General features: G+C 34.8%; 52 protein-coding genes (1 of these 52 running past the window's edge). 17 read left to right on the top strand and 35 right to left on the bottom strand.

Going from position 1 to position 52564, the window contains the following annotated elements:
- Window positions 1-295: 295 nt before the first annotated feature.
- The 25 genes from ABEG63_RS17420 to atpB all read right to left on the bottom strand — a co-directional run bounded on the left by ABEG63_RS17420 (window position 296) and on the right by atpB (window position 23920).
- Window positions 296-1474: an acetyl-CoA C-acyltransferase gene (locus ABEG63_RS17420; protein ID WP_346586497.1), complete on the bottom strand. Its 1179-nt coding sequence runs from the start codon at window positions 1472-1474 to the stop codon at window positions 296-298.
- A 57-nt stretch (window positions 1475-1531) separates the two neighbouring features.
- Window positions 1532-1987, bottom strand: coding sequence for a hypothetical protein (locus tag ABEG63_RS17415; RefSeq protein ID WP_346586495.1), 456 nt, complete (start codon window positions 1985-1987; stop codon window positions 1532-1534).
- Between the two features lie 12 nt (window positions 1988-1999).
- Window positions 2000-2383: a hypothetical protein gene (locus ABEG63_RS17410; protein ID WP_312399365.1), complete on the bottom strand. Its 384-nt coding sequence runs from the start codon at window positions 2381-2383 to the stop codon at window positions 2000-2002.
- Window positions 2384-2680: 297 nt separating this feature from the next.
- Entirely contained in the window at window positions 2681-4063 is a 1383-nt protein-coding gene (locus tag ABEG63_RS17405) for a nucleoside permease (protein WP_346586494.1), read from the bottom strand.
- A gap of 21 nt (window positions 4064-4084) precedes the next feature.
- On the bottom strand, window positions 4085-4684 hold the full coding sequence (locus tag ABEG63_RS17400; protein WP_267402923.1) for a bifunctional nuclease family protein: 600 nt from the start codon (window positions 4682-4684) through the stop codon (window positions 4085-4087).
- 197 nt (window positions 4685-4881) lie between these two features.
- Complete coding sequence (locus tag ABEG63_RS17395; protein WP_346586492.1) at window positions 4882-5829, bottom strand: electron transfer flavoprotein subunit alpha/FixB family protein; 948 nt, start codon at window positions 5827-5829, stop codon at window positions 4882-4884.
- A gap of 94 nt (window positions 5830-5923) precedes the next feature.
- Window positions 5924-6670, bottom strand: coding sequence for an electron transfer flavoprotein subunit beta/FixA family protein (locus ABEG63_RS17390; protein WP_267402921.1), 747 nt, complete (start codon window positions 6668-6670; stop codon window positions 5924-5926).
- A gap of 147 nt (window positions 6671-6817) precedes the next feature.
- Window positions 6818-7525: an SDR family oxidoreductase gene (locus tag ABEG63_RS17385; RefSeq protein WP_346586490.1), complete on the bottom strand. Its 708-nt coding sequence runs from the start codon at window positions 7523-7525 to the stop codon at window positions 6818-6820.
- Window positions 7526-7606: 81 nt separating this feature from the next.
- Window positions 7607-9163: a GEVED domain-containing protein gene (locus ABEG63_RS17380; RefSeq protein ID WP_346586488.1), complete on the bottom strand. Its 1557-nt coding sequence runs from the start codon at window positions 9161-9163 to the stop codon at window positions 7607-7609.
- Between the two features lie 238 nt (window positions 9164-9401).
- Window positions 9402-10295 carry a choice-of-anchor J domain-containing protein gene (locus ABEG63_RS17375; protein WP_346586486.1) on the bottom strand — a complete coding sequence of 298 codons (894 nt, stop codon included), beginning with the start codon at window positions 10293-10295 and terminating at the stop codon, window positions 9402-9404.
- 226 nt (window positions 10296-10521) lie between these two features.
- Window positions 10522-11901, bottom strand: a complete 1380-nt coding sequence (locus ABEG63_RS17370) for a dipeptidase (RefSeq protein ID WP_312399385.1) — start codon at window positions 11899-11901, stop codon at window positions 10522-10524.
- A gap of 541 nt (window positions 11902-12442) precedes the next feature.
- Window positions 12443-12724, bottom strand: a complete 282-nt coding sequence (locus tag ABEG63_RS17365) for a hypothetical protein (protein ID WP_312399387.1) — start codon at window positions 12722-12724, stop codon at window positions 12443-12445.
- Between the two features lie 129 nt (window positions 12725-12853).
- Window positions 12854-13894 (bottom strand): class I SAM-dependent methyltransferase, encoded by a 1041-nt coding sequence (locus tag ABEG63_RS17360; RefSeq protein ID WP_346586484.1) that lies wholly within the window; start codon window positions 13892-13894, stop codon window positions 12854-12856.
- A gap of 135 nt (window positions 13895-14029) precedes the next feature.
- Complete coding sequence (locus ABEG63_RS17355) at window positions 14030-14401, bottom strand: GxxExxY protein (protein WP_346586482.1); 372 nt, start codon at window positions 14399-14401, stop codon at window positions 14030-14032.
- 74 nt (window positions 14402-14475) lie between these two features.
- Window positions 14476-15627 (bottom strand): methylmalonyl-CoA mutase family protein, encoded by a 1152-nt coding sequence (locus tag ABEG63_RS17350; RefSeq protein ID WP_346586481.1) that lies wholly within the window; start codon window positions 15625-15627, stop codon window positions 14476-14478.
- 147 nt (window positions 15628-15774) lie between these two features.
- Window positions 15775-16131, bottom strand: a complete 357-nt coding sequence (locus ABEG63_RS17345; protein ID WP_267402913.1) for a septum formation initiator family protein — start codon at window positions 16129-16131, stop codon at window positions 15775-15777.
- 1 nt (window position 16132) lies between these two features.
- Complete coding sequence (gene udk / locus ABEG63_RS17340) at window positions 16133-16747, bottom strand: uridine kinase (protein ID WP_267402912.1); 615 nt, start codon at window positions 16745-16747, stop codon at window positions 16133-16135.
- A gap of 379 nt (window positions 16748-17126) precedes the next feature.
- Window positions 17127-17432 (bottom strand): ATP-dependent Clp protease adaptor ClpS, encoded by a 306-nt coding sequence (locus tag ABEG63_RS17335; RefSeq protein WP_267402911.1) that lies wholly within the window; start codon window positions 17430-17432, stop codon window positions 17127-17129.
- A gap of 14 nt (window positions 17433-17446) precedes the next feature.
- Window positions 17447-18805: a hemolysin family protein gene (locus tag ABEG63_RS17330; protein ID WP_267402910.1), complete on the bottom strand. Its 1359-nt coding sequence runs from the start codon at window positions 18803-18805 to the stop codon at window positions 17447-17449.
- Between the two features lie 105 nt (window positions 18806-18910).
- Window positions 18911-19780, bottom strand: coding sequence for an ATP synthase F1 subunit gamma (gene atpG, locus ABEG63_RS17325; RefSeq protein ID WP_346586478.1), 870 nt, complete (start codon window positions 19778-19780; stop codon window positions 18911-18913).
- Window positions 19781-19856: 76 nt separating this feature from the next.
- The gene (atpA, locus tag ABEG63_RS17320; protein WP_267402908.1) at window positions 19857-21434 is read right to left on the bottom strand and encodes a F0F1 ATP synthase subunit alpha; all 1578 of its coding nucleotides are present in this window, start codon (window positions 21432-21434) and stop codon (window positions 19857-19859) included.
- Between the two features lie 18 nt (window positions 21435-21452).
- A complete protein-coding gene (atpH, locus tag ABEG63_RS17315) occupies window positions 21453-21992 on the bottom strand; it encodes an ATP synthase F1 subunit delta (protein WP_346586476.1) in 540 nt (179 codons plus the stop codon).
- 2 nt (window positions 21993-21994) lie between these two features.
- Window positions 21995-22489 (bottom strand): F0F1 ATP synthase subunit B, encoded by a 495-nt coding sequence (locus tag ABEG63_RS17310; protein ID WP_267402906.1) that lies wholly within the window; start codon window positions 22487-22489, stop codon window positions 21995-21997.
- An 86-nt stretch (window positions 22490-22575) separates the two neighbouring features.
- Window positions 22576-22785: an ATP synthase F0 subunit C gene (atpE, locus tag ABEG63_RS17305; protein WP_034675836.1), complete on the bottom strand. Its 210-nt coding sequence runs from the start codon at window positions 22783-22785 to the stop codon at window positions 22576-22578.
- 55 nt (window positions 22786-22840) lie between these two features.
- Window positions 22841-23920 carry a F0F1 ATP synthase subunit A gene (atpB, locus tag ABEG63_RS17300; protein WP_346586474.1) on the bottom strand — a complete coding sequence of 360 codons (1080 nt, stop codon included), beginning with the start codon at window positions 23918-23920 and terminating at the stop codon, window positions 22841-22843.
- Between the two features lie 781 nt (window positions 23921-24701).
- Here atpB and ffh point away from each other — a divergent pair.
- Together ffh and ABEG63_RS17290 are read left to right on the top strand one after the other, a co-directional pair.
- Window positions 24702-26063 carry a signal recognition particle protein gene (gene ffh / locus ABEG63_RS17295; RefSeq protein WP_267402904.1) on the top strand — a complete coding sequence of 454 codons (1362 nt, stop codon included), beginning with the start codon at window positions 24702-24704 and terminating at the stop codon, window positions 26061-26063.
- 95 nt (window positions 26064-26158) lie between these two features.
- A complete protein-coding gene (locus tag ABEG63_RS17290; protein ID WP_267403248.1) occupies window positions 26159-26398 on the top strand; it encodes a TM2 domain-containing protein in 240 nt (79 codons plus the stop codon).
- Window positions 26399-26482: 84 nt separating this feature from the next.
- Here the strand turns inward: ABEG63_RS17290 and ABEG63_RS17285 are convergent, their stop codons facing one another.
- The 5 genes from ABEG63_RS17285 to ABEG63_RS17265 form a co-directional block, all read right to left on the bottom strand.
- A complete protein-coding gene (locus ABEG63_RS17285; protein ID WP_267402903.1) occupies window positions 26483-27115 on the bottom strand; it encodes an OmpW family outer membrane protein in 633 nt (210 codons plus the stop codon).
- Window positions 27116-27150: 35 nt separating this feature from the next.
- Window positions 27151-27831 carry an outer membrane beta-barrel protein gene (locus ABEG63_RS17280; RefSeq protein ID WP_346586473.1) on the bottom strand — a complete coding sequence of 227 codons (681 nt, stop codon included), beginning with the start codon at window positions 27829-27831 and terminating at the stop codon, window positions 27151-27153.
- A gap of 283 nt (window positions 27832-28114) precedes the next feature.
- Window positions 28115-28717 (bottom strand): outer membrane beta-barrel protein, encoded by a 603-nt coding sequence (locus ABEG63_RS17275; protein ID WP_267402901.1) that lies wholly within the window; start codon window positions 28715-28717, stop codon window positions 28115-28117.
- A gap of 357 nt (window positions 28718-29074) precedes the next feature.
- A complete protein-coding gene (locus ABEG63_RS17270) occupies window positions 29075-29722 on the bottom strand; it encodes a porin family protein (RefSeq protein ID WP_312394181.1) in 648 nt (215 codons plus the stop codon).
- 186 nt (window positions 29723-29908) lie between these two features.
- Entirely contained in the window at window positions 29909-30868 is a 960-nt protein-coding gene (locus ABEG63_RS17265; protein ID WP_267402899.1) for a PhoH family protein, read from the bottom strand.
- 142 nt (window positions 30869-31010) lie between these two features.
- Between ABEG63_RS17265 and ABEG63_RS17260 the strand changes: the two genes are divergently transcribed.
- The 8 genes from ABEG63_RS17260 (at window position 31011) to rplI (ending at window position 39560) form a co-directional block, all read left to right on the top strand.
- Window positions 31011-31838, top strand: a complete 828-nt coding sequence (locus tag ABEG63_RS17260) for an SAM-dependent chlorinase/fluorinase (RefSeq protein WP_267402898.1) — start codon at window positions 31011-31013, stop codon at window positions 31836-31838.
- Between the two features lie 63 nt (window positions 31839-31901).
- Window positions 31902-33200 carry a dihydrolipoamide acetyltransferase family protein gene (locus ABEG63_RS17255; protein WP_346586471.1) on the top strand — a complete coding sequence of 433 codons (1299 nt, stop codon included), beginning with the start codon at window positions 31902-31904 and terminating at the stop codon, window positions 33198-33200.
- 257 nt (window positions 33201-33457) lie between these two features.
- Window positions 33458-34888, top strand: a complete 1431-nt coding sequence (locus ABEG63_RS17250) for a serine hydrolase (protein WP_346586469.1) — start codon at window positions 33458-33460, stop codon at window positions 34886-34888.
- A gap of 378 nt (window positions 34889-35266) precedes the next feature.
- On the top strand, window positions 35267-36616 hold the full coding sequence (locus ABEG63_RS17245) for a chloride channel protein (protein WP_346586468.1): 1350 nt from the start codon (window positions 35267-35269) through the stop codon (window positions 36614-36616).
- Window positions 36617-36719: 103 nt separating this feature from the next.
- Window positions 36720-38063 carry a choice-of-anchor J domain-containing protein gene (locus ABEG63_RS17240; RefSeq protein ID WP_346586466.1) on the top strand — a complete coding sequence of 448 codons (1344 nt, stop codon included), beginning with the start codon at window positions 36720-36722 and terminating at the stop codon, window positions 38061-38063.
- 138 nt (window positions 38064-38201) lie between these two features.
- Window positions 38202-38543 (top strand): 30S ribosomal protein S6, encoded by a 342-nt coding sequence (rpsF, locus tag ABEG63_RS17235; RefSeq protein WP_267402893.1) that lies wholly within the window; start codon window positions 38202-38204, stop codon window positions 38541-38543.
- Window positions 38544-38575: 32 nt separating this feature from the next.
- Window positions 38576-38878 (top strand): 30S ribosomal protein S18, encoded by a 303-nt coding sequence (gene rpsR / locus ABEG63_RS17230; protein WP_267402892.1) that lies wholly within the window; start codon window positions 38576-38578, stop codon window positions 38876-38878.
- Window positions 38879-39044: 166 nt separating this feature from the next.
- The gene (rplI, locus tag ABEG63_RS17225; RefSeq protein ID WP_267402891.1) at window positions 39045-39560 is read left to right on the top strand and encodes a 50S ribosomal protein L9; all 516 of its coding nucleotides are present in this window, start codon (window positions 39045-39047) and stop codon (window positions 39558-39560) included.
- Window positions 39561-39682: 122 nt separating this feature from the next.
- Here rplI and ABEG63_RS17220 read toward each other — a convergent pair whose 3' ends face one another.
- Window positions 39683-40513, bottom strand: a complete 831-nt coding sequence (locus ABEG63_RS17220) for an AraC family transcriptional regulator (RefSeq protein ID WP_312394203.1) — start codon at window positions 40511-40513, stop codon at window positions 39683-39685.
- 191 nt (window positions 40514-40704) lie between these two features.
- Here ABEG63_RS17220 and ABEG63_RS17215 point away from each other — a divergent pair, with 191 nt between their 5' ends.
- The 4 genes from ABEG63_RS17215 to ABEG63_RS17200 all read left to right on the top strand — a co-directional run bounded on the left by ABEG63_RS17215 (window position 40705) and on the right by ABEG63_RS17200 (window position 46501).
- The gene (locus ABEG63_RS17215) at window positions 40705-41961 is read left to right on the top strand and encodes a TolC family protein (RefSeq protein WP_346586463.1); all 1257 of its coding nucleotides are present in this window, start codon (window positions 40705-40707) and stop codon (window positions 41959-41961) included.
- Window positions 41962-41966: 5 nt separating this feature from the next.
- A complete protein-coding gene (locus ABEG63_RS17210) occupies window positions 41967-43013 on the top strand; it encodes an HlyD family secretion protein (RefSeq protein WP_267402888.1) in 1047 nt (348 codons plus the stop codon).
- Between the two features lie 521 nt (window positions 43014-43534).
- Window positions 43535-45097, top strand: coding sequence for a hypothetical protein (locus tag ABEG63_RS17205; protein ID WP_346586462.1), 1563 nt, complete (start codon window positions 43535-43537; stop codon window positions 45095-45097).
- Between the two features lie 42 nt (window positions 45098-45139).
- A complete protein-coding gene (locus ABEG63_RS17200; RefSeq protein WP_346586460.1) occupies window positions 45140-46501 on the top strand; it encodes an aldehyde dehydrogenase in 1362 nt (453 codons plus the stop codon).
- 38 nt (window positions 46502-46539) lie between these two features.
- On the opposite strand, the gene ABEG63_RS17195 is transcribed toward ABEG63_RS17200, so the two are convergent.
- Window positions 46540-47109 carry a thioredoxin family protein gene (locus ABEG63_RS17195; RefSeq protein WP_346586459.1) on the bottom strand — a complete coding sequence of 190 codons (570 nt, stop codon included), beginning with the start codon at window positions 47107-47109 and terminating at the stop codon, window positions 46540-46542.
- 79 nt (window positions 47110-47188) lie between these two features.
- On the opposite strand from ABEG63_RS17195, the gene ABEG63_RS17190 reads away from it, so the two are divergent.
- The 3 genes from ABEG63_RS17190 to ABEG63_RS17180 are packed head-to-tail and all read left to right on the top strand — an operon-like array spanning window position 47189 to window position 49667.
- Entirely contained in the window at window positions 47189-48073 is an 885-nt protein-coding gene (locus ABEG63_RS17190) for a lysophospholipid acyltransferase family protein (RefSeq protein ID WP_267402885.1), read from the top strand.
- Window positions 48074-48079: 6 nt separating this feature from the next.
- On the top strand, window positions 48080-49069 hold the full coding sequence (locus tag ABEG63_RS17185) for a glycosyltransferase family 2 protein (protein ID WP_346586458.1): 990 nt from the start codon (window positions 48080-48082) through the stop codon (window positions 49067-49069).
- 43 nt (window positions 49070-49112) lie between these two features.
- Window positions 49113-49667, top strand: coding sequence for a 3'-5' exonuclease (locus ABEG63_RS17180; RefSeq protein WP_267402883.1), 555 nt, complete (start codon window positions 49113-49115; stop codon window positions 49665-49667).
- 50 nt (window positions 49668-49717) lie between these two features.
- Here ABEG63_RS17180 and apaG read toward each other — a convergent pair whose 3' ends face one another.
- The 3 genes from apaG to ABEG63_RS17165 form a co-directional block, all read right to left on the bottom strand.
- Window positions 49718-50107: a Co2+/Mg2+ efflux protein ApaG gene (gene apaG, locus ABEG63_RS17175; RefSeq protein WP_346586456.1), complete on the bottom strand. Its 390-nt coding sequence runs from the start codon at window positions 50105-50107 to the stop codon at window positions 49718-49720.
- 82 nt (window positions 50108-50189) lie between these two features.
- Entirely contained in the window at window positions 50190-51419 is a 1230-nt protein-coding gene (odhB, locus tag ABEG63_RS17170) for a 2-oxoglutarate dehydrogenase complex dihydrolipoyllysine-residue succinyltransferase (protein WP_346586455.1), read from the bottom strand.
- Window positions 51420-51455: 36 nt separating this feature from the next.
- Window positions 51456-52564, bottom strand: the 3' end of a protein-coding gene (locus tag ABEG63_RS17165) for a 2-oxoglutarate dehydrogenase E1 component (RefSeq protein ID WP_346586453.1). The gene runs 1702 nt beyond the window's last position; only the last 1109 of its 2811 coding nucleotides appear in the window; the start codon falls outside the window, past its right edge; its stop codon occupies window positions 51456-51458.

Genomic DNA, 52564 nt, shown 5'->3' with positions numbered 1-52564 from the left:
AGGGGAATAAAATCAGGGGCGATATCTTGGTATCAACGAAACGTCTTTCTTTATCCTGCTGCTTTTCCTTTAGGTTAATTTTTTTAACTAATCTATATCTATTTTTTTCTATTTGCAAACTTACCATTGCAGCGGCATCCTTTTTTGTTGCGGCTGGAGCAAAGCGGAAGCCGTAATGAAAAAGATATAGCGGAAAGCGGGATTAAGCTCCTAAAAAAAATTAACTATATCTTAAGTAAAACAAAAAATCCGGAAGTGAAAACCTCCGGATTAATATATTATTTTGAAATAACGATTACATATTCTCAATAACAATAGCAGATGCACCGCCGCCGCCGTTACAGATTGCTGCTGCACCATATTTTCCACCGTTTTGCTTCAATACATTGATCAAAGTAACAATGATTCTTGAACCTGAACTTCCCAGCGGGTGACCAAGAGCAACTGCTCCACCGTTCACGTTAACTTTAGAAGCGTCTAATTCTAAAATTTTGTTATTTGCCAAACCTACCACAGAAAACGCTTCGTTGAATTCGAAGAAATCGATGTCTGTCAATTCTAAGTTTGCTTTTTTAAGCGCGATAGGCAACGCTTTTGCAGGTGCTGTTGTGAAGTTTTCAGGCTCCTGAGCGGCATCGGCATAAGAAACGATTTTTGCTAATGGCTTTAATCCTAATTCTTCCATTTTTTCTTTAGAAACAAGAATCAACGCAGAAGCTCCGTCATTTAATGTTGATGCGTTTGCAGCAGTTACCGTTCCCTCTTCTTTTTTGAAAACAGTTGGTAATGTTGGTAATCTGTCGAAGTTTACCGCTTTATATTCTTCATCTTCAGCGAAAATAATAGGATCTCCTTTTCTCTGAGGAATTGACACAGGCACTACCTCATCTGCGAATTTTCCTTCGCTCCAAGCTTTTGCTGATCTTTTGTAAGATTCAATCGCAAAATTATCCTGATCTTCTCTTGTGATATGATAATCTGTAGCACATTTTTCTGCACAAACTCCCATGTGAACTTTGTTGTAAACGTCTGTAAGACCGTCTAAAACCATTCCGTCCTGCATTTTTACATCGCCTAGTTTAGTCGCATTTCTCGCGTTATAATAGTGAGGAACCGAAGACATGTTTTCCATACCTCCAGCAACAATTACCTCTGCATCACCAGCTTTAATCGCCTGTGCCGCCATAGTAACCGCTTTCATTCCTGAAGCACAAACTTTATTTACCGTAGTGGATGGAGTTTCGATGGAAAGTCCTGCTCCTAAAGCAACCTGACGAGCCGGAGCTTGTCCTTCACCCGCCTGTAGAACGTTCCCCATATAGATTTCCTGAACGTTTTTAGGATCTAATCCAATTTTGTCTAATGCTCCTTTTACAGCAACAGAACCCAACTTCGTAGCCGGAACGGTTGATAAGCTTCCCAAGAAACTTCCCATTGGAGTTCTTACTGCGGAAACGATGAATACTTCTTTCATTTTTATAATTCTATTTTAATTTTATTTGTAGTAAGCTTTTGGGGCTTATTTTTCTTTCTATTTTTTGATTTCTGCAACCTTTTCTAAAGGTAAATCGTATTTTTCTCCGTTCAATACGCTTTCGATTCTTATAAAATTATCCTGTGTAGCAAATATTCTGTTTGAATAAATATCTCCTACTTTTACAGGATTCTCCTTTTCAGTTTTCTCTAATACAATTACCTTATAATTACAATCGTCTACAAAAACCATCGTAGATTTTATATAATCTTTTCCATTGTTGTAATATTCTGTCTGAACATTATCTTTAATCGTCATATACCAAAGGTTCTGAGGATAATTAATACGTAAAAACGTACCTTCTTTGATATTGCTACATTTCACAGGATTATCTAAAGGTTTCTGTGGTGTCACCTCTTTTTTAGGCGTATTTTCTTTATTCTTTTTCTGAGCATTAATTTGTGTAGTTCCTAAAATCAATGCCGCAACTGCGAATACTTTAAAAATGTTCATATCTGTGTCTGTTTATTTATTTTTATTTGTAACGAAAAGCATAATAAAAGCTCCTAAAAATTCAACGAGCCAGCCCCATCTTAGTTTTACAACACCGGCAAAGGTTTCCTGCCATGATTTGAAGGGTAAAAAGCTAAAATACTGCATCGACTGCATTTTAACGGCAGCCAACGTAAATATGAATAATAAGATTAATAAAGCAGCAAAAATGCGAACGATATTTTTTCCATTATTCACAATACCGAATAAGGCACATGCAGAAAGAATCCAACATGCGATTGCTAGATAATGGTCGAGTTTCCAGTAATTCCAATTCCCGATAATAGGAACGTGAACCAGCGGCAGAAAACTGCCTACAACCACCAATACTAAACCTAATAACTGAATATTTTTCATATTTCTTAAAGTGCCAAAATACAAAAAAAAATACAGCTGTAATCATTGTGTTTCAAAATCAATTCAAATACATTTAGACATCTATTTGTTTTAAAATATTTAATATAAATTTAATGATTTAATAATAAATACCGTTTTTATTCATTTATTTAAAAATTAAAACAATAAGAAAAATATTTTTTTGGAATCTATTTTTGCATCTTAATTAATCTTTTTCAAGAAAATCTTTGCTTTTTAGAAATAAAAAAATTGCACTTTCTTTCGAAAATGCAACTTAATATTAATCATTGAATTGAATTAATGCTTTACAGCAGAAACCTCTTCAGGATTATGTTTGTGTCTGAATAATACAGCAAATAAAATAGCTAAAACCAATGCATAAGCAGCGAAAGTCAGCCATATATTTTGCCAGTCTTTTACCTGAACAATTTGTGATAAAGTTCCATCTGGGTTTACCGCAGAATTGAATCCATTTTTAAGAATTTCCAGGAAAGTTGGATTATTAGGAGTTGTTTCTAAATAGGTAGACAAATCATTTACCGTCGTAAATCTGTGGGTAAAGAATTTATCAATTGCCCAACCCGCAGCATAACTTCCGAAAACAGCTCCAAAACCATTGGTCATCATCATAAATAAACCCTGTGCTGAAGAACGAATTTTCTTGTCAGTAGTAGTTTCTACGAAAAGCGAGCCCGAAATATTGAAGAAATCGAAAGCCATTCCGTAGACGATACATGAAAGGATAATTAAGCTTAATCCAAACCCATCAGGAACTCCGTAAGCGAAGAAACCGAATCTTAAAACCCAAGCTAACATAGACATCAACATTACTTTTTTGATTCCGAATTTCTTTAAGAAGAAAGGAATCGCCAAAATAAATAATGTTTCAGAAACCTGAGAAATCGACATGATGATCGTTGATCTTTGTACTACGAAAGAATCTGCATATTTTGGAAAATGTTCAAATTCACTTAAAAATACATCTCCGTAAGCGTTGGTAAGCTGTAATGCAGCTCCCAAAAGCATCGAGAATAAAAAGAACAATGCCGTTTTATAATCTTTGAATAGTTTAAATGCATTTAAACCTAATTGCTCCGATAAAGGCGCACTTTTATCAATCAATTTCTGTGGCGGACATTTAGGCAACGTTAAAGCGTAAATTCCTAAGCAAACAGCTACTGCTCCGGCAATATAAAACTGTCCTTCAGTTGCTTTATTTCCTGTAAGATTGGTAATCCACATCGCAACGATAAATCCTACGGTTCCCCAAACACGAATCGGCGGGAAATCTTTCACCACATCCAGATTGCTGTTTTTAAGAATCGTGTAAGAAATAGAGTTACAAAGCGCAATCGTCGGCATATAGCAACACATTGCAATAAGCATTACCGTAAAGAAAGAACCCGGCTCGCCAGAATTCGGTAAAATAAAAAGGACAATTCCGTAAAGAACGTGTAAAGCTGCAAAAATTCGCTCTGCATTCACCCATCTGTCGGCGATAATTCCAGTAATGGTCGGCATAAAGATAGAAGCAATTCCCATTGTTCCGAACACGGCTCCAAACTGAGCCCCGTCCCAATGCTTTGTACCGAACCAAAAATTAGCCATCGTAATCAGCCACGCTCCCCAAACGAAAAACTGAAGAAAACTAAGGATGGTAAGTCGTAGTTTTAAATTCATAGTTAGTATAAAATATCTCTTTTAGTCAATTTTCTTTTTTCTCCTTTTTATTTCTTCCTGAATTTCCAAAGCAGTATCATAATCTTCTTCTTTCACCGCTTCATCTAATAATTTCTGAAGCTCTTCCATAGAAATAGAAGTTAAACTATCTTCTGCCTGCACTGTTTCTGAAAATGACTGCTCTTCTTTAGCCACATCTTCCAATTCCAAAAGAATTCCTGCTTCGTTCAGCACTTGTTGAGTTGTGAAAATAGGAGCATCAAATCTCACCGCCATTGCGACAGCATCAGAAGTTCTTGCATCAAGAATTAATTCTTCGTCTGTCGCTTTATTTTTGAAGTTGATATTCGAAAAGAAAACGCCATCTACAATCTGATAAATGATAACTGAAACCAATTCGAAATTGGCAGAAACTATAAATTTTGTGAATAAGTCGTGAGTAAGCGGACGCGGCGGATGAATGTCTTTCTCCAGACCAAGAGAAATGGATTGTGCCTCGAAGTTTCCTATAACAACAGGTAATTTTATATGTGTCTCTTCATGTTCCAATAATAATGCGTACGCCCCTGATTGGGTCTGGCTGTACGATATTCCGCGAATGATTAGCTGTTTATAATCCATAGCTACAAAGATATACTAATTTTTCAAAGTAGTTTTTACTTTTTAAACAAAAATAAAAGCCCGGAAAGGGCTTTTATATGTGAATTGTGCGATTGATAATTGTGAATTTATTTTATAAATCAATTTTGCTTTACAAGTAAATTTTTTCAATTAAAATTGACAAGCTCAGCGAATTGATGATTCACAATTAACTTATCTTATCCTTTAAGAGCTTTAATTTTCTCTGTTAATGCAGGAATAATTTGGAAAGCATCTCCTACCACTCCGTAATCTGCTGATTTGAAGAATGGTGCTTCAGCATCACTGTTGATTACCACAATAGTTTTAGAAGAGTTAACCCCAGCTAAATGCTGAATAGCTCCCGAAATACCTACCGCAATGTAAAGATTTGGAGAAATTGCTTTACCTGTTTGCCCTACGTGCTCGTTGTGAGGTCTCCAACCGATATCTGAAACCGGCTTAGAACAAGCTGTAGCTGCTCCTAACACGTTTGCCAAATCTTCGATCATTCCCCAGTTTTCAGGACCTTTCAATCCTCTACCTGCAGAAACTACGATTTCAGCTTCTTTCAAATCTAATTTTCCTGAACTTTGCTCGTGAGAAATCACTTTAGTATCTTCATTAGCAACTGAAAGATTTTTTACTTCTTCAGAACCTGAAACTGCATTTTCTTTAACTCCGAAAGCATTTTGAGAAACTGTTAAAATAACTGCTGCTCCTTCAGATTTTGCATGCATGAAACCTTTTCCTGAGAATGCTTTTCTTTTCACCTGGAACGGAGAAAGACTTTCAGGAGCCTCCAATACGTTTGTAATTAAAGAATGTTCGTTCATTATTGCTAACATTGGCGCTACTGAAGAAGCATCTGTTGTGTGAGGGAAAACGATGATATTTCCGTTTGCCACCTCGTTTACAGCCTGGGCATAAGCTTTAGCCGAGAAATTCTTAAGACCTTCGTCTTTAATATTGATTACATTAGATGCTCCATATTTGTACAATAAATCTGAAGAATCTGTAGGGTTTACTGTGATTGCTGTTACTGTATCTCCAGCCTGATCTGCCACTGCTTTAGCATAAGAAACTGCCTCAAAAGCCGCTTTTTTGTAAACTCCGTTTATATTTTCTGCGTATACGAATACTGCCATTTTTTTAATTTTTAGGTTGTAGGGATTAAGTTTTAGGGATTAGGTTAAAAAGTACGTATTAAACTATTACCTTTTATCTGATACCTGTGATCTCTTAAATTACTTTCGCTTCTTCGTGAAGTAATCTTACCAATTCGTCCAAGTTATCTGCAGAAACCAATTTTACTGCTGCTCTTGGTGGTACACTGTCATAAGAAACACCCTGAACTTTTACTTCAGATGAAGTAGGCTCTACTACCTGCAAAGGTTTTGTTCTTGCAGACATAATCCCTCTCATGTTTGGAATAATCAAATCTTTTTCGTCTACTAATCCTTTCTGACCTGCGATTACAGCAGGTAATTTTACAGAAATAGTTTCTTTTCCGCCTTCAATTTCTCTTACCGCAGTAGCTTCACTTCCGTTTACATCAAGACCAACAGAAGCGTTTACGAAAGGCTGATTCAACAACTGAGCAACCATTCCCGGAACAGAACCACCATTATAATCGATAGATTCTTTACCACACAGTATTAAATCATAACCGCCGTTTTGAGCAACAGCAGCGATTTCTTTTGCTGTAGAATAGCTATCTTTAGGATCAAGATTTACTCTTACTCCGTCGTTAGCACCAATGGCCAACGCTTTTCTGATTACCGGTTCTGTAGCAGCATCACCAACGTTGATTACCGTTACAGTAGCGCCTTGAGACTCTTGTAATTTGATAGCTTTTGTTAGCGCAAATTCGTCTAAAGGATTGATTACCCACTGGATTCCGTTTTTGTCGAATGCGGACTTATCTGCTGTAAAGTTGATTTTGGAAGTAGTATCCGGAACACTACTAATACAAACTAATATTTTCATGTGTACTATTTATTTGTTCGTTTTGCTTCGTTGTTTTTAATATCTCGGAAGCGATTTTAGTTTTAATTAATTTTTGCTAATATAAATAAAAAATATATTATGCATGCATAATACTTATTATTTTATTATTCAGCGCATTAGAAGTCTCTATTTGCTTGGTTGTGTTGCTCTAAACTCTATCTTGCTAGGCAAAACCCTCGGATTCATCTTAAGAATATCCAAAACCAAATTCCCCATATCTTCAGGCTGAATCTTCCATGCGTCTTTTTCTGAAGGAATATTTCCGTTGAAATTTGTTGCCACAGAACCTGGCATAATTACCGTTGATTTGATGTTATATTTTCTCAAATCAATCATAGCAGCTTGTGTAAAGCCCACCACACCAAATTTTGAAGCATTATAACCAGTTCCGTTTTCAAAGAAATTCGCGCCTGCCAAACTTGAAATGGTGATGTAATAACCTTCAGACTTTTTTAGTTCTTCCACAGAAGCTTTTAAAGTATAGAAAACACCAGTTAAATTTGTTTCGATCATGTCATTCCACTCTTCTGCAGAAAGCTGATCTACTGGCTTGAAAATCCCTAAACCTGCATTAGCGATGACAAAATCTAACCTTCCGAATTTCTCTGTAATGTATTTTACAGCTTCCTCTTCACTTTCAAGGCTTCTTACGTCTGAAACAATTCCTAAAACGTTTTCTGAATATTGTTTTAAATCTTGCTCGGCTTTTTCCACATCATCTCGTTTTCTTCCCGAAAACGCTACTGAAACACCATTTTCAAGTAAAATTTTCGCAATTCCGAAACCAACACCTTTTGTTCCTCCTGTTATATATGTTACTTTATTTTTTATCATAATTTAAATATTAAAGTTCCTAAAAATAACAAAAACGCCCCAATTGGAGCGTTTTTATTAAGCTAACATTTGTCAGTTTACTTATTCTTTAATGAACTTATTAGATGCTTTTCCATTTTTTGTTTCAAAGCTAACAATATAAGCTCCTTTTTCTAAGTTTCTTACATCTATTTTATTGTCTGTAAAGTTTACATTTATTTTTCTTCCACCCGCATCATAAACTTCTACTTTATTGATTTTGACATCAGATTTTATTGATAGGAAATCTTTCGCAGGATTTGGATATACAGCGAATTCTAACGTTTTAGCTTTTACGTCATTCACCGCTAAAACTGATCCTACAAGCAATGTATAGTCTTCAGCCTGACCATTGGTTAAATTTCCACAAGGGTCAGATAAAGCAGTTCCTAATGCTGTAGTTGATGAATTAAAATTATACTTCACTCTCATTCTCTTGTTTCCATTGGTAACTCCTGTCGGAACCACAATATTTCCGGTTAAAACATTTGAATTAAGAGCCGCACCAATATAGCTTCCTGATGTTGTAAAATAAGATTCTCCACTGTCGTTAAAATCTCCATCGTTATTCCAATCTATAAATACAGTAGCGCCAAATCTATTTGGAGAAAGCCCTGTTCCCGCAATGGTAATTGGATAAGTATCACCTGCTGAAACATTTATTATTGTACCTGTATTATCCTCATAGGCAGGAGATCCTGTTGCTGCTGAAGAAGTTTTAGTCGTTCCATTCAAGGTAACCGAAGAAATAGGATATACTGTAGAAGTAGCCGTTAATGGTCCGCAATATCCTATCGTACTGTTTGTTGAGAAACTTATTTCTGAACATCCAACAGCATCCCCATTTGAGTTTGAAGGTGTAACGCTAGCATAGTAAGTTGTACTTGGTGCTAAACTCACATTTGTACTCGTTCCAGCAACAGTAGAATTTACAACATCTGAACCTCCTGAAGTTGTCCCAATTTTCAATTTATAGTTTACAGCAGTAGCAACACTAGACCAAGATAACGCTACATTTCCCGCAGATACTGTAGCTCCATTAGCTGGGCTGGAAATAGTAGTACATGCTGGAATTGTGGTTACATTCTCCTGATTAATTACAATATCATCAACAAAAATATTTCCTGAACCCGTTGTACTTCTTACAAACCATACCCCTATTCCGTAAATTTTATTAGGTTGAATAGCTCCTGCAGGAATAGTTCCGCTCAATGGAGTACAAGATGTTGTAGCAGCAGAAGATAAGGTAGTTGGTGTTCCGAAAGTTGTGATATTCCATGCATCGGTAGCGGCAACATATTCAAAATAGGCTAAGTTTAAGGTTCCAGCAACGGTAGCTCCTTTTTTATAGCTTACGGACACGTCAATTTTTTGACCATTTCCTGTTTGTCCTATTGTACTAAGATCAATCATATACCCCGTTGAAGCATACGTAGCACTAATAGCAAGCTGCCCTCCATAAGTTCCGGCGCAGGCAGCAGCTGTAGCTTGGGTACCACCACCAAATTGCTTATAGATTGTAGTTGAAAAACCAGGGTTTTCGAAATTTCCTGTATAAGAGTACTGAGCATTCAAGGTTAATCCTAACCCCAAGAGGCATGAGAGTAAAAGCTTTTTCATAGTTATAACATTTTTATAATTCCTTTAAAAATATAAAATATTATTTAATAAAAACACCTTTAAAATAAATTTTAATTCTTTTTTCTTCTTATTTACAATAATTCTCAAAAAAACACTCTCTTTTTCTATTTTTATTTTTTTATTATGTTAAATTAGCTTTGAAATATTGTAATGCATATTGTAAAAACAAAAAACGCCCCAGTTGGAGCGTTTTATTAAACTAATATGGTTATTTTAATTATTTCTTGATGAATTTGCTAGATGTTTTTCCTGCTTTCGTTTCAATATTAATAATATAAGCACCTTTTTGTAAGTTTCTTACATCAGCTTTATTATCTGTAAAGTTTACATTAATTTTTCTACCACTCGCATCAAATACTTCAGCTTTATCAATTTTTTCTTCAGAATTAATTGTTAAATAGTCAGTCGTAGGATTTGGATATACTGAAATTGATTTTTCTCTCGAGGAAATATCATTTGTGGATAATACAGAATTTCCCACCACTTTAAAATCATCAATAGCAAAACCAAACTGATCTTGTGAAGTACATCGTATAGCAATATAAATATTTTGTCCTGCATAAGCATTTAAATTATAGGTATACTGATGCCATTGTGCATCTGCAGGAGAAGATACAGGAGTTGCGCTTATTGCTGTAAAACTACTTACATTCGTATTGGTTGTTGAAACATACACTGTAAATTTTTCATTTCCATAAGTAGAGTCACACGATTTGGCCCAAAAGGTAAGCGTATTTCCGGTTTGCAATAATTGCATTTGTGGAGAGATCATCCAGTCGTTATTCCAAGGAGAAGAATCAGATGCGAAGCAAACCATCATTTTTGCACCTGTTTTTGCTGTCCAATTCGAACTAGCAGAGCTTGTCATAGCGGGTGTTGTAGCGGTAGAGTTAAATACCTGAAAAGATTTTGGTTCACCACTGTTTTCAAAATCAATTGCGGAAAAACCATAGGTATCTTGCAAATCAACATCTGTAAGTGTCCAGCTTCCTACTCCACTAATTGCAAAATTGGTGTACGTTTCAAAACTGTCTTCAAAAATTGTTGTTTGCGCATTAAGATTGCTAGCCGCAAATAAAATTGCAGAAGCCAATAGTAAAGTTTTTTTCATAATGAACTGTTTTTTTATTAAAAATTTTGTTTATCATCATTCTATTGCGGAATAATATATTGCAATAGATTTTCAAAAATATTTTTTACCTGATAAAAAACAAATTCACCATGAATTGATTAAAATAATTATAAATTAACAATTATTTTCAACCATTTAATTAAATATTATGAAAGGTAAAAAATCCCTAAGAAAATTCTCAGGGATATAGATTTATGAACAGCTATTATTTAGCATAATTTTCAAAAAATAACGGAATACTTTCAATTCCTTTATAGAAATTAAATAATCCGTAATGTTCATTAGGAGAATGAATTGCATCTGAATCCAAACCAAAGCCCATCAATACAGATTTAGCACCTAAAACTTGTTCAAACATTGAGGTAATAGGAATACTTCCTCCTCCTCTGAACGGAAGAACTTCTTTTCCAAACGATGCTTCCATTGCTTTTTTAGCTGCTAAGAATTCCTTCGTATCTGTTGGTAAAACATATGGCATTCCTCCGTGGTGTGCCGTAACTTTTACTTTTACGTTATCCGGAGCAATTTTGTGGAAATATTTTGTGAATTTTTCCGTAATCTCTTCCGGAGTCTGATAAGGAACCAAACGCATAGAAATTTTAGCATAAGCCTTAGAAGGAATCACCGTTTTAGCACCTTCTCCTGTGTAACCTCCCCAAATTCCGTTGCAATCTAAAGTCGGACGGATAGACGTTCTTTCAAGTGTTGTATAACCTGCTTCGCCTTCAACTCCGCTCAGCCCGATTGATTTTTTGAACTCTTCAGGATTGTCTTTCAATTTATTCATTTCAGCTCTTTCTTCGTCTGAAACATCTTCCACATTATCGTAGAACCCATCAATAGTGATTTGTCCGTCTTCATCGATTAACTTTGCAATCATTCTTGAAAGCACATGAATCGGGTTTGGAACCGCTCCTCCATAAAGCCCAGAGTGCAAATCTCTGTTTGGACCTTCGATTTCAACTTCTACATAGCTCAAACCTCTTAAACCAGTGGTAACCGTCGGCTGCTCGTTGCTGTAGATATGTGTATCAGAAATTAGGATACAGTCGCAAGCTAATTTCTCTTTGTTTTCATTTACAAAATCGCCTAAACTTACTGAGCCAACTTCTTCTTCGCCTTCTAAAATAAATTTAACATTACAAGGAAGCGCATTCGTTTTCATCATCGCTTCAAAAGCTTTTAAATGCATGAAAAACTGTCCTTTATCATCCGCAGAACCTCTTGCGAAGATTGCTCCATCAGGATGAAGTTCTGTTTTTTCGATATAAGGTTCAAAAGGAGGTCTTGTCCATAATTCCAAAGGATCGGCTGGCTGAACATCGTAATGTCCGTAAACCAAAACCGTCGGCAAGTCTTTATTTAAAATTTTTTCTCCAAAAACGATAGGATATCCCTTTGTCTGGCAAACTTCCACATTATCTGCTCCTGCATTTTTAAGGTGTTCTGCCACCACGTCTGCACATTTCAATACATCATCTTTATACGCCGGATCTGCAGAAATAGAAGGAATTCTCAGTAACTCAAATAATTCATCCACGAAACGCTGTTTGTTTTCGTTGATGTAATTTAATGTCTCTTGCATTTTAAAATTTTATTTTGATAAATTTAAAAAATTTGCCTCGCAGCAACAAACAAAAACGTATAATTTTCCTCAGGTTTTGAGTAACGAGGAGGGAAGCTAGAAGTTGGAGGATGGAAGGCTTGTTATGTTTTAACCTTTTTGCCTTTTCCTTAATTTCATAATGCACGGATTAGCCACGTATTATTATAAATACTACCAAATTCCCCTTCTCTGAAGGGGTGGATTTTTGCGCAGCAAAAAGACGGGGTAGTTTTATGCATCCAAAAATAATTGATAATGGTTTGATAAAACCACCCCGTCAAAAATTCTTTGAATTTTCGCCACCCCTCCAATTGGAGGGGAATTTTTAACGTTTTGAATAGGGGTGATTATCTTTAAAATAACAGACTTTCGCCCTAGCCCCGATTGGAACGACATCCTTTTTGGTTGCGGCGGAGCGAAGCGGAGCCGTAACCAAAAAGATATAGTGGAAAGCGGGATTAATCTTCAAAAAAAATGTCCCACAAATCTGCGAGACATTCTTTATATTGTTGACTAATAATTAGTGTTCAGCTTTTGGAGCTTCTGCTTCAGCAGGTTTTGCAGCCGTTGCGCTGTCTGCTTTTGGAGCCTCAGCCTCATGTTTTTCTGCAGTTGCCTCTTCTTTGTGAGCAGCAGCAGCTTCATGACCGTGACCTTCTCCGCCACCTTGTACGTCCTCAGAATATCTGTCAGCTCCAGCGCCTTCTTCAAGCTTAATGATGTTTTTATTTCCACCCGCCTGAATTTTCTTGCAGCTAACAGCAACTGTAGCGATGGCTAAACATAGAACTAATTTTTTCATATGTAAAATTTATTTTTTAAAGGTCTTTACGGAATCGCTTCGGTTTCGCTAAACTTTACCACAGGCAATTTCCCATTTCAATTTTTGATTGCCCAAAATTAAGAAATCCTACATTTTTCGGCAACATTTTTATACTGATTTTATGATTATTTTTCCTTTTTTGGATTGTGTAAAAATAAGGTAATTTTCACCACCATCTTTTAAACCATACTTTTTCTTGATTTCTTCGGGTTTTAAAGGATAATTTTTTGAAATAATATTAAACTGACTTTTCTTTTTAATCTGTTTAGCATCAATAACTTCAACTTCTAAAATTCTTCCCGGAAAATCATTTATTTTTTCATGAGAAGTGTAAATATGAGTGTTGGGGTGAAGCTTTTTCAATCCAAATCTTTCTGAAATTAAATTAAAAACTCCGGCTTTTAGTATTGAATTATTCGGGATATAGATCAAATTTTCAGGTTCATCGTATGTTGCTTTGGCATTTTCTTCTTCTCCAAACTTAAAGGTAAAAACAGATTCTTCACTTTCAATATTCACGCAATTGCAGGTAATTTCAGCAGAATTTTCCTTTGATAGAAAGACAACCACTTCCTTTACGTCGTTTTTCAACGCAATAATATCAATCCTGAAAATGCCTGGTAAAACGGATACCAAGTATTTTAAATCGATTAAAGGCGAGAGTTTTATCACGACTTCATTTGAAATCGACAACAATTTTCCCTGAATTTCAAGAATATTCGGCGACAAATCTTCCAGCAAGAAAACTTTATTTTTATTATTATCTCTTCGCGCCGGATCGAGGTAAATTACATCAAAAGTTTCTTCATTTTGAGTCAGAAAATCTTCCAGTTTTTGATTGATAAATCTTGCTTTCTTTTCTAAAACTGTCCAATTATGTTCAACAATTTCTAATAATTCAGGATTTTGTTCAACTAAAGTAATTTCGTTAAAATTTTTAGATAAATAATAGGCATCAATTCCAAAACCGCTGGTTAAATCAATGAACTTCTTTCCTTTTAAAAGTTCTGATTTGTACGAAGCTGTTTTTTCGGAGGAAGATTGCTCTAAACTTAATTGTGGCGGGAAAACAATTCCTTCTTTTAATAAAAACGGAAATTTCTTTTGTGCAACCTGCTTTCCTTTAATCTGCTGAACGATTTCTTGCATAGAAACTTCAGGAAAGGGGGATTTTTTTAACAATAATGAATGCAAATCTGTGTTTAAATTTGCATTGATGTATTTTTGAATTTCAGTGTGTGAATGCCACGAATGCACGAATAGTTGTTTTTTAATAGTTGTTAATTATAAAATGACTCTTTTATAATTTAATTTTGATTCGCCAAAATTAACAATCAATGCTAATTTATTATCAGAAACTTTCAAGTAATTAATTGCCTGCGCCAAATCGGCGTCTACAATTTGACTTTTGCCTTTGATTTCTAAAATGATTTTTTCATTAATTACGAAATCTGCATAAAATTTATGAGGAAGAACAATTCCCTTATAAATTACTTCATACTCTTTTTCTCTTTCATAAAATATTCCAGCCTTTCGAAATTCTATTTCTAAAGCATCTTTATATACAATTTCAGAAAACCCGTGTCCAAGATAATTATGAATGTCCATACAAATTCCTATAATCTGATAGGATTCTTCCTTATAAATAATACTCATATAAGATTCATTTGTGCTTGAATACAAATCTAATAAATATATTCGAGCATTCGTGGCATCAAATATGATCACAATTATTCAAACATTTCTGCCCAACGAACCGCTTTAATTTCCTTTTCGTTGTATAATTCTTCCGCAGACTTTTTAACGTTTAATTTTGGATATAAATTCACCCCAATCAGCTTTATTTTGCCTTCTTCTACCCATTTTTGTTCTTCAACAGCATGATCGTAGATTTTCTTCTGGATAATTCCTTGCTTTAAAAGTTCAAGGTAACCTCCCTTTTCTTCAATTTCAACAAACAATTTCCAAGATTTTTCTGCAATTTGCTGCGTAATATCTTCCACATAATAACTTCCGTTCGAAGCATCTTCAAAGACATTAATGATACTTTCATAAGCCAAAACAATCTGCTGTTTGAAAGAAATTTCTTCCGAATTATCTGTTGATCTATCAACTAAATAATTATTACTGAAAATCGCATCAGCTCCGCCAATCATGGCAGAAGCCAATTCTAAAGTTGAACGAATCAGGTTATTTTCATTATCGGCAACCGCTTTATTTCGTAAAGACGTTTCTGCAAAAATGTATGGAATTTCGTCTAAGTTATATTCTTTTGAAAGTTGATTGAAAACCATTTTAAATGCTCTCAGTTTCGCCATTTCGAAGAAATAATTTCCTCCGACAGCAATTCTGAAAATTAATTTATTTAAAATTTCAGAACCATACACTTCAACCAGCTCTTTTGTTTTCGCCAAAGCAATTCCTAATTGTTGGTAAATGGCTGCTCCGGCATTCTGATGAAGAGAAATATCTACGCAAATGTTTCTTCTAAATTGTTTTGCCAATAATTCTTTCACCAACTGATCATTAATCGTAGCTTCTTTTTCATCAAAAACATCAATTAAGGAAAAATACGGATCTTCCTCTTTCGGACTGATGTGTCCCGCCAGATCAAAATTATTCACGAAAATAGTTTTCTGTTCAAGATTTTCTACATTCTGATCCAAAATAAAGGCAAATACATCCTCTTCTAAACTTTCGTGATATCTTGATACCAAATGCGTGCTTTCTTCGATTTTTGGCAGATTTACCAAAGGCTTTTCTACCGAATCATAAAAAGGTTTCACTACAATTCCTTCTAAATTTTCTTTTGAAAGAACTGAATAAATATCATCAGTTTTAAGTTGTTTTTTAACTAGATTTTCCCAGGCTGTATTTGACATTGGATATGGATTATGTGAATTGTCAATCGTCAATTTTGTTTCACAAGTGAATTTTGAATTAACCGCATATTGACATTTTACGTTTATGATTTACATTTAAAAAATTAACAAGCGAAGCGAATTGACTATTCACTTTTCACTTTCAAATTATTTTTTCGCCACCTTCGTACTGTCTACTACCAGAATAAAGATTTCTTCATCCGGCTTTTTCATGAAATAATTTTCTCTTGCGTATTTTTCTTTTTCCGATTTATTGTTCATCAATTTTTTATAAAACGTATCATTTTTTTCGTATTCGGTTTTATAATATTGAAGTTGTTCTTCGTATTTGTTAATCTCGCCATTCAGCTCATTGATTACCAAAAACGAAGTTTTATCAAAGAAAATCATCCAGACCAGAAACATACCAATAGTAATAGTATACTTATTCAGAACATATTTCTGAATAATTTTGAAAGTCTCAGACTTTGGCTGGATGTCTTTAATAAGTTTGTTTTCTTTCATTTTAATGTTTTCTCAACGAATTTTTAATAACAGTTGTTAAAAAATCAATCGCTACGGAATTTTGTCGCATGTTGGGAATAATTAAATCGGCTTCGTTTTTAGAAGGTTCGATAAATTCCTGATGCATAGGCTTCAACGTGGTTTGATAACGGTGTAAAACTTCACCCAAATCTCTTCCCCTGTCTTGTGTATCTCGCCTGATCCTTCGGATTAACCTCTCATCTGAATCGGCATGTACGAATACTTTTAAATCAAATTCCTTTAGCAATTCTTTGTTGGTAAGAACCAAAATTCCTTCTACCACCAATACATTTCTTGGCTCTACAGTAACGTGATCTCCTGTTCTACCATGGGTTACAAAGCTGTAAATAGGCTGTTCAATGGGTTCGTTGTTTTTCAACGCTTTTACATGCTGTATCAACAAATCAAAATCGATGGATTTTGGGTGATCATAATTTAAAGCTTCCCTTTCTGTAAGCGTAAGATTATGATTATCATGATAATAATTATCCTGAGAAAGGATATTCATTCCTTCGATATCAAGCTGTTGAAGTATCTTGTCAACAACCGTAGTTTTGCCGGATCCTGTACCTCCTGCAATTCCTATTACAAGCATTCTTATTTGTTTCTTTATAGTTTTTACAAATATACTATTTTATTTAAAAGCTGGAAAAAGGATACAGTAAGATACGTACTTTTTTAAAGTAAAATTTTCATCTGTTAGGCCTTCTGTATTTTTCTTTTTAACGCTGAGATCGCTAAGAAAATCATTTAGCACAGTGAATATTTTTCGTTCGCAAGGGCGCTTTGCTCAGCAAATGATAGCAATGTTTAAATTATACCATTTTGTTGTTTAAGTTATTTAACCCTTTCAGGGTTATATCATAATGGAATACGTATTCATCGGGTTTCACCCGACGCTACTCATATTAAATCACTTAGTGTTTTTTTTTGAGTTTAAAACAAAAAAAATCCGACATTACTGCCGGATTATGTTATACTATTTCGCTTGTTAATTCTCTTGAAATAAGTCTTTCATGCATAGGTTTCAAAACATCTAAAGAGCCTGTTTTTACCGTACACTTGCCTTTGTAATGCACCAACATGGTACATTGCTCGGCCTGTTCTAATGTATGCTTGCAAATTTCGATCAAACAATCGATCACAAAATCAAAAGTATGAATATCGTCATTATGCAACACCAATTTATACACTTCATCCGTATCGTCAAGCACCAACACTTCTTCTTCATACTGACGTTTCGGATTGTCGTAATCTTTTATACTGTTATAAAAAATCATTTTTCTTAATTCTTTTAAACTTCGCCTATTTTTTCGGCTAAATCATTGATATTATTTGGCGCTTCATACACCAATTCCACAAGCTCAACGCTTTTATTATTCATTTTCAAGATCTTGAAATGATAATTTTCCATGTCAAACTCCTGATTTTCTTCAGGAATATCTTCCAATGCGTGAAGAATAAATCCGGCTAATGAATTGTACTCACTTTCCTCTGAAAGCGGTAATTTTTTAGGTAAAAATTCATTGATCTCATCCAAAGGCTGAGTTGCCTGTACCCAATAGGTATTTTCGGCAATCTTATCAACAATTTTCTCTTCATCGTCTTCTTCATCCTGAATTTCACCTACCAATTCCTCTAAAATATCTTCAAGAGTAATGATCCCTTCCGTTCCACCAAATTCATCAATAACAATCGCTAAATGCTGCTTCTTCTGCTGGAAAATCTTCAATAGATCCGAGATTTTTTTACTTCCAACTACGAAAAACGCATCACGCATCAGTTCTTTAAGATCTTCGTGATTCAGTTCACCCTTTCTCTTTACAAATTCTCTAATGATCTCTTTCGTGTATAAAATACCAATCACATTATCGATAGAATCTACGTATACCGGAATACGGGAATATCCACTTTCCATGATTTTGTTGATGATCTCGTTGATATCTTCTTCAAAATCGATTGACGTAATATTCTGACGAGGAACCATGATCTGTTTTGCCGAATGATCCGTAAAATCAAAGGCATTTTTAATGATCTCATAGTTTTCCTCTTCAATCTCTCCACTGTCGGCACTTTGTTTTACCAACAACTGCAATTCTTCAGTAGAGTGAATTTCCTGTTCGGAAGCCGGGTGAATTTTAATTAATCTTAAAAATCCGTTCGACATAAGGTTCATCAACCAGATAAATGGTTTGAAAACAGTATAGAAAACTCTCAACGGCACTGCTGTAGCCATTGTAGTAGATTCTGATTTTCTGATTGCGATTGATTTTGGAATTAATTCCCCAAAAACAATGTGCATTACTGTAATTAATACAAAACTTACAACAACTGAAATTGTTGTAATCGTTGTTTGAGCCATCTCTACATTCAGAGAATGAAAAATACTTTCCACAACGTGGTGTAAGGCGCTTTCTCCTACCCAACCTAAGGCTAGTGAAGCCAATGTAATCCCCAGCTGCGTTGCCGACAGGTATTCATCAAGATGCTTAATGATATGCTCTGCCTGCTTCGCCATAGAGTTACCTTCGGCTGCTTTTAATTGGATTTGAGAATAACGAACTTTAACAATTGAAAATTCTGCGGCTACGAAAAAGCCATTAAGTAAAACAAGTAATAAGGCTAGCAAAAGCCTGACTATGTCCGAGTCCATTTAGAAATTATATAATTTATTCTTACAAAGATATACAAAATAAAAATAACAAAAAAAGCATTGAGATACCCAATGCTTTTAATATTTTGTTAAAAATGTAATTTCTTACGAATTTTTCAAGGCTTCTGCTCCGGAAACGATCTCTAAGATTTCGTTTGTAATAGCAGCCTGTCTTGCTTTGTTGTAGAAGATCACAAGATCATTTTTCAAGGCCTGCGCGTTGTCTGTTGCTTTGTGCATTGCAGTCATTCTCGCTCCGTGTTCAGATGCAACTGAATCTAAGATCGCTTTGAAAACCTGAGTTTTAATAGATTTCGGAATCAAATTATCCAAGATTTCCGCTTTATTTGGCTCAAAAATATAATCTGTCTCTACCTGAGATTCTGTAGTATCTACCTCTTCCATAGAAATAGGAAGAAGTTTTTCTGTAGTTACTTCCTGAGTGGCAGCATTGACGAATTTATTGTAAATAACATATACTTCATCAAATTTACCTTCAGTAAAGCTTTTCATAACACCTTCTGTAACGTGTGCTACTGTATCAAAGTTCAAATTATCAAAAACTGAACTTGCGTTAGCATATACGGTACGTGTTTTTCTTACTGCATCAAAAGCTTTTTTACCAATTGGAAGAACTTCAACCTCATATTGAGAGTTGTTCTGAAACTGGATATTAAGCTCTTTTACAATCGATGAGTTGAAAGCTCCCGCCAAACCTCTGTTTGAAGTAACAGCGATGAAAAGTACTCTTTTAACCTCTCTTTTTTGAGCATAAACAGAAACCTGATCAGGATCTGAGCTAGAATTTACATTCTCGATCAATTCCTGCAATTTTTCAGAATAAGGTCTTAACATGACGATGGCATCCTGTGCTTTTTTAAGTTTCGCAGCGGAAACCATTTTCATAGCACGTGTAATCTGCATCGTAGATGAAATTGACGATATTCTACCTCGTATTTCTTTTAAGTTTGCCATTAATTGTGGTTCAAGGTTTAAGGTCTAAAGTTTAAGGTTTAAAACATTGAATTCTAAACCTTAAACATTGAATTTTTTAGTTATATTTTGCAGCTAAATCGTTAGCAGCCTGCTTAAGAACGCTAGTAATATCGTTATCGATTTTTCCAGCTTTAATAGCAGCCATTGTTTCTGGGTGCTTAGATCTTAGGAACTCGATATATTCTACCTGGAATTCTTTTACTTTTTTGATAGGAACGTTTCTCATTAAGTTTTCTGTTCCGGCATATACCATTGCTACCTGACTGTCTACAGGAAGTGGTGCATTTACCGGCTGCTTAAGGATTTCTACGTTTCTTTCTCCTTTAGAGATTACTGCTAAAGTAGAAGCATCAAGGTCTGAACCGAATTTCGCAAACGCTTCTAGTTCTTTATACTGAGCCTGGTCTAATTTAAGAGTACCAGACACTTTTTTCATTGACTTGATCTGAGCGTTACCTCCAACACGAGATACAGAGATACCTACGTTGATCGCAGGACGAACCCCTGAGTTGAATAGATCAGACTCCAAGAAGATCTGTCCGTCTGTAATAGAGATTACGTTTGTTGGGATATACGCAGAAACGTCACCCGCCTGAGTTTCAATGATTGGAAGTGCTGTTAATGAACCGCCACCTTTTACGATTGGCTTTAAAGATTCTGGTAAATCGTTCATTTGGCTAGCAATTTTATCATCAGCAATTACTTTTGCAGCTCTTTCCAATAATCTTGAGTGAAGATAGAAAACGTCTCCAGGATAAGCCTCACGTCCCGGTGGTCTTCTCAATAGTAGAGAAAGCTCACGGTAAGCTACTGCTTGTTTAGATAAATCATCATAAACGATCAAAGCTGGTCTACCAGTGTCTCTGAAGAACTCACCGATAGAAGCACCTGCCATTGCAGAATATACCTGCATTGGAACTGGATCTGATGCGTTAGCAGCAACGATTACAGTATATGCTAAAGCTCCTTTATCAGAAAGCGTTTTAACGATTTGTGCTACAGTAGAAGCCTTCTGACCGATAGCAACATATATACAATATACAGGCTTCCCTGCATCAAAGAATTCTTTCTGGTTGATGATCGTATCGATCGCAACAGTAGTTTTACCTGTCTGTCTGTCACCGATGATAAGCTCTCTCTGACCTCTTCCTACCGGAATCATCGCGTCGATGGCAACAATACCTGTTTGCAAAGGTTCAGTTACAGGTTGTCTGAAGATAACTCCGGGAGCTTTTCTTTCTAATGGCATTTCATATAAATCCCCAGTAATAGGACCTTTACCATCGATAGGGTTACCAAGAGTATCTACTACTCTACCTAACATACCTTCTCCTACTTTAATAGAAGAGATTCTGTTTGTTCTTCTTACTGTATCTCCTTCTTTTACTAATTTACTTTCACCTAATAAAGCAACACCTACGTTGTCTTCTTCAAGGTTTAGTACAATACCTTCTACATCGCTAGCAAACTTCACCAACTCACCGTATTGTACATTTTCTAACCCGTATACACGAGCAATACCATCACCGATGGTTAAAACTGTACCTACTTCCTCAACGTTTGATTGAGTATCGAAGTTGGCCAATTGCTGTTTTAAGATCGCAGATACTTCTGCCGGATTTATTTCTGCCATTGTATGGTTGTTTTTTTCTTAATTTAATTGAAAATCTTTTTTCACTTGGTTTAATTTCGCTTTCACAGAAGCATCTACCTGCTGGTCTCCTACTCTTAGAATGTATCCTCCTAAAATCGAAGGGTTTACATTTACCGTAAGATCAAAATTAGCATCTGCTTTTACTAAGCTAGTAGATTTTAAAATATGCTCGATATTCTCCTTTGTCAGTTCAGTCGCAGTTGTTAAAGTAATTCTTTTAACACCATTAATGTCTTCCACTTTATTGATGAATTCCTGAGCAATATTCTTCAGTTGATTTTCACGACCTTGCTTAATAACAAGTGTGATTAAATTCTGAGAAGAAACAGATAAACCTTTAAATATTTCGTTTGCTACTTCTACTTTCTTTTTAGAATCGATGTAAGGCGTAAGAAAAAATCTGTTCAAATCTTTAGATTCGTTCATGATCTTCACCACATCTTTCATTTCAGAAAATACAGTAGCCGTTTGCCCTGATTCGTTTGTAAAATCAAGTAAACCTTGTGCGTATCTTTTAGCTACTTTAGATGTAAGCATTCTTAGTTAAGGTTAGATTTGTTTATATAATTTTGAACTAATTCGTTTTGAGCCTCGCTGTTATCAAGCTTTTGCTTCAAGATAGATTCTGCGATGTTTACAGATAAAGTACCAATTGTAGTTTTGATGTCTGCCATAGCAGCATTTTTCTCAGCATTGATAGATTGTCTTGCCGCTTCGATCAATTTTTCTCCTTCAGCTTTTGCAGCATCTTTAGCTTCACCTACGATTCTGTCTTTGATCTCTCTAGCTTCTTTTAGGATAGCATCTCTTTCGATCTTAGCCTCACGCATAATTCTTTCGTTGTCAGCTTTAAGATCTTCCATTTCTTTTTTAGCCAATTTAGCCTGGTTAAGAGCATCCTGAATATTGTCTTCTCTTGTTTTAACAGCGCTAAGAATAGGCTTCCATGCTAAAGATTTAAGAAGAACCACTAGTAATAAAAATACTACAGCTGTCCAGAAAATATTACCAATTGAAGGAGTTAATAAGTCCATTTTATATTCAATTATTATTTTTAATTTGTTTTAACTTTTTTAAAAGAATTCTACAAACCAACCGTTTGTAGAATTCTGTTTGTTTACTATCCGTTTCCTAGTAATGCTACTACGATACCGAATAGACCAGCACCCTCGATAAGAGCCGCTGCGATAATCATTGCAGTTTGGATTTTTCCTGATTGCTCTGGTTGTCTTGCAATACCTTCCATTGCGCTACCACCAATTTTACCAATTCCCAATCCTACACCAAGAACTGCTAAACCAGCTCCGATTGCTGCGATACTACCTGTCATAATATTATATATTTAAAAAGTTATTTTATTTCTTAATTTGTTTTTTGTCTCTTTTTTAGTGGTGATCGTGGTGAGGCTCCTCAACCGCAGATCCGATAAACAATGCTGTTAACATGGTAAAGATATAAGCCTGTAATGCTGCTACCAATACCTCTAATATATAGATGAATAATGATAAACCTAATGATACCGGAGTAATAGCATACGTTTGCATGATGAAGATCAATGCGATCAAACTCATGATGATGATGTGCCCAGCCGTCATGTTAGCAAAAAGACGAATCATCAATGCGAAAGGCTTAGTAATAATTCCTAATAATTCTACAGGAACCAAGATAATGTAAACCAAGATCTTTCCTGCGAAAGGCATGTTGCTCCCTAGTGGATCAAACATGTGCATCCAATATGTTTTTCTACCGCTTAAATTCACAATTAGTAAAGTGAATACCGCTAAAACCATTGTGAAAGCAATATTACCTGTTGTATTTGCTGCTCCTGGAAGTAATCCTAAGATGTTAAGAACCCAGATGAACAAGAATAAAGTAACCAAATAAGGTACATATTTCTGGTATCTTACAGATCCGATGTTTTGAAGAGCGATCTCGTCTCTTACGAAAACTACGATCGGCTCGATAAACTTAGCAACTCCTGAAGGAACCTGAGATTTTTTATAACTTGAAGCTGAAGCAAGACCAATAATTAATAAGATCACTGCAGCCAATAACATTTGTGCAACAACTTTAGTAATAGAGAAGTCTAAAGGAACATCATTTGTTGGGTGCCCTTCGTGCATATCCAACGTTCCGTTTGCATCTGTCGAGTAGATTTTGTTGTGGAATACTTTGTAAAATTTACCATCCACTTCTGCAACATTCTCCTCCTCGTGTCCTAATTTTTCTGAACTGAAAACTTTCAACCCATTATCCCATAAAATGACAGGCAAAGAAATTCCTACAGAATTGTGACCTTCACCCCAAAGATGCCAATTATGTGCATCTGAAATATGGTGCATAATAAATGGAACAGGATTGTACTTTTCCTCTTTTACGGTTTCCGTACTTCCTTCATGTGTTTCTGCAAAGCCGAAGCAGAAAACAATTAGATGCAGGACGATTAACAGTTTTTTAAAACTCATAACTAGATTCTATTTCTAAAATTTTTGCAAAAATATAAAATTATATTCTATTATTAGTAATTCTTTAATTTATTATGACATGATATTAGTCTTGTTTTTTCACCAGCCTAAGAACAAAAAAAACTTCTATTATAAGGTAAATCCAGTATATAATGAAGTAGGGCACGATATTTAGCCTAAAATCCTTCTGGAAAAGTGCAATGTATCCCATCGCAAAAAATTTAAAAACAACAAATCCAAGAAAAATAAATCCTATGATATTCTTTTTTTCTAGGGCAAAAACGATTAAAATCGTTAACAAACCGATGAACGTAATAAAAAACATCAGAAAATGAATTTTGAAATTAAGATTTAAAATTCCATTCTCCATTAACAGATATTGCGAAGCAAATAATACCGCGGACAACAATAAAAATAATCCGAGCCCTTTAAAAACAATTGTAGCCTTTTCCATTGGCTGCAAAACTACCAAAATTTATTAATATCCTTATATATATGGTAGGAAATAAAAATGGGGAAGCGTTTTAAGTTAAAAGTAAGAAGTAAAAAGAGCCAAGTGTGTGAGATGTTTGGAAGCGGGAGGTTCATGGAGGTAAAAAACCTTTACAGTAATTATATCGAAGAATTACAACCTTTGAAGTATTTCACCTATGCTAAAACTTCCCGCCTCCAGCGTCCTGCTTCCAACTATTTTAACATATAACTTTTTAATAACAAATCACATTAGGCGTATTAAAGAGAAAATTGTTACTTTTGCAAACCATATAATATATATAATAGTATGTTTAATAGTTTACAGGATAAATTAGACAAAGCACTTCATAATATTTCCGGGCGTGGAAAAATCACTGAGATCAACGTTGCGGAAACCGTAAAAGAAATTCGTAGAGCATTGGTAGACGCCGATGTTAACTATAAAGTTGCCAAAGATCTTACTAAAAGAGTTCAGGATAAAGCTTTAGGACAAGACGTTCTTACATCGCTTACACCAGGGCAGTTGATGACAAAAATCGTTCACGACGAATTGGTAGATTTAATGGGTGGTTCTCAGGAAGGAATCAACCTTTCAGGAAAACCTTCTGTAATTTTAATTGCAGGTCTTCAAGGTTCTGGTAAGACTACTTTCTCAGGAAAATTAGCGAATTATTTAAAGACAAAAAGAAATAAAAAACCTCTTTTAGTAGCGTGTGACGTTTATCGTCCGGCTGCGATCGATCAGCTAAAAGTTTTAGGTGGACAAATCGGGGTTCCTGTTTTCACAGAAGAAGGTTCTATGGATCCTTCAAGCATCTCTCAAAATGCTATTAATTTTGCTAAAGCTAACGGTCACGATGTAGTAATCGTGGATACAGCTGGTCGTTTGGCGATCGATGAGCAGATGATGAAGGAAATTAAAACCGTTCACTCTGTCATTACGCCTAATGAAACGCTTTTCGTTGTTGATTCAATGACGGGACAGGATGCGGTGAATACGGCAAAAGCGTTCAATGATACGTTGAATTTTGACGGGGTTGTTTTAACGAAATTAGACGGTGATACTCGTGGTGGAGCTGCTTTAACGATTCGTTCTGTGGTTGAAAAACCAATCAAATTCATCTCTACGGGTGAGAAAATGGAAGCTTTAGACCTTTTCTACCCAGAAAGAATGGCAGACAGAATCTTGGGAATGGGGGACGTTGTTTCCTTGGTAGAAAGAGCTCAGGAGCAGTTTGATGAAGAGGAAGCAAAAAAACTTCACAAGAAAATCGCTAAAAACGAGTTTGGTTTTGATGATTTCTTAAAACAGATCAACCAAATCAAAAAGATGGGTAACATGAAAGATTTGATGGGAATGATTCCTGGTGTTGGAAAAGCTATTAAAGACGTTGAAATCAGCGATGATGCCTTCAAACACATCGAAGCGATCATCCATTCTATGACTCCGGATGAAAGAAGAAGACCTTCGATTATCAATACACAAAGAAAAAACAGAATTGCAAAAGGTGCGGGAAGAAAAATTGAAGACGTAAACCAATTGATGAAGCAATTCGACCAGATGGGTAAAATGATGAAGATGATGCAAGGCCCTCAAGGGAAACAAATGATGCAAATGATGAGCAAAATGCCAAACATGCCTGGAATGGGCGGAATGTTCGGCAAATAACCCAAACTCAACACACCAAATAAACATTTTTAAAATATTACACTATGGAAATTAACGAGAAGCAGGAAAATTATAATTACAACAACAATCAGGGAATGCCTTACAGGTCTGAAAAAAAGTTGGCTGCAGGGATTTTAGGGATTTTATTAGGATCTCTAGCCATTCACAAGTTTTATCTTGGCTACACAAAAGCTGGAATTATTCAGTTGATCTTAGGCGTGGTAACGTGTGGAGCTGCCGGAATTGTTGGCTTTATTGAAGGAATCATCTATTTAACAAAATCTGATGAAGAATTTGACAGAACATACGTTCAGAACCAAAAAGAATGGTTTTAAGCTAATTTAATTGTCATTTCAAAATAATAAAACCGACTCAGTTTTGAGTCGGTTTTTTCGTTTTTATCTTTAAAATAATCAAGATTATTTATCAGATTTCTGAGCTTTAGCTTTGATGAAATAAGAGAAACCTACGTTTACACCGAAGTTATTTCTTGTTGTTTTAACCTCTGTGTTAAGAACGGTATTCTTAGTGTAGAACTGATCAAAACCAAGTCCTAAATTGATTCCTAAAGACTGTGTAGCCATATATGTTACACCAGCTTTAGCCTTCCACGTTAAACCATCGTTTGTAGAGTCTGCATTAAAAGCAGCCCCAGAAGAAAGACTGTATTTTTCTTTATAAGTAGCATACCCGATACCTGCTCCTACGAATGGGAAAAGTTTGCTTCCTGTATTGAAATAATACGTTGCAGTCGGCATTACAGAAAATGTAGTATTTGTTAATTTATCGCCATCAAACTTATTGGTGTTGCTGTTGAATCCTAAATCGATTCCTACCGCCAAACCGTCGATTACGAAATATCCTACAGAAGGTGTAATAGAAAAGTTAGAAATCTTAGGGCCATCATTAGACTCTCCGTTAGCTTTCACTGTAGAGCTTTGAGCGTTGAAGCCTAATCCTGTGTTTCCACTGATTACCCAGTCTCCTTTAGTCATTTGCGCGTTTGACAATCCGAAAAGTGCCACAGCACCAGCTAATAATAATTTTTTCATAGTTAAAAAATTTAAAGTATTAATTTGTTTATATTTTACTGTTGATTTTCTTTTTTATTGATGACGTATTTTACCCCAAAAGAAACTGAAGAAAGATTGAATCCGAACTTATAATTGTTGGTTGCGTTATCGAAATCTTCATATTTAAAACGATCATATCCAAACTCTCCTATTGTAGCTTCAATAGACCAGTTTTTATTGATAAAATAGTCTAATCCAGGCTTGATATTTACCCCAATCGAAGTAAATTTATATTCCATATTCTGAGTATCCTCATACATATAACCATAAGCCACATCAGTTGTTTTAGAATTTGCCTCAATTTCTGTTTTACCCAATTTTACAGGAATTTCTAACTGTCCGAAGAAATATAATTTATCAGATAAAGTCCAGTATTTTCTTACAAACGGAGCGATAGTGAAAGCAGGTTCTTTACGTATAAATTCAAATTCTGAAACATAGCTTCCATTCATATATAATTGACTGTATGTTTTTTTACTGTGAGAAAATCCCCAACTTGCTCCCACAGCTAAATTAGGCGCTACGAAAACACCTACACTTGGCAACGCTTTGAATTCCTGTGTACTTTCGTTGGTATTTTTATTTTCGTTTTTAGAATAATTTACCTGTCCGGAAATATAAACTGCTCCCCTGTTGATCTGAGCGTTTGACAGGCCAAACAATGACACAGCACTTGCTAGTAATAACTTTTTCATGTATTAGTTTTAAATATTTTTATCATTGAATGCTTTAAAATTTAATAATAAAGCATTCGTATTTTTTTTGATTTATTTAGCGAAAACGTATTTCAACCTATGAAATAGATAATTTTCTATGAAAACACAGATTTTACCGCTGTGAATTTGAATCTTCGAAAGCAAGAAAAGTGAGATAATAAGAAATGTATTTTCATGGTTTAAATTTAGTTTTTATATGGAGAAAAAGTCCCAAGAAAAAATCTCAGGACTTTTAGCTTTTTCAGCTTATATGCTTTGTTTATTATTTAGCAAAAACATATTTAACACCGATTCCTACTGACGCTAAGTCAAGACCGAAGTTATAGTTATCTACGCTTTTAGCATCTTTGTACTTGAAGTTGCTGTATCCGAAGTCACCGATAGTAGCTTCAAGAGTCCAGTTTTTGTTCAAGAAATAATCTAAACCTGGCTTCACAGAAACTCCGAAAGAGTTGAAAGTTTCTTTGTTTGAAGTGTTAGTAAGATTGTTCTCACCTTTATCGCTTCCGAATGCCATAGGCACAGAAAGTTGACCGAAGATGTAGAATTTCTCACCTAAAGTCCAGTACTTTCTTACGAAAGGCTCAACTACAAATGCAGAAATTGTGTTTTTAGTGTTTACAATAGCTGTTTCTGTTTTTTCAACATTAGAAGCATAACCAACACCTACCCCAACTGCTAAGTTAGTACCAACGAAATATCCTACAGTAGGAACTAATTTAAGATCGTTTGTTTTAACGTTTGTATTGTTATCTTCGCTAGCTGCAAAGTTTACAGTACCTGATAAATATGTAGTTCCTTTAGCGATTTGAGCGTTTGATAAACCGAAAAGTGCAATAGCACCCGCTAATAATACTTTTTTCATTTTTAAAAAATTTTAATACTTTCTGAGGGCAAAATTACAGTGGTACCCGCGAATATTAAAATTTGTTAATGTGATTAATATCATTGATGAATATTGGCAATTTTCGACAATAAAGCGTATTAAATAAAGCGCTTTGACTTTTTCTCAATATTTTAATAAAAAAAACTAAAATTTTTCAACAGTAGTTGAAAAACGTTTACTTTATTAAATCTTAATTCAAGGCTAAATTCTGGTTAAAACCATTGCTTTTTATCTTTAAATTATGTTAAAATTAATTCTTCTTAATATAAAATTTTCATCTAATTCATAAAAAAGCGAGGCAATATTGCCTCGCTCATGTTTTTATAACAGTAAAACTTAGTTATTACCAAATTTGAAACCTACACCAATTTGAGCAAAGCTATTGTGTACTTTTCCAAATCCTGATTCTTTTGCAAGATCCGAAATACCGTAGTTGTATCTTGCGTCGAAGAATAATCCGTTTTCCAACATATATTCGACACCAATAAATGGAGCGATATTCAGTTTCTTATAAAGATCTTTCACATCTTCATCATTATCACCTTCCAATTCTAAACCGGGAATGTTTAAACCACCGTCATAAACAGCTTTTGCCTTAGCAGACAAAATAACACCGAAGCTTGCACCAGCAGAGATTGAAAAGCCTTCTGTAATGAAATATTTTGCAGAAACCGGAACCAATACTGTTCCTAATGTAGTTTTTGTTTTAAAACCACCGAAATCCTCCTCATCGTTGTATTTGGACTTTCCTCCAAGTGGCGAATAAAGAACCTCCCCTTGTACACCGAATTTATCGCTGATTTTATATTCTGCCATACCTCCAACATAAAAAGTATGCATTGGATCTGAACTGATTGGGTCTTCAGTATCTTTATATTTTAAAGTGGAAAAAGAATATCCAGCTTTTGGCCCGAATCTGAATTCCTGAGCCTGTGTCGAAATCCCCATAACAGCAACTGCTGCAACTAGTAAAATTTTCTTCATAGTATTAGTTTTTTAATTAAAATGAGCGCAAATCTAAACATTAATTTTAGATTTAACAAATTTTAACAAAACAAAAATGTTAAAATTAATTTTATTTAATTTATCACTTCAAAGTACTGCTATAAAAGCAAAAACGGAATCAAACATCATTTGATTCCGTTTTTTATTCATTAAAAAGTGTATTTACTAATCGTTTCGTTGTCTCTTATCCTCATCATTGTAAGCAAGAATAATTTTTCTTACCACAGGGTGTCTCACAACATCTTCTTCGGTTAAATGTACAAAACCTATTTCCTTTACATCTTTCAAAATTCTCATCGCTTCTTTTAATCCGGATTGTTGTTTTGGTGGCAAATCTACCTGACTTGGATCTCCCGTAATGATAAATTTCGCATTCATTCCCATTCTCGTTAAAAACATTTTCATTTGAGAATGTGTCGTATTTTGAGCTTCATCTAAAATTACAAAAGCATCATCCAGCGTTCTACCTCTCATAAAAGCCAATGGAGCTACCTCAATTACCTTTTTCTCAATAAAACCTTCCAGTTTTTCATGCGGAATCATATCACGAAGCGCATCATACAAAGGCTGTAAATACGGATCTAGTTTCTCTTTCAAATCTCCAGGTAAAAACCCTAAACTCTCCCCCGCTTCTACCGCAGGTCTGGTAAGCACAATCCTTTTCACCGACTTATCCCTTAAAGCTTTTGCAGCCAATGCAACACTGGTATACGTTTTTCCCGTTCCCGCAGGCCCAATGGCAAAAACCATATCTTTTTTCTCAGTTTCTTTTACTAATTTTTTAAGATTGGTGGTTTTAGCTTTGATAATTTTACCGTTTACCCCTTTTACTATAATATCCTGATCGAAAACTAACTGTTTTTCATTCTCATCTTTAAGATTTAGGATATTTTCAACGTCTTTCAGGTCGATAGAATTATTTTTAGAAATAAATTTTACGATATCATCAAGTTTATTCTTAAATATGTCTAAAGCTTCCTGATTGCCCATCGCAAAGATGTAATGATCTCTTCCGGTAATTTTAAGGGTCGGAAAGCTTGATTTTATTAAATTGAAATATTGGTTATTAACTCCATAGAAGATTTTCGCATCGATATCTTCCAAATCATATGTTAATTCAAACATGCAGTATTTTTATTTTTAGATTTTAAATTTAAAGCTTTTTTTGAAATTTATATCAAATTCTTTTCCATAATATTTCGGGCTTTCTTTTTATTTTAGATAAATTTGCAGTATTCGATTATTCTAAATATTCTTAAAACTACAAATGTCAATTATTACCCTTACTTCAGATTTCGGAAATTTAGACTACAGAGTGGCCGCTTTGAAGGGCAGCATTCTGTCTCTAAACCAGAAGGTTAATATTGTTGATATTACTCACGATATTCAGGCTTTCAACCTTGTACAGACGTCGTACATCGTAAGAAATGCCTATAAACATTTTCCGAAAGGCACCATTCATATCCTTTCCGTTGACAGTTTTCAACATAAATCAAGGAAAAACATTGTATATAAATCGGCCGGACATTATTTTATTTCGGCAGACAACGGACTTTTAAGTTTAATTTTTTTTGATATTAAACCTGAAGCCATTTATGAAATTACATTAAACAACAGATTCGACGATATTGTAAACTTTACTTCCACGGACGTTTTCGTGCCTGCTGCCGTACATTTGGCTAATGGCGGACTTCCCGAAGTGATCGGCAGAAAAATAGATTCCGCAAAACAGCTTTTATTCCCTAAACCCGTTTATAATGAGTCTGAAAAGATGATTATCGGGGAAGTGACTTATATTGATAATTTCGGAAATATAATATCAAATATTGGCAAAGAATTTTTTGAAACAATTAACAAAGGATATGAAAATTTCACGATAAAATTTAGAAATCTGGCGGTTTCAAAAGTATTTTCCAGCCATACCGAAGTGGTTTCAGATTGGGATCGGGAAACCGAATTCCATGGGCAGTCTGCAGCAATCTTCAATGACAGTCAGCTTTTGGAGCTAACGATCTATAAGGGAAGTAAAAAGAACGGCGCCAAATCTCTGTTTGGAATGAACGTGGGAGAAAATATTTACGTTGAATTTTCGTAAAATTTAATATTTCATAAAAAAATCGATTTTTTTTATATATTTGTCAAAATCTAAAAATTAAAAATGGCAGAATACAAATTATTGCTTCCTTCCATGGGAGAAGGTGTTATGGAAGCGACAATTATCACTTGGTTGTTCAACGAAGGCGATAGTGTAAAGGAAGATGATTCCGTAGTAGAAATTGCAACAGATAAGGTAGATTCAGACGTTCCGACACCAGTTTCGGGGAAAATTGTAAAGATTTTGAAGCAGAAGGACGAAGTTGCAAAAGTAGGTGAAGCCATTGCTATTTTAGAAATTGAAGGTGAAGGTGGAAATACAGCAACAGAAGAAGTAAAAGCTGAAACTCCGGTTACTACGCCAGACGCTGAAACATTGAAAACAATTGAACAGCCATTACAAGTTGCTGCTTCTACAGAGTTTTCGGGAGATCTTTATTTGTCTCCGCTTGTAAAATCAATCGCACAACAGGAAAATATTTCTGACACTGAACTTAAATCTATCAAAGGTAGCGGTTTAGAAGGAAGAATTACCAAAGAAGATATTTTAGCTTACGTAAGCAACAGAGGAAACCAGCCAGCTCCACAAGCTGCTCCGGCAGTTTCTAAACCAGTTGCTACTTCGGCTCCGGCAGCTACCATTACCGCTGCTGCAGGTGATGAGATCATTCCGATGGACAGAATGAGAAAGATCATCGCTGAAAACATGGTGAAAGCTAAACAAATTGCTCCGCACGTTACTTCTTTCATTGAAACAGACGTAACCAACGTGGTAAAATGGAGAAATAAAAACAAAGCTGTTTTTGAAAAACGTGAAGGTGAAAAACTAACGTTCATGCCTATTTTCGTGAAAGCGGTTGTAAAAGCGATTCAGGATTTCCCAATGATTAATGTTTCCATCAGTGGAGAAAATATCATTAAAAAGAAAAATATCAACATCGGTATGGCAACTGCTTTACCAGACGGAAATTTAATCGTTCCTGTAATTAAAAATGCAGATCAGTTGTCACTTTCAGGATTGGCAAAAGCGATCAACGATTTGGCATACAGAGCAAGAAATAAAAAATTGAGACCTGAAGATACTCAGGGTGCAACATATACAATTTCTAACGTAGGAAGCTTCGGAAACCTTATGGGAACACCGATTATTCCTCAGCCTCAGGTTGCCATTTTAGCAATCGGAGCCATCGTTAAAAAACCTGCAGTTCTTGAAACGGCTGATGGAGATGTTATTGCGATCAGAAACTTAATGTTCATGTCTCACTCTTACGATCACAGAGTGGTAGACGGTTCTCTTGGCGGAATGATGTTGAAGCACGTTCACGATTACCTTGAAAATTGGGATCTGAACACAGAAATATAAGTAATAATTAATTAGCAATGAGTAATTTTACTTACTGCTGATTGTATAAATGATGAATGGAATAATAAGCGATAAATGATACAATTGTCATGTTGAGCTTGCCAAAACATCTTTACAATACAAAACCTTCGAAATTTTTCGGAGGTTTTTTTTGTTTGAAAAAATTTGTAACATTTTATCCAAATTCAAACAAACCATGTAATAGAATACGTTTTTCAACTGTCTTACAATAAAATAAGAACTAATATCCTCAAAATATGAAACAAATTCTTCTTACCGCTTTCGCTCTGCATATTTCTGCCGCTACTTTTTCGCAACAAACCAATCAGTTTAAATTAATCGATAATTATGTAAAAGAAGCCATTAAAACGAATCAAATTCCCGGTTTGGCGATTGGCGTTATAAAAGATGGAAAAATCATTTTTGAACAATATTATGGAACGGAAAACTTGGAAGATTCCAAAAAAGTAAGTCCGAGTTCGATGTTTAGGATTTATTCTACTTCAAAATTAATGACGAATGTTGGCATTTTCCAATTGATTGAACAGGGAAAATTATCCTTAGAAGACAATGTTTCAAAGTATATTGAAAATCTTCCAAAAGACTGGGAAAATGTGAAAGTGAAGAATCTTCTGACTCATTCTTCAGGAATGCCGGATTTTGTGGCTTTCAATGATATTTTACCTGAATATTCAAGTTCTAAAACGATTGAACGTTTGAGCAAAGAGAAAATGGATTTTACAACGGAAAACGAATTCAGATATAATCAAACAAATTATATGCTTCTTTCAATGATTATTGAAAAAATCACTGGACAATCATTCGAAAATTTCATACTAAATAATCAATTTTCTGATGCAAAAAATCAAGTTGTTTATTCGTCAAATGCTCTTGAGAAAATTCCGAATCGTGTTATAAAATATAATTACAATTCCGAAACGAAAAAATATGTAAAGTCTACAGATGTTGAAGGAAAAAAAGCATTTCCAGGAAACGGAATTGCCATTACCCTACCCGCTTTTTTAAAATGGAGCAGCCATTTAAGCAAAAACGATTTCCTGAATCAAAAAACAAAAGATATGATGTGGCAACCGTTTGAATATGGAAATAAAAAAGATGTTTTCGCGTACGGCTGGGAAATCAGCAAAGCGAATAATATTCCGTCTTATGGTTTTTCTGGGGGAAATGTAAGCGCTTACAGAATTTTTCCACAAAATAATATGGCCATTGTGATGATGTCGAACGGATATAATTTTTTTCCTGCGCAATATCAAATCGTAAATCATATCGCGGCGATAATCAATAAAAATTTAACCGATGATTATTCTTTAGCCGAAGAATCTATCATTAATGAATTTGCAAAACCGAACAATCCAAATGCAGAAAAGAATTACTACTCTATTAAATCAAAAGATCCAAAATGGAATTTTGAAGGTACTTTGAATAACATCGGATATATCTTGTTAAGGAATGCAAGAATTGATGAAGCGGTAAAAGTTTTTGCTTTAAATACTAAAGAAAATCCTCAATCGGCAAACGCTTTTGACAGTTTGGGTGAAGGTTATTTTTCAACTAAAAACTATAATTTGGCGTTAGAAAATTATAAAAAATCTTTAGAATTGAATCCGGACAATAATAATGCGGCAAGTATGATTACTAAAATACAGGATTTGATAAAAAAGAATTAAAGCTTTGTTTTCCAACAAAGCTTTAAAGCACTTCGTCAGGCTCATTGCGACATTTCTAATACTAAATGTTTATTACAAAATATGTAGTTTAAAATTTTATCTTCGATAAAATCTTTGTGCCTTAAAGCAATTCTTTTTACTATTTCTTTGAGTCTTTGTGATTTCCAAAAAATTCAAAAAAGTCTATAAATCAATCTCAACAAAAGTTGGGATTTTTATTTGCAGATTTTAAGTAAATAATTTTATCTTTAAAACAGAACTGATGAATATTTAAAATTGAATTTTAAACTAATTATAAATCAATTAATGGATGGTAAATCAGAACACAGATTAGAAGATTGATAATTTAACCGTATTTTCGCACCTCAAAATTAGCAAATGTTGAAAATTTTCATCCTCATTCGAAGAAGTCTTAAAAAATCCTTCGACAATATCCGCAACGAACAATTGAAGCTTAATTTGCTTCAGGCTATTCCTTTTTGGATCGGTTCTGTCATTACGGGATTTGTCGCCGTAATGTATGCTAAAATATTTGCCTGGGGCGAAGACTTACTGCATTTTATTTTAAACTGGCATGCCTGGATGATCTTCATTATCGCTCCGATTGGTTTTGTACTTTCGTGGTGGTTGGTGAAAGAATTTGCACCGAACGCCAAAGGAAGCGGAATTCCGCAGGTGATGGCGGCTGTAGAATTGGCAAATCCGAAGGAACATAGAAAAATCCGAAGCTTATTAAGCTTAAAAATTATTGTCTTTAAAATCATTTCTTCCGTGGTTTTAGTTATTGGAGGAGGCGCGGTGGGTCGTGAAGGACCGACCATTCAGATTGCGGGATCGGTTTTCAGAAAAGTAAACGAATATCTTCCCGAATGGTGGCCGAAAATTTCAAAGAAAAACATGATTATGACGGGTGCAGCAGCGGGATTGGCAGCAGCATTCAACACTCCCCTAGGCGGAATTGTATTTGCGGTTGAAGAACTTTCAAAAACACATATCAATTACTTTAAAACAGCGTTATTTACCGCGGTTATTATCGCCGGTTTAACAGCACAGACTTTAGCAGGTTCGTATTTATATTTAGGTTATCCAAAAACCAATGACGTTTCGCTAATGGTAATGTTTCCTATTATTTTAGTGGCAGGAATTGCGGGAATTATGGCAAGTCAGCTTTCCGTAACCATGCTGAAAATGAATGATTGGAAGAAAAAAAATCTTAAAACCGATAAAGCAAATGTCGCTTTTCTAATTGTCAGCGCTTTAATTATAGCTTCTATTGCTTATTTTATTAATCAGGAGATTTTGGGTTCAGGAAAGGAAATTATGGAACGCGTACTTTTCACGAAAAACAAACACGAAGAATGGTATGTTCCTATTTTAAGAATGTTGGGTCCTGCCTTATCTTTTACTTCTGGTGGCGCAGGCGGAATTTTCGCACCGGCTTTAACGGCTGGGGCAAGTATTGGTTCTGTAATTTCAGGATTTATCAATTTAACTCAAAATGAAACCAATGTTGTTGTTTTAGCCGGAATGGTAGCTTTTTTAACAGGAATCACACGCGCTCCGTTTACTTCAGCCATCATTGTTTTGGAAATGACAGACAGGCATTCTTTAATTTTCCATTTGATGCTTGGCGGCATGGTCTCTTCTATTGCTTCACTCCTTGTAAGCAGGCATTCTTTGTACGATTTAATAAAAATCAATTTTCTAAACGAGATTAGAAAAGAGTAAGAATAACATTATAATTCGATTAAAATTGAAAATATAATGTGTTGATTATTTGATATTTCTATGTTTTTTCATTATATTTGAGAAGAATCATAAAACATTATTCATGAAAAAACATTTACTGAATGCACTATTATTGTGCCTTCCATTGTTTGGCTATAGCCAAATATTTCAAGAAGATTTTGACGGAAACGGACCAGGCATAGCAGCTTGGACGATTATTGATGCCGATGGGCTAACTCCTGCTGACGATGTAGATTTTATTACCAATGGCTGGAATCGTATAGACAGACAAGGCACCAATGGCGGTTTCGGCGGACCAGCTGGAAATTATGCAGCCATGAGTACCTCATGGTACACTCCTGCCGGAACTTCTAATGACTGGCTAATATCTCCACAGTTTACAGTTTCTGGTACATCTCCTACTTTATATTGGGATGCAAAGGCACAGGACACAAGTTATAGAGATGGATACAAAGTGATGCTTGCTCCAAATGGAGGAAATACAATCGCTGATTTTACAGTTCAGCTCTATAGCACAACAGGAGAATATGGAACATGGGCAAGCAGAGCCGCTGTTCTTACACCTTATATTGGTCAAAATGTAAGAATAGCATTTGTAAATAATAGCAATGACAAATTCATGCTGTTAGTGGATAATATTAAAGTCGATTATACTTATGTAGAACCACCAGTACCGTATTGTGGACCATTAAGCTTTGGATATGCTGCGTTTGGTATTGATGGGGATGAGCCTATAACATTAGTTAATTTCGCAGGCATTAACAATACTTCATCTAGTGATGCTTATGTAGGAAATAGCCATGAGTATTTCTTATCGCAAACTGCCACTGTAACACAAGGGAATTCTTATAATATTACATTAAAAGGAAATACGGGAGGAAATTATGAAAATACTTTTGTAGTTTTCATCGACTGGAATCAAAATGGCTCTTTAAATGATCCTGGTGAAGTGTATGAGGTAACTCAAACCATACAAAATTCTTCAGGAGCAGATGCTATTCAGGCTGTACATTCCATTGCCGTTCCTGCAACAGCTTTACCGGGGAATACAAGAATGAGAATTAAGAAAACGGATAGTGACTTTACAGATCCTGATGTAATTGACCCTTGTGAAGGAGGCTATTATGGGCAAGCAGAAGATTACACCGTAAATGTTGTAGCTTCTTCGTTATCAACCAATGAATTAGCTAAGAAAAATGCTTCATTAAAAGTATATCCAAATCCTGTAACTGATATTTTAAATATTGAATCTCAATTAAAAGTAAAATCAATCAGCGTGTTTGATGCTACAGGAAGAAATGTATTGACCTCTGAAATTAATCAGACTAAATTTAATGTAGATTTATCTAAACTAACTTCTGGATCATATATCGTGACGGTGCAAACAGAAAACGGTTCGCAATCTGCAAAAGTGATTAAGAAATAATTATTTTAAACATAAAACTTTTTAAAGATCTGCTTTTGCAGGTCTTTTTTTGTTTAATCATTTTCACAAACATATTGCATATTACAAATATATTTTCTACTTTTGCACCTCGAAATAATTAACAAATTTTTTAACATTATGAACAATTACGAAACTGTTTTCATTTTAACTCCCGTTCTATCTGAAGCTCAGGTGGAGGAAGCAGTGAACAAGTATGTAGATCTTATCAAAGAAAAGAACTGCGAAATCGTTGCTAAAGAAAACTGGGGATTAAAAAAATTAGCTTACCCAATCCAATTGAAAAAGAATGGGTTCTATACTTTAATCGAATTTAAAGGTGAAGGTTCTGTAGTTGCTGATTTAGAATTAGCATTCAAGCGTGACGAGAGAGTTATCCGTTACCTTACTACAAAACTAGACAAGCATGCTGTAGAGTACGCTGTAACAAGAAGAGCTAAAGTAAAAGCAGCTAAAGCTTAATTAATTAACCCAATTTTTAAAAAAGACAAGACATGGCAATAGATGATATGGCTAAACAAGCCTCAGCTGGAGGAGAATCAGAAGTAAAATTCCTTACTCCGCTTGATATCAATACAAAATCTGAAAAGAAATATTGTAGATTCAAAAAATACGGAATTAAGCACGTTGATTACAAAGATGCTGATTTCTTATTACAGTTCGTAAACGAGCAGGGTAAAATCTTACCAAGAAGATACACTGGTACTTCTTTGAAATATCAGAGAAAAGTTTCTGCTGCAATCAAAAGAGCAAGACACCTTTCTTTACTACCATACGTAGCTGATTTATTGAAATAAAAAATTGCAATTAGCCATTAGCTCTATGCTTTTGGCTTTTTGTTGCTGAATAAATAATTAAATTCTAACGGAATTGAGATTTTAAATTTTGGATTTTAGATTAGGAATTTCTTAATCTTTTATTTTTCAATCTTTTAATTTTTCAATCTTAAAACGGACAACAACAATGAACATTATTCTTAAAAAAGACGTAGAAAACTTAGGTCTTGAATTCGACACAGTAAGCGTAAAGCCTGGTTATGCAAGAAACTTCCTAATCCCTCAAGGATTTGCACTTTTAGCTACACCTAAAAACATTGCAGCTCTAGAAGCTACTTTGGAAGCTAGAAAAGAAGAAGAAGCTAAATTAATCGCTGCTGCTAACACTGTAGTTGATAAATTGAAGAAAACTTCTGTTACGATCCCTGCAAAAGTAGGTGCTGGTGACAAATTATTCGGATCTATCAACAATGCAGATCTTTCTGCTGCTCTAGAAAAAGCTGGAGTATCTGTTGAGAAGAAATACATCAAAATTCCAGGGAACACTATTAAGAGAACTGGTAAAGTAACTGCTAACATCAGATTACACAGAAACGTTGAATACAACTTCGAATTCGATATCGTATCTGACGCTCCGGTAGAAGCTCCAAAACCAGCTGCTCCTAAAGCTGCTAAAGTTGAAGAGTCTTCTGAAGAAGCTTAATCAAAAAGAGAATTTTCTCAACATATAAACCACTTCATTTGAAGTGGTTTTTTTATTTATGTCAACGAAGTGATCCCAGAACCCTCAAATTCTCAACCACTCCAACCCTATAGCACTCCCACTCAATCCTCTCCCTTTAACTTATGCATATATTCCGTCGGTGGAATTCCAATTACTTTTTTAAAAATATTACTGAAGGATGAAAGGCTGTTATACCCTACCATCATGGCAATTTCATACATATTATATTTTCCTTCCAACATCAATTCTAAAGAGCGTGTAATTCTCAATGCACGCAGAAAACGAACGTAATTCATCCCTAAAATCTCTTTAAACTTTCTTGAAAGCGTTCTTGTACTCATACCGAACTCTTTTGCCGTAGATTCGATTGTTAGAGGCTTTTCTAAGTTGGCATGAATGTATTGGGCAATCTTCAACAGGGTTTCATCTTTTGGGAAAGGATGCTGCACAGGAAAAGCGGTTCTTTTTTCTCGTTTTTCAAATAAAATTCCTTTTAAAGCTTTAAGAAAATAATATTTATTAACATCATTTTTTGTGATTTTCCCATCCCAGTCTTTTGTATGTAAAATCATTTCCCTCAGAAGATGATTCACCGAATAAATATTGATTTCATCAAAAAAGCCATCTTCAGATTCCTCTTCTTTAAAATATAAATTGAAAAGATCTACATTCTGACTGGTAGAAAAAATGTAATGAGGAGTGTGGGCCGGAATCCACATAAAGCAACGGGCAGGCAGATACCAGTGTTTGGAATCTGTAAAAATATGGACAATGCCGCCTTCAGCATACACCAATTGTGAAGAACCGTGATAATGAACATCGGTTTTAATCCCTCCCTTCAGGACGTTATAAATATAAAATTCGGCATCGTCTTCTTCAACGGCTCCAAAATGACTGTTATTCATAAAATAAAGATAATAAGAAAATTTCATTTTGGCGTAAATGATAAAATCTTTTTCTGTTTTAATAAATAGAGTCTTCTATAACACCGCGTAACTTTGCACTATCAAAATCAATTTAGCAAAAAACCTTTAATTTAATTATGAATATGATATTTAACGCATGCAAATATCAGTGCATAGCGTTGTGCTTATTATTGATAAGCTTTAATTTACAATCACAAGTGATAGATTTTCAGCATCTCGCCTTACAGGAGGCCATAGAGATCGGCTTAAAGAATAATAAAAATATTAAAATAAGCCATTTAAAAAACGAAATGTCCGAAACCAAAGAGAAAGATCTTAAAATGGAAAAACTTCCGGACATTGAATTTCATACCAGCTACAATCAGGTTACTAATCTTTTCCAGCATGAAGGCGGTGTTTTTTCAAAAGCAACAAAATACAACATCATCAACGGGATGTATGATTTCACCCTATCAGCATCAATTCCTGTCTATATGGGTGGAAAAATAAAAAATACGGAGAAAAAAGCAGCCATTGACACTGAAATTTCTTCATTAAAAACACATTTAGACGAAAGACAGCTGAAAATGGAAATCATTACCGCTTTCCTTCAGATTCATCATTTAAAAGAACAGCAAAATCTGATTAATGATAAAATGAAAGAAGATTCGGTGAATATCAAACAGGTAAAATCACTGAAAGCAAACGGTGTGGTAACCGTAAATGAAGTATTGAGAACATCTTTACAGCTTTCGAATCATAAAATGAGCTGGACAGAGCTGGATAATGACATTCAAATCGCAGAACATAAACTGAAAACTATTCTTTCCCTTCCCGAAACTCAGGAAATGCACGTAGATACGGAAGATTTAATTTCAGAAAATGCTGAAATTCCTTATATAGACGAATTAACAGAAACCGCCTTGCATAAAAACGAATCGGTTGAAATGGCAAACAAAAACCTTTCCCTTAAAGAATTGGATCAGAAAATTACAAAAGCGAATTATTTACCGAAAATTACCGCAGGTGGTGAATATTTTTTAAAATATCCAAACATGATGTTCTTCCCTCCCGAACCTTATGCTTACCGTTTGGGAATGTTAGGCGTGAATCTTACCTATCCTATCGAAAATTTGTACAAAAATAAATACAAAATGCAGGAATCAAAGGAAAATATTAACCTAGCCAAACTTCAGATCGAAGAAAATGAGGAAAATATAAGACACAATGTATATGAGGCTTACAAAAAGTTTGAAGAAACCGATCAAAAGGTAAAAATTTCAGAAGAAGCGATTACCCAAGCGAAAGAAAACTATAGAATTGTAAGAACAAAATACGCTAACAAATTAAGCTTAATCACCGAACTGATCGATGCCGATAATGCTTATTTAGAAGCTCAATCTAATCTTATTTCCGTAAAAATCAACAGACAACTTAAATATTATCAACTCCAATACACGATTGGAAACTTATAAAAACTATGGCACAGAAGCAATTAACACGAAAAGAAAAAAGAATTAACAAAACGATTACTTTACTGGCGTGGATCCTTATTATCAGCGGAATTACAGGGATGGTAAGCTTTTATCTTTTTTCCCGAAAAAATGTAACCACCAACGACGCACAGATCGAACAATATATTACGCCTGTTTCAAGTAAAGTTTCAGGTTTCATTAAAATCATTAAGTTTAACGAAAATCAGTTTGTTCACAAAGGCGATACTTTAATTGTGATCGACAACCGTGAATTCGTTAATCAGGTGAAAATGGCGGAAGCTAATCTTCATGCCAATTCAGAAAATATCAGCACTATTGAAAGCGGTGTAAATACAAAAGCAAGCGATACAAAGATTATTGATGCTAAAATTGCTTCAGCAAAGATTGATATCTGGAGAACGGAACAGGATTTTAAGAGATACAGAAACCTGGTCGACGAAGATGCGGCCACCGAGCAGCAATTTGAAAATGTAAAAGCATCTTATGAACAGGCAAAAGCCAATCTTTTAGCTTTGGAACAACAAAAAAATGCAGTGAGAGCAAGTGTGAACGAACAGGAAACGAAAGTTGCCCCTGTAAAAAGTCAGATTCAGCAAAGTTCTGCAAGCCTGAATAATGCTAAACTTTTTCTTTCTTATACGGTGGTTACCGCGCCTTACGATGGTTGGGTTGGTAAGAAAACCATTCAGGAAGGTCAGTTGATCAAGGAAGGTCAGGCTTTGGTGCAGATAGTGAGCAAAGAAAAATGGATTATTGCGAATTATAAAGAAACGCAATTGGGACAAATCGACCAAAGTAAAGAAGTTATCATTACGGCCGACGCTTATCCAGACGTGGAATTTAAAGGAAAAATACTTTCGGTTTCTCCGGCTTCAGGTTCGCAGTTTTCATTGGTAAAACCTGATAATGCAACAGGAAATTTTGTAAAAATCGAGCAGAGATTTCCAGTGAAAATTCTTCTTGATAAAAACCAAAACAACGAAAAACTACTTTCCGGGATGAATGTTCTGGTGAGTGCGAAGAAGATATAGAGTTTGAGAGTCGGAGGTTTTTAGAGTAATCTTCAACCCAAGAATTTTCAAATTTTCAAATTAAATTATTTTTTTAGCGAAAAGTCAAAATAGCAAATTGCGAATCTGCGAAATTTTTTCTTCTGCATTTTTGCCATTTACCTTTTACTTTTTTTACACCTTGCCTTTTTGTCTTTTCGCTTTTTTTATTCATAATGATTCAGTTTAAATTTTCAAGAAACTATTTCCAGCAAGTTTGTCATTCCGTAGGAATCTAAACATTGTATTATAATTCTATCGGAAAGATTCGAGCCGAGATTTCTGCGGAATGACAAGCTCTTTTTAATGATAAATATTGGTAGAAACGACCATAACCTTAGCCCCGATTGAAACGGCATCCTTTTTTGTTGCGGGCGCAGCGAAGCGGAGCCCGTAATAAAAAAGATACAGTGGAAAGCGGGAAAAAGCTCCTAAAAAATTTAAACAGATTTAATACAAAATACCATTGCCAATCATCATAGATTCGCTTTTTAAAGAAAATCATGCAACATAATACAGTTTATCATAAATGGGTACCACAATGGCTGAAACTGCCGCTTCTTATTTTGGCGCTTTTTCCCCACTTGATGTTGTTGTCGCTTTTGCATTCCAATAGCGCCTTCACATCTTCTTTTATGGATGTAGATTCAGACGATATCCAATACTTAATGATTTTGATGTACGGGACATTTGTGGTTACCCTTTTAGTTATACAGCGGTTTATGGCGTATTTCAGCGTTAAATATTATACGCTGCTCATGTCTTCCGTTTCCATTCTTATTCTCTACGGACTTTCGGTTACCAGTGATTATCATATTATTTTGGTGATCCGCTTTCTGGAAGGGGTTTTCGGAGTGATGGAAGGCGCCATTTTCCTTCCGCTGATTGTCGCCGAGCTGAAAACAAGGCATGCCAAAGAGATCGCCTACACTTTTATGTACACGATTATTCTAACTGGTGGGACTTTAACGACCTCTCTGATGAAATCGAGCATTGAAGATTATGACTTTAAGCACATGATTTTAATGATGGTTTATTTTCATGTATTTGTTTTAATTATTGCTTTTGCGATCTTTAATAAGAATAGATTTTTCCCTAAAAAACCACTCTATCAGCTGGATATTACAAGCTGGTTTTTGCTTTGGGGATGTCTTCAGGCAGGCGGTTATGCTTTAATTTATGGGAAAAGACTGATGTGGTTTGAATCTGACATTATCATTTTCTGCTTCCTGATTTTTCTGCTTTTCGGAGGCTTATTTATGTTAAAACAGAGAAATCAGCCTCGCCCGTTCTTTCATTTTGAAGTTTTCTGTTCAAAAAATCTGATTGCCGGAGTGATTCTGTTTTTCATTTTTTATATTCTGAGAGCTTCTATTAACAATGTATACAGCATTATGGCAACAGTCTGGAAATGGCCTTGGGATTATATCGTAGAAATCCAGTACTGGAATGTTGCGGGAAGTCTTTTAGGAGTTTTCCTTTCTGCTTTATGTATTACAAAAGGAGCATCTTCGCGGTTGGTTTTCTTTACCGGATTTATGATTCTTGCGATTGATTGTGCCTGGTTTACCTACACTTTTTATCCCGACACTACACTACAAACGATTTGTCCGCCATTGTTTCTCCAGGGCGTCGGACAAGGATTGCTTTTTACCCCTTTGGTTTTCTTTTTAATCGCAGGAATGCCGGAACAATATGTCTCCAATGCAACGGCAGTCGGAACAGCAACAAGATTCTGGACAACAGCTATCGGATATGCTTTAATGCAGAATTTAATGCTATTTTTAACATTAAAACATTCGGATACAATAAGTTCAAATTTTACAGATACCAATCCAGTTTTTTATTCACAATGGAATCAGGTTTTCGGAACGCAGATTGCTAAACTTCCGGTGAATGAATCGATATCGATGACGGCTGGAGCTTTTAAAGCTAAAATCAATGCACAGGCTATTTTGCTTTCTAATATGGAGATTTTCACAGGATTATTCTGGTTAGCGTTAATTACGGCATTGGTGATCTTACTTTATAATCCGGTAAAAATTGCGGTGAGAAATATTATGTAATTTTTAGGCAGAAAATTTGCAATAATTTCTGAAATTTGATGTATGGAAATTCAGGAAATTGTATCAAAACAGAAAGATTTTTTTAAAACACAACAAACGAAGAATATAAAGTACAGAAAAATGTATCTTGAAAAACTTCGGGACGTGATTTTACAAAACGAAAATCTTTTATATGAAGCTATTTATAAAGATTTTGGAAAGTCAAAATTTGATACCTTCACCACTGAAATTTCCTTTATTTTAAATGATATCAACTATTATCTGAAAAATTTAAAGTCACTTTCAAAACCTAAAAAAGTACGAACTAATCTGGTAAACCAAATTGGAAAAAGCAGAATTCATTCCGAACCTTTAGGAAATATTCTGGTCATTGGAGCGTGGAATTATCCTTACCAATTGTCATTTTCTCCTATCGTTGCAGCATTAGCAGCCGGAAATTGCTGTATTCTAAAACCAAGTGAAATTGCAGAAAATACAATGAAAGCAATGGTGAAAATCATCAATGAAAATTTCCCACCTGAATATTTATATGCTTATGAAGGCGGAATTGATGAAACCACAGAATTATTAAAACTTAAATTTGACAAAATATTTTTCACCGGAAGTACAAAAGTAGGGAAAATCGTTTACGAAGCTGCCGCTAAAAATTTAACTCCAGTTACTTTAGAATTAGGTGGAAAATCTCCGGCAATTATTACCAAAGAAGCTAATCTTGAAGTCGCTGCCAAAAGAATTGTCTGGGGGAAATTTTTAAATGCCGGACAAACCTGTGTTGCTCCCGATTATTTATTAGTTGAAGAATCCGTTAAGGAGCAGTTTTTGGAAATGCTGAGAAAATATATTCAGGAATTTAAATATGAACCGAATTCAGAACATTACACCAAAATTATTAATCAAAAGAATTTTGAAAGGTTGATTAAGCTCATTAATAAAGATAAAATTTACTTCGGAGGAAATTTTGATAGAGAAAAATTATTCATCGAACCCACCATTTTAACGAATATCAATTGGGAAGACGATGTGATGCAGGAAGAGATTTTCGGACCTATTTTACCCGTCATTTCCTTCAATAATTTTAATATTGTTTTGAATGAAATTTTAGAATTGGAAAAACCTCTAGCCGCTTATTTATTCACCAATAACTCTGAAGAAAAAGAAAATTTCAAGCAAAAGCTTTCTTTCGGCGGAGGTTGTATCAATGATATCATGATGCATTTAGGAAATGAAAATCTTCCGTTTGGAGGCGTTGGAAGTTCAGGAATTGGAAATTACCACGGTAAATTCGGTTTTGAAACCTTTTCACATCAAAAAGCGATTCTTGATAGAGCAACTTGGGGCGAACCCAATATTAAATATCCTCCCTATTCTGAGAAAAAATTAAGCTGGATTAAAAGATTTCTTTAGCTAAAAAATATCCGTTTGACATGTCAAACGGATATTTTTTAAAGAATTTTTCCATTCTGTAAAAACTCCTTTACTTTTTCTTTACTATATCCTTTCCCTTCTTCTAAAATTTCACTTTGTTGAACATGAATCTTCTTTCCATTTTTATCCAATATAATAAAGAAAGGATAAAATTGTTGTTCTTTCACGTTAATATATTGAGCAAAAGTCTTTTCATTTTTATTGTCCGGAGAATAATTTAAATGATAATATAGATAATTTTTATCTACAATTTCTTTTAATTCTGGTGTAGACTGAACAAAATTATTAAATCTCAAGCACCAAATACACCAGTTTCCACCTGCTTGAATTAAAATTTTCTTATTTTCTTTTTGAGCCTGTGCCACAAGCTTTTTAATATCTGCCTGTGCATCTGCTTTTGGATCATAAGGTTTGGGCAATTTCGCCTTCTCTTCTGCAGATTTTTTCTTTGCTTCTAATTCTGCTGCATCCGATTTTACCAATAATGCTTTATCTGCAGAATTTTTGCTTTCTGCAGGTTTATTTGTAGTCTGAGCCCAAGCCATTGTGCTTAGAGCTAAAACAGCTACCAACGACAATTTTTTCATAACATAAAAGTAAAAAAATAATACTTATTACAAGCAAAAATAGAACCATAATTTTATTATCACTAAATTTGCATGTTTTATGAATTTCCTAATCAAAATACTATACCTAATCTCTAAGCTCCCGCTAAAAGTATTATATATTTTTTCGGATATAATGTTCTTTTTGAATTATTACTTAGTAGGTTATAGAAAAAACGTAATCACTCAAAATTTAAAAAATTCCTTTCCTGAAAAATCAGAACAAGAACTTGAAGAAATTAAGAAAAAATTCTATCGCAATTTCTCTGATTATTTGGTAGAAACGGTAAAGTCTTTCAGCATTTCTGAAACGGAATCGCGGGTAAGAATGCAACATATTAACCAAGAAGTTTTTCACGAAGCAAAAGCTGAAGGTAAAAATATTATTATGCTTGCCGGCCATGTTTTCAACTGGGAGTGGATCAATGCTTTTGCAAAAATTATCCCTCAGGATCATTGTCATCCGGTTTACAGAAAAGTAAACAGTGATTTTTGGGAAAATCAGATGAAGAAGGTGCGAAACAAATTCGGAAATGAAGCATTGGAAGCGAATGAAGTCATCCGAAATATTTTAAGAAACAAAAACAACGGAAGTTCGGCCTATATGTTTGTGGCAGACCAAACTCCACATTCAGCGAGTGTAACCTATGGTTTGGAGTTTCTTAATCAAAGAACCCCTGTTTTTTTAGGATATGATAAATTGGCGACCAGACTTGACCTTGTTTTCATCTATTGTGAAATGAAAAAGGTGAAGCGTGGTTTTTATCAGGTAAACTATCACAGAATTTATCCTGACGGTGAAAAATTCGTGGAACATGAAGTGGTGAAAAAATTCCATAAATTATTGGAAAACACTTTACACAAGCGTCCTGATAATTATCTTTGGTCACACCGAAAATGGAAATATCAGGATTCTATAAAACAATACGACTCTGAAAAAATTTAGCTGTAAATGTCAAAAAAAATTGCCGTTGCCATATTAAACTGGAATGGAAAAAGCTGGCTTGAAAAGTTTATACCAAGCGTCATTCTTTATTCTGAAAATGCTGATATTTATGTGATTGACAATCTTTCAACCGATGATTCTATTGCTTTTTTACAATCGAGTTTTCCCAGTGTAAAGATTATTAAAAACGATAAAAATTATGGCTTTGCAGGAGGTTATAATGAAGGCTTAAAACATATTGAAGCTGAATATTATTGTTTACTCAATTCCGATGTCGAAGTTACCGAAAACTGGATTGAACCTGTTTTAAATTTATTTGAAAAAGATTCATCGATTTCTGCTATTCAGCCTAAAATTTTATCATTCAACAATAAAAATTATTTTGAATTTGCCGGAGCTGCTGGTGGATTAATCGATAATCTGGGTTATCCATATTGTCGAGGAAGAGTTTTTGATGATGTGGAAAAAGATAAAGGTCAATACGATGATGAAACAGAAATTTTCTGGGCTTCGGGATGCTGCTTTTTTATCCGTTCTAAAGATTTTTGGGAACAGAAAGGTTTTGATGAAAGATTTTTTGCCCATCAGGAAGAAATTGATCTTTGCTGGAGATTAATCAATTCTGGAAAGAAAATTTTTTATACCGGAAAATCTACAGTTTATCATGTAGGAGGCGGAACTTTAAATAAACAAAGCGCTCAGAAAACGTATTTAAACATCAGAAATAATCTTTCCATGATGTTGAAAAATTTACCTTTTCCAAAACTCATTTGGTTGATATTTTTCAGATTATGTCTAGATGGTATTGCTTCCATTTATTTTGCTTTCAAAAATGGTTTTTCTCACCTTTGGGCAGTGGCAAGAGCGCATTTTGCATTTTATGGACAAGCTTCCCGAACTTGGAAACGTCGACAAAAGCATCAGAAAGAAGACTTTTATCAAACAAAATGGTTGATATTCAAGCATTTTTTAGGAGGAAAACAAAATAGGATTTAGAAATTAGCTTTGAATTTTAAACATTAAACTTTAAATAATTTAAATGGATTTTTGTGCAATAGATTTCGAAACTGCGACTCACGACAGAAGTTCTGCGTGCGAAATTGGCGTTTGTATTGTGCAAGATTCAAAGATTGTGGAAACTAAAACATGGCTGATAAAACCGCCTAGTTTTCCATATTTCAATCCATTTAATATTCAAGTTCATGGCATTCGTCCAGAAGATGTAAAAGACGCTCCCACGTTCGATGAAGTTTGGTATGAAGTTCAGGAAATGATGTACGGAACATTAATGATTGCTCACAATGCAGGTTTTGATGCCGGAGTTTTACGTGGTTGCCTGCAGCATTATGGCATGTTTACACCAAATATTAATTATCTGTGTAGTATTCAGTTGGCAAAAAAATCTTGGAATTATTTACCTAAATATGGTCTAAAACAATTGGCAGATTATCATCAAATAAAATTTAACCATCACAGAGCTGGTGACGATGCTGAAGTGTGTGCAAAAATATCTCTTTTAGCCTTTGAAAAGCTGTTTCTCACAAGCAATGAAGAGGTTTCTGAATATATGAAACTGAAGATTAAAAAGCTCTAGTTTTCTTGATCAATACGACACACTTGCCTCTTTTAACTTTTTCCTTTAAATCAATTACTCAGAACTTCGGATAACAAATTAAATTTAGGAATGTCTATTTCAAAATTTTCTTGTGTTTCCATGTTTTTAACCAAGTATTTTCCGCTCATGTTCCCTACACCGGAACGAAGCATTACATTCGAAAAATAAGTAAAATTTTCGCTAGATTGTATCTCAGGAGTTAATCCTATTACGCCATCTCCTATAATCTCTGTATACCCAAAACCTACATCAAAAATAAGCCATTTTCTTTTCAAAACTTTGATAGGAAAACCACCCTCATTTTCGATCGTAATATTGTATTTGAAAACATAACGGTTTTCAGATGGGTAACTATTCTTGCTATCATATTCAGGAATTACTGAAACTTTGATATTTGAAGTTATCTTTTGAAACATCATCTTAAGTATTTTCTAAATATATACAAAAATCTCGCCTTTTTTAAGGCGAGATTATAAAGATATATTATAATTTTATTAAAACTTATAATCCAAGGCCTTTTCTTTCGTCTCCACCCAATAGGATTTCAACAGGATTGTCGATACCTTCTTTTACTGCAACAAGGAATCCTACAGACTCTTTACCGTCGATAATTCTGTGGTCATAAGACATCGCAACATACATCATTGGACGAATTACAACTTGCCCGTCAACAGCAACCGGTCTCTGGATAATGTTGTGCATCCCCAAGATTGCAGATTGAGGAGGGTTAATGATCGGCGTAGAAAGCATAGATCCGAAAGTACCACCGTTAGTAATTGTGAAAGTACCACCAGTCATTTCATCAACTGTGATTTTTCCGTCTCTTACTTTGATCGCAAGATCTTTGATGTTTCCTTCAACGTTAGCAAAAGACATGTTTTCTGCATTTCTCAATACAGGAACCATTAATCCTTTAGGACCAGAAACTGCAATTGAAATATCGCAGAAATCATAGTTTACTTTGAAATCTCCGTCGATAGATGCATTTACATCCGGATACATCTGTAATGCTCTTGTAACCGCTTTTGTAAAGAAAGACATGAAACCAAGTCCAACTCCGTGTTTCTGAGCAAATTCTTCTTTATATAATTTTCTTAGTCTAAAGATCTCAGACATGTCAACTTCGTTGAAAGTCGTTAACATTGCTGTTTCATTCTTTACAGAAACCAATCTCTGAGCGATTTTTCTTCTAAGAACTGAAAGTTTAGTTGTTGTAGTAGATCTAGAACCTGTAGCCGTCATTGGGCTTCCTCCTAATGCAGGAACAGCTGCCAATTCAGCATCAGATTTAGAGATTCTTCCGTCTCTTCCAGAACCTGAAACCTGAGAAGCATCAATACCTTTTTCGTCAAGAATTTTCTTAGCCGCAGGAGATGGAGCTCCCGTTGCATACGTTTGAGGTGCAGCAGCAGGTTTTGGAGCTTCTTGTTTAGCCGGTTCAGCTGCTTTAGGAGCTTCAGCAGCAGGAGCAGCGCTACCCGCAGGTTTAGCAGCATCCATATCGATTAAACAAACCACTTGTCCTACTTGTACCACGTCACCTTCTTCAGCTTTCAAAGTAATAATACCGCTTTGCTCAGCAGGCAATTCAAGAGTAGCTTTGTCTGAATCTACTTCAGCGATGGGTTGATCTTTTTCTACATAATCACCATCTTTTACAAGCCAAGTTGCAATTTCAACTTCTGTTATTGATTCGCCCGGTGAAGGAACTTTCATTTCTAAAACTGACATATCGTATTTTATTTTTTTATTTATTATTAATTTTTATTAAGCTGTTACAGGTCTTTTTACAGGAGCATCATTCGTATCAAATACTCTGTTGATTACTGCATTTTGATTTTTCTCAAACATTTTGTGACTTCCCGGAGCCGGAGCACCACTTGGAACAGGAGCAATAACGTTGATTCCTGTTTCTCTGAAGTTTCTCAAGATATAAGACCAAGCGCCCATATTTTCAGGTTCTTCCTGAGCCCATACCAATTCTTTTCTGTTTGAATATTTTTCGAAGATCGCGTCGATTGCATCAACTTGAAGCGGATACAACTGTTCGAATCTTACCAATGCAATATTTTCAGCATTTAATTCTTCTTTCTTAGCCAATAATTCGAAGTATAATTTACCTGAACAAAGCACTAATTTTTCAACTTTTTTAGGATCAGCAGTTGGATCGTCTAAGATTGGCTGGAATCCTTTGTTTGAGAAATCTTCAAGCGGAGAAACCACTCTTGGATGTCTTAACAATGATTTAGGACTCATCACGATTAACGGTTTTCTGAATGACCATTTCAATTGTCTTCTCAACAAGTGGAAATAGTTTGCAGGCGAAGTAATGTTCGCAACCACCATATTTTCATTAGCACAAAGTGTTAAGAATCTTTCCAGTCTTGCTGAAGAGTGTTCTGCACCCTGACCTTCCGAACCGTGAGGCAATAACATGACCAAACCGTCTTGAATTTTCCATTTTTCTTCTGCAGCAGCCAAATATTGGTCAACAATGATCTGAGCGCCGTTTACGAAATCTCCAAACTGAGCTTCCCAAATCGTTAATGTATTAGGAGATGCCATTGCATAACCATAATCGAAACCAAGAACGCCGTACTCAGAAAGGTGAGAGTTGAAAACATCAAATCTGCTTTCAGAAACTTCTCTTAATGGTACATATTCTTCTTCCGTATCTTCAGTTTTTACCACTGCATGTCTGTGAGAGAAAGTACCTCTTTCTACATCTTCACCGGAAATTCTTACATTATGACCTTCCACCAAAAGTGTAGCATACGCCAACCACTCACCAAGAGCCCAATCTAAATTGTTACCCTCGATCGCTTTAATTCTGTTTTCGAAAAGCCTTGTAATTTTATTTAAGAACTTTTTATCAG

Source organism: Chryseobacterium sp. C39-AII1, assembly GCF_039672645.1.
Taxonomy (GTDB): Bacteria; Bacteroidota; Bacteroidia; order Flavobacteriales; family Weeksellaceae; genus Chryseobacterium.
The sequence above is the reverse complement of the archived record's forward strand: the minus strand, read 5'-3'. Positions and strand labels throughout refer to the sequence as shown.

Bases quoted from the DNA above. Each gene is read 5' to 3' on its own strand.
- ABEG63_RS17420 (WP_346586497.1), bottom strand. From the start codon at position 1,474: ATGAAAGAAGTATTCATCGTTTCCGCAGTAAGAACTCCAATGGGAAGT.
- ABEG63_RS17415 (WP_346586495.1), bottom strand. From the start codon at position 1,987: ATGAACATTTTTAAAGTATTCGCAGTTGCGGCATTGATTTTAGGAACT.
- ABEG63_RS17410 (WP_312399365.1), bottom strand. From the start codon at position 2,383: ATGAAAAATATTCAGTTATTAGGTTTAGTATTGGTGGTTGTAGGCAGT.
- ABEG63_RS17405 (WP_346586494.1), bottom strand. From the start codon at position 4,063: ATGAATTTAAAACTACGACTTACCATCCTTAGTTTTCTTCAGTTTTTC.
- ABEG63_RS17400 (WP_267402923.1), bottom strand. From the start codon at position 4,684: ATGGATTATAAACAGCTAATCATTCGCGGAATATCGTACAGCCAGACC.
- ABEG63_RS17395 (WP_346586492.1), bottom strand. From the start codon at position 5,829: ATGGCAGTATTCGTATACGCAGAAAATATAAACGGAGTTTACAAAAAA.
- ABEG63_RS17390 (WP_267402921.1), bottom strand. From the start codon at position 6,670: ATGAAAATATTAGTTTGTATTAGTAGTGTTCCGGATACTACTTCCAAA.
- ABEG63_RS17385 (WP_346586490.1), bottom strand. From the start codon at position 7,525: ATGATAAAAAATAAAGTAACATATATAACAGGAGGAACAAAAGGTGTT.
- ABEG63_RS17380 (WP_346586488.1), bottom strand. From the start codon at position 9,163: ATGAAAAAGCTTTTACTCTCATGCCTCTTGGGGTTAGGATTAACCTTG.
- ABEG63_RS17375 (WP_346586486.1), bottom strand. From the start codon at position 10,295: ATGAAAAAAACTTTACTATTGGCTTCTGCAATTTTATTTGCGGCTAGC.
- ABEG63_RS17370 (WP_312399385.1), bottom strand. From the start codon at position 11,901: ATGCAAGAGACATTAAATTACATCAACGAAAACAAACAGCGTTTCGTG.
- ABEG63_RS17365 (WP_312399387.1), bottom strand. From the start codon at position 12,724: ATGAAAAAATTAGTTCTATGTTTAGCCATCGCTACAGTTGCTGTTAGC.
- ABEG63_RS17360 (WP_346586484.1), bottom strand. From the start codon at position 13,894: ATGCAAGAAATCGTTCAGCAGATTAAAGGAAAGCAGGTTGCACAAAAG.
- ABEG63_RS17355 (WP_346586482.1), bottom strand. From the start codon at position 14,401: ATGAGTATTATTTATAAGGAAGAATCCTATCAGATTATAGGAATTTGT.
- ABEG63_RS17350 (WP_346586481.1), bottom strand. From the start codon at position 15,627: ATGTCAAATACAGCCTGGGAAAATCTAGTTAAAAAACAACTTAAAACT.
- ABEG63_RS17345 (WP_267402913.1), bottom strand. From the start codon at position 16,131: ATGAAAGAAAACAAACTTATTAAAGACATCCAGCCAAAGTCTGAGACT.
- udk (WP_267402912.1), bottom strand. From the start codon at position 16,747: ATGCTTGTAATAGGAATTGCAGGAGGTACAGGATCCGGCAAAACTACG.
- ABEG63_RS17335 (WP_267402911.1), bottom strand. From the start codon at position 17,432: ATGATTTTTTATAACAGTATAAAAGATTACGACAATCCGAAACGTCAG.
- ABEG63_RS17330 (WP_267402910.1), bottom strand. From the start codon at position 18,805: ATGGACTCGGACATAGTCAGGCTTTTGCTAGCCTTATTACTTGTTTTA.
- atpG (WP_346586478.1), bottom strand. From the start codon at position 19,780: ATGGCAAACTTAAAAGAAATACGAGGTAGAATATCGTCAATTTCATCT.
- atpA (WP_267402908.1), bottom strand. From the start codon at position 21,434: ATGGCAGAAATAAATCCGGCAGAAGTATCTGCGATCTTAAAACAGCAA.
- atpH (WP_346586476.1), bottom strand. From the start codon at position 21,992: ATGCTTACATCTAAAGTAGCTAAAAGATACGCACAAGGTTTACTTGAT.
- ABEG63_RS17310 (WP_267402906.1), bottom strand. From the start codon at position 22,489: ATGGACTTATTAACTCCTTCAATTGGTAATATTTTCTGGACAGCTGTA.
- atpE (WP_034675836.1), bottom strand. From the start codon at position 22,785: ATGACAGGTAGTATCGCAGCAATCGGAGCTGGTTTAGCAGTTCTTGGT.
- atpB (WP_346586474.1), bottom strand. From the start codon at position 23,920: ATGAGTTTTAAAAAACTGTTAATCGTCCTGCATCTAATTGTTTTCTGC.
- ffh (WP_267402904.1), top strand. From the start codon at position 24,702: ATGTTTAATAGTTTACAGGATAAATTAGACAAAGCACTTCATAATATT.
- ABEG63_RS17290 (WP_267403248.1), top strand. From the start codon at position 26,159: ATGCCTTACAGGTCTGAAAAAAAGTTGGCTGCAGGGATTTTAGGGATT.
- ABEG63_RS17285 (WP_267402903.1), bottom strand. From the start codon at position 27,115: ATGAAAAAATTATTATTAGCTGGTGCTGTGGCACTTTTCGGATTGTCA.
- ABEG63_RS17280 (WP_346586473.1), bottom strand. From the start codon at position 27,831: ATGAAAAAGTTATTACTAGCAAGTGCTGTGTCATTGTTTGGCCTGTCA.
- ABEG63_RS17275 (WP_267402901.1), bottom strand. From the start codon at position 28,717: ATGAAAAAAGTATTATTAGCGGGTGCTATTGCACTTTTCGGTTTATCA.
- ABEG63_RS17270 (WP_312394181.1), bottom strand. From the start codon at position 29,722: ATGAAGAAAATTTTACTAGTTGCAGCAGTTGCTGTTATGGGGATTTCG.
- ABEG63_RS17265 (WP_267402899.1), bottom strand. From the start codon at position 30,868: ATGTTTGAATTAACATATGATTTGGAAGATATCGATGCGAAAATCTTC.
- ABEG63_RS17260 (WP_267402898.1), top strand. From the start codon at position 31,011: ATGTCAATTATTACCCTTACTTCAGATTTCGGAAATTTAGACTACAGA.
- ABEG63_RS17255 (WP_346586471.1), top strand. From the start codon at position 31,902: ATGGCAGAATACAAATTATTGCTTCCTTCCATGGGAGAAGGTGTTATG.
- ABEG63_RS17250 (WP_346586469.1), top strand. From the start codon at position 33,458: ATGAAACAAATTCTTCTTACCGCTTTCGCTCTGCATATTTCTGCCGCT.
- ABEG63_RS17245 (WP_346586468.1), top strand. From the start codon at position 35,267: ATGTTGAAAATTTTCATCCTCATTCGAAGAAGTCTTAAAAAATCCTTC.
- ABEG63_RS17240 (WP_346586466.1), top strand. From the start codon at position 36,720: ATGAAAAAACATTTACTGAATGCACTATTATTGTGCCTTCCATTGTTT.
- rpsF (WP_267402893.1), top strand. From the start codon at position 38,202: ATGAACAATTACGAAACTGTTTTCATTTTAACTCCCGTTCTATCTGAA.
- rpsR (WP_267402892.1), top strand. From the start codon at position 38,576: ATGGCAATAGATGATATGGCTAAACAAGCCTCAGCTGGAGGAGAATCA.
- rplI (WP_267402891.1), top strand. From the start codon at position 39,045: ATGAACATTATTCTTAAAAAAGACGTAGAAAACTTAGGTCTTGAATTC.
- ABEG63_RS17220 (WP_312394203.1), bottom strand. From the start codon at position 40,513: ATGAAATTTTCTTATTATCTTTATTTTATGAATAACAGTCATTTTGGA.
- ABEG63_RS17210 (WP_267402888.1), top strand. From the start codon at position 41,967: ATGGCACAGAAGCAATTAACACGAAAAGAAAAAAGAATTAACAAAACG.
- ABEG63_RS17205 (WP_346586462.1), top strand. From the start codon at position 43,535: ATGCAACATAATACAGTTTATCATAAATGGGTACCACAATGGCTGAAA.
- ABEG63_RS17200 (WP_346586460.1), top strand. From the start codon at position 45,140: ATGGAAATTCAGGAAATTGTATCAAAACAGAAAGATTTTTTTAAAACA.
- ABEG63_RS17195 (WP_346586459.1), bottom strand. From the start codon at position 47,109: ATGAAAAAATTGTCGTTGGTAGCTGTTTTAGCTCTAAGCACAATGGCT.
- ABEG63_RS17190 (WP_267402885.1), top strand. From the start codon at position 47,189: ATGAATTTCCTAATCAAAATACTATACCTAATCTCTAAGCTCCCGCTA.
- ABEG63_RS17185 (WP_346586458.1), top strand. From the start codon at position 48,080: ATGTCAAAAAAAATTGCCGTTGCCATATTAAACTGGAATGGAAAAAGC.
- ABEG63_RS17180 (WP_267402883.1), top strand. From the start codon at position 49,113: ATGGATTTTTGTGCAATAGATTTCGAAACTGCGACTCACGACAGAAGT.
- apaG (WP_346586456.1), bottom strand. From the start codon at position 50,107: ATGATGTTTCAAAAGATAACTTCAAATATCAAAGTTTCAGTAATTCCT.
- odhB (WP_346586455.1), bottom strand. From the start codon at position 51,419: ATGTCAGTTTTAGAAATGAAAGTTCCTTCACCGGGCGAATCAATAACA.